This is a genomic window from Kosakonia sp. (assembly GCF_032104925.1).
Lineage (GTDB): Bacteria > Pseudomonadota > Gammaproteobacteria > Enterobacterales > Enterobacteriaceae > Kosakonia.
Window position 1 is genome coordinate 1 of sequence record NZ_DAMCGF010000018.1, and the last position, 56,897, is coordinate 56,897.

The window sequence follows — 56,897 nt, forward strand, 5'->3', positions numbered from 1 at the left end:
CTGACGGTGCAGTCGGGCAACGGCGAGTGGCAGCGCAGCGCATTGCCCGGCGGGGTCCAGCCGCGCACCAACACCGAACCGCAAACCAGCCCTACAGCGACCGCCGGAACATCCGGCAGCAGTACGCTTATCCGCCAGGAAAAATTTTCCCCGGTCAGCGAAGAGCTTCGCGAACTTTATATGAGGCCTGATGAGGGGCAATATCGGGCCAGAACAGCAAAAGAGAAAGCAGCCGATGAAAAAATCCTGCTGGATTTGAATTCGGTAAAAAACAGGCAGGAATCAGCTATTCTTGCGGAATATATTGAAGGGGGAGATGGAACTTACCGCACGATAAATAATCATCTGCGGCATATTAGCCCTTCAGCCGAAGGGGAAACACTGGCAACAGAGTTAAAAGCAGCCGTAGCTAAACTGACTGATTATAATGCACCGGCATATCGGGCGGCGACAGTGCCCGCGGGGACGTACGGTAATAAAATAAAAGTCAACGATGTGGTGACCGACGCCGGATTTATGTCCGCATCCGCATTACCGCAGAACTCAATAAACTGGCTTGAGACCTGGACTGGACAATTTGAAAAACAATCTACTGACAAAGTGCTTTTTATTTTAGATCATACCACGCCGAAAAAAATGGCTGCCGGAGGAATGCTCCCGGACCATATTTTAGTTAACCCTAACACGCCGTTAAAAGTTAAAGAGATTCACGCCATCGAAGGAAATGCATCACGCGATCCCATCACTATTGTCAGATTGAAAGATGCAGAACACCCTTTCAGGCATGATATTAAGAATATTTTTTCCGGAAATATTGAATTACCCGCCGTCGAAGTACCCTTCCTGAAAAAATTAGGTCTCCGTCATTAATTTGACGGCCTGAAGTACGACATCTTTTTTATTTGTGCAAAAGAGGTGGTTATGAAAATCGATTCTGTATCCGTTCCTGTTTTTCCCCAGCCGTTTATCCGCGAGGAAACCTCCGCCAAAAACAAACGTGAAATCCCCACCGGCTCGTTATATACCGGCCCGCAAAACAACAATGATGACCGCCCTGTCCGCCCCGATGCCCGCTCGCTAATCTTCACTCCCGACCCGCGCGGCGAAGGGTATCCCTCCATTGAGAAACAGATTGCCGGGCAGATGATCCGCCAGCGCGAAGGGCAGTCCGGCGAATCCGGCTTTACCGCCTCCTACGGCGCGCCCTACGAGGCAAGAAAATCCCTCCTCGCTTACGGCCTGTCGGCGGCGGGCATTCACGATCCGGCCAGCCTGCCCGATAACGGGCATGCCCAGATGACAGCGCTGCTGGACAAAGTGCGCGAACAGTATGCCGCCTCCCCGCAGACGCATTATGACGCGCAGGGCAACACGCGTACGCCATCCCTGCTGGTGGCGGCGGCGCGGGATTTTTTCGACCAGCAGATCAATACCGGCGCGCAGTACAAAACCAACACCCACGATGACGTTCCGGGTCTGGAAGGCAAACCGCTGGCGCAGTACAGCGACCGCGATAAAGTGCAGTCGCTGCGCCATTTTGCCGGGCAGCCGCTGCGCACCGAACAGAATGAACCCACTAACACTGAACTGGTGATGAAAGATATCGGCGCGCTGCTGATGCTCGACGGCATTGCCGCAGAAGCGGGCGCCATGGCGGAGTTTTTCACTGAAAAAGCGGTGACCACGGAAGGCCGGAGCGCGCTGGCCACCCTGCGCAACGCCCCTGAGCAGGCGGCTGCCGGGGAAGCCGGTGTGGCAATGGCCGGCGCAACCGGTACAGAGATGGCAGTGGCCGGTGAAGCCAGGGCAGCCGCCGCCGGAGCCGCCAGGGGAGCACTGGCAGGGGAAACCACGGCGGCAGCGAGCGCAGCGGCCGGAGAAACCGGAACGGCGGCAGTAAACCGGCTGCGTCCTTCGCTGGCGGGCGATATCAGCCAGTACGCGGTAAAAGATGGCGAAGCGCTGCTAAAGGAGAGCCGCGCCAGCGCCGGAGGCATTCATCAGGTTAAGGACGCGGCAGGAAATGACCGCTGGCTGCTGCGCTACCGCGATGGAACAGGTGACAGCAGGGTGTACGAAGTCGGGCAGGATTTCCGCCCAGGCGAAGGGCGGGCGCGCATTATCGACCCGCAGACCCGACAGCCGGTGCTGACGGTGCAGTCGGGCAACGGCGAGTGGCAGCGCAGCGCATTGCCCGGCGGGGGCCAGCCGCAAACCGGCCAGCCATTGAATGCGCCAGCAGGCAAAATGTATGGTAATCCTCGTGCGGATCTTCCCGAGCAACCACTCGACCTCAGTGTCTCCCGGCCAGCATCACTATCGCGTCCAGTGCCGATGGACGTTGATTCTCAGCCAGGCCCTTCGACAGCACTCGACACAGCAGAAACGGAACACCCTCTTGATCTGAGCCTGCCCCGCCGCTTACCGGATGGCCGATCGCCGGAAAACAGCCTGCCACCCACACCCGGCACGCCCATATTCACACCGGCGAGCAGCCGTGCACCAACACCTGTTACCCCCTTCTCACCAGCCATGTCAGAAGGTTATTCCGCAACAGGCCTCCCGCGCACGCCAGGCGCTTCCCTGTTTGGCTCAGAAAACCGAAGTTCCCCCCTTTCCAGGCCGTTAACACCAGGCGCGGAAAGTGAGTTATCGGCCTCCGAAATGCGATCAGGAAACAGTTCAGGGAGGAGTACCCCATCATCCGTCGCAACCTCCGGCGCCGGGTACACGCCTTACGCCGACGATGCGATTAATTTCAACCCCTGGGCGGATAACGTTCAGCTGCCACCAGGAAGCTATCTGAACGATCGCGGCTACATTGAGAGAAGGGATTTTAATAAATTGTACCGTGTTGAGCAGGCAGATCGGGTCGACAGGCGTGGCGATCCGCAGAATGTTGGTTTCAGGGACGGAAATTACTTTGCCGGTGTTGAGAAGATGATGTCCGGCCCCGTGGTATTCGTTGCGCGAACCCGGGAGGGAGCAGAACGTTTTGGTCGGGGCGAGCTGAACAATGGTTTTCATCTGTATGAAATTGATGCGCAGGGCATACCCGGTGTCTCACTTCGGGAAAATATTGAACACAATGAACAATATATGGAGCTAGCAAACACCATGCAGCCAGGATATGTCGCTGGTCTGCGCAGCGTCAATCAGCTGGAAAGGTTTGGCGATTACGCCTGGTCATTCGATGAGGTGCATCTGGCCAACGACCAGGTCACGCCGGATAAAATAACCAAAATCTATTAACCCCCGCAAAGAAACGGCGCCATTACCGCCGCGTAATGGCGCCGCAATGACTTTACTCTCCCCGTTCGGTTTCATTTGCTCCCCTGGTGGTCGCCGCGCTTTCCGTTATGGCAGAAAGGAAACTGTCGGCAAAAGTCTGCCAACCAATCGTATATTTCCCGTGAGGGCTTTTCAGGCACAATTCGTCTTTGGCCTGCCGGGGATCACTTACCAGCGTCCAGCGCGTATCGCCTTGGGCATTTAAAAATTGTTCGGCCTGCTCATATTGCCGTGGATTAACCATTAACATTGCCGCGCGATTAACTTCAGGATGCTTTTGCAACTGTTTGAGAAGTGCTTGTATACGTGCCTTTGCGGGTTCTTTGTCAAATGCGAGGCGCAGCGCCTGGGTAAGCAACTGTTTTGCACACCCGACCGTCTGCTTACGCATCTCTTCCCGCTCTTTTTGCCAGTCATTCAGTAATATCTGTGCCTGTTTCCATAGCGTCTTCGACACCTCTTCATACGCCTGATGGCGAATCCGCTCTGCCGCTAATTGCGCATGTTTTATCGTCTCTCTGGCGCGCAGATTGGCAATGTCGCACGCCTGCTGCGCGACAAAAAAGTTCGCTATATCTTCCCTACGCAGCACCGGTTGTTGCACAACCGAAGCCCCGGCGAGCAGATTAATTTTATGCACCGTTAACATGGCCGTTTTACCGTGGGCGTTCGCGCTGTATCCAGGCGATAACCGCCATCCACAGCATGGAGAGTTTATGCGCTGTGACAGGGATGACTGGCTGGCGCTCGACCTCTTCGACTTTTTCTTTCGGCAGAGAAAAACGCATTCGCGACCAGACAGGCTCACCCACCCAACTGCGAAGCAGGATGATTCCGGTAATGTCCGGATCGGGAGAGAGAGGCGGCGTCCACAGCCCCGGTTTTAACCCCATAGCCAACCGGCGACACCATTGCAAAGCACCTGAAGACATAACACGATAGACCGATTGTGGATGATCCACGCAGACACAAAAAAGGGCTTCAAATAATAAAACGCGCTGGTGTTGTAATAGCTCAATGACGTTAATAACCGACTCAGTTGGCTCAGGAATGGCCGCAGGTTTGACGCCAAAAAGGCTATCAATCCACTGTCTTTGATGTGCTTCAGCATGAGCGATAACCGCATGAATAAGGTGCAACTCTTCCGGCAACGGCCAACTGTGATGACGTTTATGACGCCAGCCATCGCGCCACCAGTGAATCCATCGCAGCATGAAAATCCCTTTAATAAAATTGGTTTTATTTTTTCTGTATAAAGAAATAAAACGAGGCAAGTAAACAGAGGCAACCCATAACATATAATATCATGGTGTTTGGTTTTTTATTTTCCGGCGCAACATCTTGCGTTTTATATTCTGTGGTAGGAATAAAAGAAATAGACAATTTTTTATCATCGGCATCAACCATTCCCGGAATACTGCTCAGCGCCATCCGCCTAATAACAGGCTGTAATTTTTCCACATGAATATCCCGATTATATTTAATAAACACCGCTGCTGAGGCGGGTTGTATTGGCTCACCTGCTGAGATACGTTCCGGCAGAACAATATGCACCCTTGCCATAATGACGCCATCTATTTGCGATAACGTAAACTCAAGTTCCTGAGACAGGGCATAAATATAGCGAACGCGTTCTTCAAGCGGTGATGAAATCATCCCTTCCTTTCGAAAAACATCTCCCAGGCTAACATAGCTCTGGGAGGGCAATCCTGCGGAATGTAATATTTTCACAGCTTCAGGAAGATCGGACATGGCTATCGAAACGGAATAACCCGTTTTATCCGACTGCTTCGCGGCGTCAATACCTTTGTCCTTGAGTTCGGCAACGATGGCGTTAGCCGCTGGCTCAGCAAGCCCCTGATATAACGCCAGTTCACCCTGGCACCCGCAGAGGAAGGTAACCATGAGTAACAGGGTGATGGCGTTAATTGCTCTTATTAACATAATGGGTTTTTATCGTTACTGGAGGTTTGTCATTCGCTCCACGCTGTTGGTCATTTTGCTGATCATTTTCGAGACAAACTGATTATTTAAATAATAGTTTGACATCGAACGGTTGGCTTTCAGCAGATCATAAGGATTATTGCTACCGGAAGCCGCTTTCAAATCCCGTCCCGCCTGTCTGGAGAGCTTTTCTAACATATCAGATAACTGGCGCAGGATAGATTTCGTATCGGTAATGCAATCATTTCGGTCATTGCCCGGCCGATGGTGATTATTTGCACCGGAGCAGTTATTCCCATTATTGCCAGGTCGATTGCAACTATTCCAGTTATTATCAGGGCGGTGGCCACCATCCCAGTTATTATTTGGCTTATGACAATTATTCCAGTTGTTGTTGGGTTTATTGCAGTGATTCCAGTCGTTATTGGGTTTATTACAGTTTTTGCCATCGTCTGGTTTACAGCAGGTATTATTATTTTCAGGCGGTTTAGGAGCAGAACCGCAGCGCGTTAACACATTGTTGTTTTGCTGAAAAACAACCTGCGGGTTGCTCACCATATTTAAAGCTGCTCTGGTAATAAAACACATAGAATACTCCTTTATCGCACAGCGCTATTGTAGAGATGCCATTTAATATTGAATGGCTTTACCCGCCTGCTGCATTGAGTTTTGCGCTTTCGTTGATGAATCGATCAACGAACTGGTAATACCGTTAATGGTATCGGTGATCATTTTGGCTGACTGCGCCTGGGCGTTCATCATGGTTGTTGCAGCGGAAACCATATCCAGTTGTCCCATGGAAGCTAAAGACGCTCCCATTGAAGCTCCTCCGGCCATAACGTTTTCTCCTTATTGATAAGTAGTGACTTGGGGTTGCTACGATTTATTGGTGGCGCTTTTTTATAAAACTGTTCACTTTTCGCGGGACGTTTTATAGGCCTAACTCGCCATTTGCGAAGGTCTGGCTAGCTGGCTTCCATTGCGCTCATCGTGTTACATTTTGGTGACATTCCACCCACGTGTGCCGCTATGACCCTCTCTGTGTTTTGCATCCTGCTGTTCGCCGCGCTGCTGCATGCCAGCTGGAACGCGATAGTGAAAGCGGGCAGCGACAAGCTCTATTCGGCCATTGCCGTCAGCGGTTCCGCCGCATTAATCGCGCTGGTTTTACTGCCTTTTTCTCCGCAGCCGACTCTCGCCAGCGCGCCTTATCTCATTGCCAGTTGCGCCTTACAGGTGATCTACACGGTGCTGGTCGCCAAAACCTATCAGGTGGCGGATATGAGCCAGACCTACCCGCTGATGCGCGGCACCGCGCCGCTGCTGGTGGCGATAATCAGCGTGCTGTGGCTTGGCGATTCGCTCTCCAGTGTGGCTTGGGGTGGGATTGCGGTGATCTGTCTGTCGATTCTCGGCATGGCGTTCAATGGCCGCAGTCAGTCGCATAAAGGCATCTGGCTGGCGTTACTCAACTCCTGCTTTATCGCCGGTTACACGCTGGTGGATGGCACTGGTGTGCGCCTCGCCGGTTCGGCGCTCGGCTACACACTGTGGACATTCTTTATGAATGGCTTCTGCCTGCTGCTGTGGGCGATGCTGGCGCGCCGACAAGAAGTGACACGTTATCTGGCGGTAAACTGGAAAAAGGGATTGCCCGGCGGTATCGGCACGATGGGTTCCTATGGGCTGGCGCTGTGGGCCATGACACAAGCGCCGCTGGCGGTGGTGGCGGCACTGCGTGAAACCTCGATTCTCTTCGGCGCGCTGCTGGCTTTTTTGTTGCTGAATGAGAAGGTCGCCGGACTGCGAATCGTCGCGGCCTGCGGTATCGCCGTCGGGGCAATTTTACTGCGTCTTTCATAAGACAAACTGGCAACAAAAGTTGCCGAAAATCGTTTACAAAACCTGCCTGGCGCAGCATTGCCATTGCTGTGCCGCATAGTGGTTCTGTCATCTGACTGTGCTAGATTTCTCCCGCATAAAGGCTGAATTACAGCCATATATTCTTTATTTCCTCATTTTCTTAAAGTAATCATCGAGATGAAAAGGCAAAGAAACGTCAATTTGTTGTTGATGCTGGTACTGCTGGTCGCTGTCGGGCAGATGGCGCAGACAATCTACATTCCAGCCATCGCCGATATGGCGCGCGATCTTAATGTGCGTGAAGGCGCGGTGCAGAGCGTCATGGCCGCCTATTTGCTGACCTATGGCGTCTCGCAGCTTTTTTATGGCCCACTGGCGGACAGAATTGGACGTCGGCCGGTGATCCTCGCCGGGATGAGCATTTTTATGCTGGCGACGCTGATTGCTATCTCCACGCACAGCCTGGCGGTGCTCATTCTGGCCAGCGCCTTGCAGGGCATTGGTACCGGCGTCGGCGGCGTGATGGCGCGAACCCTGCCGCGTGATCTTTACGCGGGTACAGAGCTGCGCCACGCCAACAGCCTGCTGAACATGGGGATCCTGGTCAGCCCGTTACTGGCTCCGCTGATTGGCGGCGTGCTGAACACGCTGGTGAACTGGCGCGCCTGCTTTATTTTCCTGCTGGCGCTGTGTGTCTTCGTCACCTACAGCATGGCGCGCTGGATGCCGGAAACCCGCCCAACGGACGCGCCGCGCATCCGGCTTATCGCCAGCTATAAAACGCTGTTCGGCAGCGGCGCGTTTAACTGCTATCTGCTGATGTTGATTGGCGGTCTGGCGGGAATTGCGGTGTTTGAAGCCTGTTCCGGCGTATTGATGGGCGGCGTTCTTGGCCTCAACAGCATGACGGTCAGTGTGCTGTTTATCCTGCCGATTCCGGCGGCGTTTTTCGGCGCATGGTTTGCCGGGCGGCAGAATAAGCGCTTCACCACGTTAATGTGGCAGTCGGTGATTAGCTGCCTGGCGGCCGGTATTCTGATGTGGATCCCCGGTTTGCTGGGCGTGATGAACATCTGGACGCTGGTGGTTCCCGCTGCGCTGTTCTTCTTTGGTGCCGGGATGTTGTTCCCACTGGCAACCAGCGGTGCGATGGAGCCGTTCCCGTTTCTCGCCGGAACGGCGGGGGCGCTGGTCGGTGGCTTGCAGAATATCGGTTCCGGCGGGCTGGCGTGGCTTTCGTCACAACTGCCGCAGAACAGCCAGTTTAGCCTTGGGATGCTGATGACGCTGGCCGGGCTTTTGATCCTGCTGTGCTGGCTGCCGTTGGCGTCGCGTTTTGCTCGCCACGAACCGGCGATTTAACCTCATGATGGCCCGACTTCGCGTCGGGCTTGCAGCAATCTGGCGTGATCATCACCTTCAGTAACGGCTCCGGCGCGGGTCGCCATGCGCCCTCTTCACCGTCATAAAATTGCGTATCGGTGTTAATGGCGTACGGGATTTTCACCTTGTTCAGTTCGCAAGCCATAAAACGGGCAAACGCCAGCTGCGACTCGGTTGGCGCGCTTTTCATTGACTCGCCGACTGCCCAACCGCCAACCCAACTGGTATGGCCCGTTTTCTGCTGCCAGCGCACCGCGGTGTTGATACGCGCGCGAATGGCGGCTTTCTCCGCCGCCGTGCCGGAAGTCCATGGATATTTGCCGTTCGCTTTTAGCGGCCCCCAGGGAAAGATGTGCCATTCGGCGAGCAGGAAGTTCTGGCTATGCGGCGGCAGCTTCAGCGAGGGCAGATCTTCAGGAGCGGCACGCATCCGCGGCGCGATAAAAATCATGCGCTGCGGATCGATATCATGCAGCGTTCTGACGACATTTTCATAGGCGCGATTCAGCGCAGAAAGGTCGTGGTTAAGTTTATCGGCCGGTTCATAAATTACATCAAAACCGAGCGTCGGGTGGTCAGTGCCAAAAAAGGTGCCGACGGTTTTCCACCACACCACCAGTTGCGCTTCGTTTTTTGCGTCGGGATCGGCTTTAAAGCTATCGGCCTGATAAGCAATAATCGGAATGACGCCATACGCTTCACAGGCTTCCACCAGTTTTCGCAGATGGATCAGGCGTGCTTCGGTCATATTATCAGCAACGCGAATACGCACATGGCGGATGCCCGCCTCGTAGAAATCACGCACCACCAGCGGGTCAAACTCACGGATTCCCCTGTCGGTACGCGCCCAGTCGACATCCATCCCCACACCCAGCTGCTGCGCGTAATGCGCCGCTGTCAGCGGAGTATCAGCGGCAAACGCAGAGGTTCCCGCCAGCAGCATAGCAACAGCAATCAGTGGCTTTAACACAGTTAACCTTGTGAAAATTGGGGGCGAATACATGTATTTAGCATGCTTTACGCCACAACGTGTAGCGGCAAAACGTAATAAATTCTCACCACGTCTGCACACTTGCACCGACGGCGTATTCCTGTTTTCTTTAACCATCCGCTTTCGATGATGAAGAACCGATGAAAAACGCCGACCTCCAGAAGCTCATCCAGCACGACCCGCTAGTGCAACGCCTGATTGATTTGCAAGAAACGCGCTGGTTTAACCCTAATACTACCTCGGTTGCCGAGGCTTTGCCGCATGTTGGTCTGACACCGCAAGATGTGAGCGATGCGCACGCCCGCCTGACACGCTTTGCGCCTTTTATTGCGCAGGCATTTCCAGAAACCGCTGCCAGCGGCGGCATCATTGAATCCGACGTAGTGCCGATCCCGGCAATGCAGCGCCGTCTGGGGCAAAGCATCACCGGTGAGCTGTGGCTGAAAAAAGACAGCCACTTGCCGATTTCTGGCTCAATCAAAGCGCGCGGCGGCATTTATGAGGTGCTGACCCACGCAGAAAAACTGGCTTTCGCCGCCGGGTTGCTGACGCCGCAAGACGATTACAGCCGCCTGCTCTCGCCTGGATTCACCCGCTTTTTTAGCCAGTACAGTATCGCCGTCGGTTCGACCGGTAACCTCGGGCTGTCGATTGGCATTATCAGTGCGCGCCTCGGTTTTCGCGTAACAGTACATATGTCTGCCGATGCCCGCGCCTGGAAAAAAGCGCTGCTGCGCAGCCACGGGGTGAACGTGGTGGAGTATGCCGAAGATTACGGTGTTGCCGTTGAGCAAGGCCGCCGCGCGGCGCAGGCGGACGCGAACTGCTTTTTTATTGATGATGAAAATTCTCGCACGCTGTTCCTCGGGTATGCGGTCGCCGGGCAACGGCTAAAAGAGCAGTTCGCCCGTATCGGTAAAGTGGTCGATAAAGACCATCCGCTGTTTGTCTATCTCCCCTGCGGCGTTGGCGGCGGCCCTGGCGGTGTGGCTTTCGGCCTGAAGCTGGCGTTTGGCGATGATGTCCACTGTATTTTTGCCGAACCGACGCATTCACCGTGCATGCTGCTTGGCGTGTACACCGGCCTGCATGATGGCATTGCGGTGCAGGATTTAGGCATTGATAACCAGACCGCCGCCGATGGGCTGGCCGTCGGGCGCGCGTCGGGTTTTGTTGGCCGCGCGATGGAACGCCTGCTGGACGGTTTTTACACCGTCGATGACCAGACGCTTTATAACCTGCTGGGATTACTGGCGCAGGAAGAGAACATTTTGCTGGAACCGTCGGCGCTGGCGGGCATGCCGGGTCCGAAACAGATCAGTGAAGAGCGCGATTACCATCAGCTTCACAGCTTTAGCCAGACGCAACTGGCGCAGGCCACCCACCTGGTGTGGGCGACAGGCGGCGGCATGGTGCCCGCAGAGGAGATGGCGCGCTATCTGGCGAAAGCGCGCTAATTTAGCAATGCTGTAAAAAGGCGCATAACGACATCGGGGAGTGCCGCTGTTTGCGCAGGTCACGCATCACCCGCATATAAGGCCCGGAATAGCTAAAGAAGTGGTAATAGCCGTCACACAGCGCGCTTTTGCCCTGTACAACGCGATGTTTCGGGCAATCGCCCTGGCAAAATGGCAGCATATCGCAGCGGCGACACGCCTCGCTAAGCAGACTGGTTTGATGCGGCCCGCCCGCCGCTGCGTCATCGCTGGCATTCACCGTGATAATCGGATTGCCCAAATGGTTATCGGAGTAAACCGACGCGGTATCGCCGTTCGCATGCGGCGCAAACGTGCGATCGCGGGTTTCGCTACAGGAGCACAGGTGTAACGGATAGCCGCTCCAGACATCGAGGGTTTCGTCAAAGAGTGGGATATAAACCCGACCAATATCTTCACGCACCCAGTAGTCAAACACGGTGGTCAGAAAATGGCCCCACGCCGCTGCGCTCACTGATTCCGGCGTTAAATGTCCCTGCGGATCTTGCTCCACCAGCGGAACAAAGTGCATAAAGGGCGTGCCGAGAGCACGCAGAGAAAGGTACAGATGCAGCGGTTGCTGGCTGTTGCGGTGGTTGACGACACAGTTAACACTGAATGCCACGCTATGTTTCGCCAGCCATTGAACAGCATTTAGTGCGTGCTGGTGTGAGGGCTGATTGCTGCGGTTAACGTGACGGATATCTTGCGCCACGGCAGGGGCGTTCATAGAGAGACTCACCCGCCACCCGTGCTCGTGAAAGAAACGGCACAACTCATCATCAAGCGAACTGCCGTCCGTATGGAAGGTGTTTTTGATACGTTTTTTAGCGTACCGCTTTTGCAGCGCAACGATGCGGCGGAAAAAATCCAAACCGCCCTCTTGCCAGGCAAAAGGCACACTAGCAGCGGAGTGGGTAGCGATCTGCTGGCGAATAAACGTCCGCAAAGCGGCATCATCCATTCTCTTTTGCGGCTGTGTTCCCATGTCAGTACAGCGACGACAACGGGCGGGCCTGGCCATAACGTGGCAGCCTGGCATGCGGTGTTCCTCAGAAAATCAGGAGTAATTGTCGGATATGCGTTACAGCAAACAGTAATGCGAGGGAAAGCACCGCGAGGGAGATCAACAATTTGTCACGAACCGCGCCGGATAAGACGAAATCACTTTTATTCACATCCATTAAGATACGTTTATGTGTGTAGCGCCAGAGCAGAAGCGCCACGCACAGCAGTACCGCCAGCGAGATCCAAAACGGCAGCCCCGAATGCTGCCAGTTATGCCTGACCGCCAGCGCCATCAACGCGCCGTAGCCGAACAATGTGCGCAGCCACGCCAGCGACGTGCGTTCCGGCTGCAGGCCGGGGTCCGCTTCGCGGCGCGCTTTGCGGTTATCCGCCATAGAACACCAGCACCATCACCACCAGCGCAACCGCCAGCAGAATAACGCTTATTACCAGCAGGGCACGGGTGTAAGGCAAATCTTCTTTCAGGCGCATCGCTTTTTCATTGCCCAGCCAGCGCAGGTAGCCATACAACGCCAGCCCGCCTGCGAAGAGACACAGCAGCAACGCCAGCACTTCGCGAATCAGCGGCGTGGCAAATTCCGGCGCTAACTGATCCAGACCCACACCGGCCGCCAGAAAACCAAGCGCCGTGCGGATCCACGCAAGAAAAGTACGTTCGTTCGCCAGCGAGAAACGATAGTCCGGCGCCTGGCCAACGCGGGAAATTTTCATCAGGGCTCCTTGTTGGTGTACTGGTCAACAAAGTAGCGGATACGGTGAATTTTTTCGACACGTTTCATATTTGGACCGGCATCCTGACGATGCCGGTCGCGGGGATTAATGCAACTCAGGCCAGAACGCTTTATTGGCTTCGACTAAATCATCCAGAATGGCTTTGGCGACAGAAGCGCTCGGAACCGTTTTGGACAAGGTTATCGCCTGCCACAACTTCTGATAAGAGCGCTGTTCCCACGCATCGACTACCAGTTTTTCCACGGCAACCTGCTGGCTCATCAGCCCCTTCTGGAAATGGGGGATATCGCCAACCGTGAGCGGTTGCGGGCCGTTTTTACCCACCAGGCAAGGGATCTCCACCATCGCGTCAGCATCAAAGTTATGGATCGCGCCGTTGTTCGGCACAATCAGCAGCATCCGTTCCTGAGTGTTAAAGGCGATGGCGGTTGCCAGATCGACGATGTACGACGCATGTTCGTCGATTTCCAGCTCACCTGCCGATGATTTCCCCGCTTCAATAATGGCGCGACAGGAACCAAACACCTGTTTTTCACGGTGATCCATCACTTCATTGGCGCGGGTACGCTCAGGGTTGGAGTGCGCCACCACATAATCCGGGAACAAGTAATACTTCAGATAGGTGTTCGGCATCGTATCCGGGTCAAGCGCCTGCACATCTTTCGCTTTGGCGAAGGTATCGTTCCAGCTTGCTTCGGTGTGCTCATCTTTCGCCGGAGGAACATAGCCATTTTTCGCCACATATTCGCGTAATTTCGGCATTAAATCGTTGCCGTCCAAATCTTCAATCGATGTCCACCAGCCAAAGTGGTTCAGCCCGTAATAGCGCACCCGCATCTGTTTACGATCTTGCAGGCCCACAATCTGCGCCATGCGCCCTTCAATGCCGATGGGCATATCGCAGATATTAAGGATTTTTGCCTGCGGACGCAGGCGGCGCGTCGCTTCCGCCACGATTGCCGCCGGGTTGGAGTAGTTCAGCATCCAGGCATTCGGGGAGTATTTTTCCATATAGTCCACCAGCTCCAGTACGCCACCAATCGAGCGCATACCGTAGGCAATACCGCCTGGGCCACAGGTTTCCTGGCCGACAACGCCGTGGCGCAACGGGATTTTTTCATCCTGTTCACGCATCGGATATTTGCCTACGCGGATATGCGCCATCACAAAATCGACATCGCTAAAGGCGGTTTTTGGATCGGTGGTGTAACTGAATTCAATATCCGGTGCCTGCTCCCGCAGGATGATTTTGCAGGCCTCGGCGATAGTTTCCTGGCGCGCGCCATCGTTGTCATAGAACTTCAGCGCCCGCAGCGGAAAGCGATCGCGATTAGCCAGCAGCATTAAAACGATACCCGGCGTAAAGGTGCTGCCGCCACCGGCAATAACAACGGAGAATTTTTTCATGATACAGCCTCTGTCATGGTAGATGGTTCGGGGGATAAAGGGGTTTTCATTAACGATTCGATTTGGTCGCGTACTTGCGGGACATGCAGCCCGACAATCACCTGGATGGCGTTGCCGCGCCGGACCACGCCGTGCGCGCCAAGCGCTTTAAAGACGTCATCGCTTTGTGTTTTCGCCATATCGACCAGCGCGATACGTAGCCGGGTGGCACAGTTATTCACGCTTTCAATATTTGCGCTGCCACCCAGTGCCTGCAGGAAACCGGCTGCCTGGCCGAGCTGGGTATTCGCTGCCGCTGCCGTGGTTTGCCCGCGCGCGGCTTTGTAATCGGCTTTGCTGTAGAGTTTGATTTCGCTCTCTTCCCGGCCTGGGGTTTTCAGGTTAAAGCGCACAATCAATGTGCGGAAAACCACGAAGTAGAGCGCGGTAAAGCACAGGCCAATAGCGATTTGGGTGAATACCATCGCCGCATGGTTATGGAACATCGGGATCCAGTTTTGCGGCAGGAACTGGTCAAGCAGCCCGCCGCCCATATTGCCGACTACGCCAAAGCTGTACATCACCGTCGCCATGGAGGCGGCGAGTACCGCGTGAATAGCGAACAGCAGCGGCGAGATAAACAGGAAGGTAAATTCCAGCGGTTCGGTGATCCCTACCAGTACAGCAGTGAGCGTGGCGGGGATCAGCAGACCGGCAACTTTGACGCGGTTTTCCGGCGCGGCGGTGTACCACAATGCCAGCGCGATACCGACAGAACCGAAGACTTTCGAGTTACCGTGCAGCGCAAATCCGCCTTCCGGGAACAGAGCTTTCAGCGGCTCGGTGCTCTGGCTGAATTCTTGTAAGTGCTGCGCCCAGTAAACCTGGATGCCACCTTCCACTGCCGCCGGGCCGAAGATAAACGGACCATAGACAAAATGGTGCAACCCGGTCGGGATCAGAATGCGTTCGAGGAAGGTATACACCCACACGCCCAGCGCACCGGCAGAGCGTAAAAAAGCCTGTAAGGATTCAATGCCCAACTGCACTTTCGGCCAGCCGAGCAGGGTTAACCACGCGCAGGGGATCATCACCAGAAAGGCGATAATCACCACAAACGACGTGCCCTGGAAAATCCCCAGAAAGACCGGTAATGGCTTTTCAAAAAAACGGTTATGGATGGCGGTCACAATGCCGGAAATCACGATCGCGCCAATAATGCTGGTATCGAGCGTTTTAATCCCGGCGATCAGCGTTAAACCGCTACCGGCCGTCGGCTCTGCGGAGAAATCCACGCCAAAGAAATGACCCCAGGTCATTCCCATCGCGTTAATAAAGTAGTTCCAGGTTAAAAAGCTGATCAGTACCGCGAGGCAGGCACGCCCCTGCGCTTGTTTTGCCAGGCCAATCGGTAAACCAACGGCAAACAGCAGCGGCATATTACGAAACACGGTCCAGCCGCCTTCTTCGATAATGTGCACAAGCTGCGCGAAAAGATTATCGGGTGCGGTTAATGCTTCACCGACGAAAAGCGGGTTGCGCAGCATAATGGCGATACCCACCACCATGCCCGCGAAGGGAAAAAGCAGCACCGGGGTAAACATTGCGCCGCCGAAACGTTGTATTTGACTGAGCATAGTTAAATCCTCATGAAACAACCTGTAGGGGAGAGGCCTTGTTTTGTTTTAGTGGCCTGAAATGAGCATAAGAATTCACCTTCCTGCCGGCAGGACGCGCCGCTGCGTTCCGTGATCCCTTTCATGGTTTTATTTCACCCCTTCAGGTCTACTTTTTGAGTTAAAAATAGATATGTAGGGTGCGTATGTTCCTGACATGGGGTGTAAAGAGGTATATAGGTGATCTACAAATCGATAGCCGAGCGGCTGCGTCTGCGGCTGAATTCCTCGGATTACAACGTCGGTAGTCCCTTACCGGGCGAAAAAACGCTGGCGCAGGAGTTTGGCGTAGCGCGAATGACCATTCGCAAAGCGGTTGATCTGCTGGTGGTGTGGGGGCTGGTGGTGCGCCGTCACGGCAGCGGAACCTTTGTGGCGCGCAAAGATGTACATCATGAAACTACCAACCTGACGGGGCTGGTAGAAGTGCTGCGCCAGCAAGGGAAAGAGGTACACAGCAAAGTGCTGCTGTTTGAAGTGATGCCTGCGCCACCGGCGATAGCCAGCCAGTTGCGCATCCAAATCAATGAGCGCATCTACTTCTCGCGCCGCGTGCGTTATGTCGAAGGCAAACCGCTGATGCTGGAAGATAGCTATATGCCGGTGAAACTGTTCCGTACGCTCTCGCTGGCGCACCTTGAAGGGTCAAAGTTCGATTACATCGAAAAGGAGTGCGGAATAACGATCAGCGGCAACTACGAAAGCCTGACGCCGGTGCTGGCAGATAAGCAACTGGCGCAAATATTGAACATTCAGGAGCAAACGCCGCTGCTGCGTATCACCTCCCTTTCCTACAGCGACAGCGGCGAGTTCCTTAACTACTCGGTGATGTTCCGTAACACCCGCGATTACCAGGTGGATTACCATTTGCGGCGTATCCACCCGGAAACGCCATTAGCCCATTCCCCAGAAGATCACCGCCAGTAATTGCGGCGTGATAATGCGCAAAAACATCACCAGCGGATAGACCGTGGCATAGGCGAGCGCCGCCGCGCCGCTGGTGGGGTGCAACGCGTTAGCAAAGGCCAGCGCGGGCGGATCGGTCATCGACCCGGCTAACATGCCGCATAAGGTCAGATAGTTCATCTTCGCCAGCATCCGCGCCAGCAAGCCGACAGTTATCAGCGGAACGGCAGTAATGAAAATGCCGTAGCACATCCATTTCACCCCATCGCCGTGGGTCAGAGTAGCGATGAAATCCCCGCCGGATTTCAGCCCAACCACCGCCAGAAACAGCACGATACCCAGTTCCCGCAGCGCCAGGTTGGCGCTGGGCGGCATAAACCAGTACAACTTGCCAATGGTACCAATGCGCCCAAGGATCAGCGCCATAATCAGCGGCCCACCGGCCAGACCTAATTTTAGCGCCGCAGGAAAACCGGGAATAAACAGCGGGATCGACCCTAACAATACGCCGAGACCAATACCGATAAACACTGGCAGCATCTGCACCTGTTGCAGTTTATGTTGCGCATTACCCACTTCATTGGCGACGGCTTCAATCGCCGATGGTCGCCCGACCAGATTAAGAATATCGCCGAATTGCAGGCTGGCGTCGCTGCTCGCCACCAGTTCAACCCCGGCGCGGTTAAGCCGTGAAATCACCACGTCATAGCGCTCTTTAAAGTGCAGGTCGCGAATCTTTTTCCCCAGCACTTTTTCGTTGGTCACCACCACGCGCTCCACTCGCAAATCCGTACCGCGCGTGGATAACGAGACATCAACTTCCTGACCGATAACCAGTTGAGCGTTATGCAGATCTTTAGGTAATCCCACCAGATGCAGCAAATCGCCGGCTTCAATCAGCGTACCGGGCGCAGGCACCATCAACAACTCACCGCGTTTTAAGCGCGAGCAGATGATTTTATCGCTGTTGAGGATCGGCACGTCCTGAATCGCCATCTTGTTGAGATTCGGGTTTTCGACGCGAATATTGATGGTGCGAATCAGCGATGTGCCGTTACTGAGCGTGGCGTCGTGCTTACGCGCTTCCTCATCCACATTGACGCGAAACAGCACACGCAATAACCACATGCTGAGCAAAATGCCGCAGATACCGAACGGATAGGCCATCGCGTAGCTCATCCCCATCTGATCCAGCACCGGGCCTGCAATGCCCAAATCACGCAGGATTTGTTGCCCCGCGCCAAGTGCTGGCGTGTTGGTTACCGCGCCGGAGAAAATCCCCAGCACCACCGGCAACGGAATGGCGAACAGCTTATACAGAATGGCGGTGACAAGGCCGCCGAGAAGCACTATCAGAATAGCGAACAGATTCAGCCGCAGGCCGGAGACACGTAACGAGGCGAAGAACCCGGGGCCGACCTGAATGCCGATGGTATAAACAAACAGGATCAGGCCGAACTCCTGCACAAATAACAACATTGGGCTACTCAATGGAATGCCCAGTTGATCAACAAAGTGGCCGACGATTATCCCACCGAACAGCACACCACCAATGCCAAACCCGACGCCACGAATCTTCAGGTTGCCTATCCATAACCCGACGACAGCAACGAGTGCCAGAACGCTTACGGTTAATGCGATATCACTCATGATCGTTTCCCTGTACATGATGACTACAGGAATATTGGCAGAAGCTGTAATAACTGTATGGGTGATGCTGCACAAAGTGCAGGGATTTTCTCTGCTTCGTGATGTGGCGAAAAGTGCACCAGCAAACGACGGTTGCCCCGAATCAAAGCAGTGCTGTTCGCCTGTCTGACCGCTTCAGGATTGATTCAAACCCTATGCCTGCTAAGCATCAATGCAATCCCAGCCGCAACAATAGGTTATGGCATAGTTAATGCAAAAGACCACTTTTGTTAACAACAGGGTGGCAGAATGACAAATACAACATTGACCAACGTGGTGGTAGCAAGCCCGAAAAAGTGGATGCAACTGGCGCTGGGCCTGGTGTGCATGGTTTCTATTTCCAGCCCGCAGTATGTCTGGGCGCTACTGACGCGACCGTTTATGGAAAAACTGCACGTGCCCCTGGCGGAAATCCAGCTCACTTTTTCGCTGCTGATTATTCTGCAAACCTTCTTCTCCCCCTTTCAGGGGCGGTTAATTGATAAGTTTGGCCCGCGGCGGCTGATTGCCATCGGCACGGTGTTGAGCGGCGTAAGCTGGATGCTGACCGCCACCATCAGCAGCCTGACGGAACTCTATCTCTATTACGGCGTACTGGGCGGCCTTGGCACCGGCATTGTTTATATCGGCGTGGTTGGCCTGATGGTGCGATGGTTCCCGGAAAAACGCGGATTTGCCACAGGGATGGTGGCGGCGGGCTACGGTATGGGCGCGATCCTGACAACTTTCCCGGTGACACAATCGCTGGCTGCCAAAGGGCTGGAGAATACACTGTGGCAATTTGGCCTGCTGATGGCGTTCATCGGGTTTATCGCCAGTCAGGGGCTACGGGCGCCGCACAGCATTCCAACAGAAGAAATTACCAGCAACCTGAAGATGAGCGATAAAAGCGTCGCGCCGAAAGAGATGCTGCGAAAACCGCTGTTCTGGTTGATGTTTGCGATGATGACCATGATGTCTACCTCAGGGCTGATGGTGACGTCGCAGATGGCCATTTTCGCTGAGGATTTCGGCATCACTGCCGTAACGGTAATGGGGATGGCGGCGCTGCCGCTGGCAATGACCATTGACCGTTTTATGAATGGGCTGACGCGCCCGGTGTGCGGTTATATTTCTGACCGGATTGGCCGGGAAAACATGATGTTTATCGCTTTTGGCCTGGAAGGCTGCGCTATGGCGCTGTGGCTGCTATGCAAAGACGATCCGCTGCTGTTTGTTCTGCTTTCCGGGGTGGTATTTTTCGGCTGGGGCGAGATTTTCTCCCTGTTTCCCGCCACGCTCACCGACACCTTCGGTACGCAGCATGCCACCGCGAATTACGGCTGGCTCTATATATCTCAGGGGATTGGTTCGATTTTCGGCGGCCCGCTGGCCGCGCTGCTGTATCAGCAAACCGGTAGCTGGGATCTGGTATTTGGCTGCGCCATTACGCTGGATATTCTCTGTGCGCTGTTGGCGTTTTTTGTGCTGAAACCCTGGCGCCACCGCTTCTTGCAGGGCGTGCGGGCATAAACAAAAAAGGCCCCGCATGCGGAGCCTTTTCGTTACTGACCGTTAGCTGTTTAACGCCGGGCGATTGCTGATGGCAATGCGCTGAGGCGCGGCGCTTTCCGGCACGTTACGCAGCAGATCGATATGCAGCAGGCCGTTGGTGAAGGTCGCACCGGAGACCTCCATATAGTCGGCCAGCGTAAAGCTCAGGCTAAACGGCTGGATCACCAGCCCCTGATGCAGCCATTTCGGCTCGTTGGCCGGTTTTTCCGGCGTACCTTTAACGGTTAAGCGCCCGTTTTCCAGCTGGATATCCAGCTCTTCCTGGCGGAAACCAGCCAGCGCGAGAGTAATGCGGTAGTGATTGTCGTCGCCCTTCTCAATGTTGTAGGGCGGAAACGCCTGTTGCTCACTGGTGCTTTGCAGGGCGTTGGCCAGTTTGTCAAAGCCGATCCATTGACGCAGCAGCGGGGATAAATCGTAGTTACGCATTGTGTTTCTCCTTCTAAGAAGCGAGTGAATACCTGCGAGCGCGTAAGCTCACATATGCTCCCTGTCGGCGAGCATGTCTGGGACGGGCCGCCAGCCGCGACCCTGGATAATTAGTTAATTTCGATACGACGCGGTTTTTTCTCTTCCGGGATCACGCGTTCTAAATCGACATACAGCAGGCCGTTGACCAGATTGGCGCCCTTCACGTGGATATTTTCCGCCAACTGGAATTTACGCTCGAAGTTACGTTCGGCGATGCCCTGATAGAGGTAAGTGCGCTCTTTTTGTTCGTCGGTATGGGCACCTTTCACCACCAGCAGGTTGTCCTGCGCGGTGATTTCCAGCTCGCTTTCCGCGAAACCGGCCACAGCAATAGCGATGCGATAGTGGTTTTCATCCACTAACTCGACGTTGTACGGAGGATAACCGCCATTGCTCTGGTTCTGGTTGTTTTCCAGCAGGTTAAACAGACGGTCAAAACCAATGGCTGAACGATAAAGCGGGGAAAGATCGAAGTTACGCATAGTTAAAGCTCCTGAAATCAGCGAGATTTTTATGCCTTCCACCATGGACAGGCAACTAACGTAGCCGAACACCCTTCCGGCATGTTCCCGGGCTACATTCCTAAAATGTGGTTGAAGGAGAGGTTTTCAAGCCCGCAATTCGGACTTTTTTTTGCACTTTCTGGCACAACGCATAGACTGGGGTAGCAGCACAAAAAGTTAAAGTGCGAATGCCGCCACAGAGCGGAGCTCGAATGCTGTCGCTTTCTCGTTCGGGAGGCTATAACCCCCTGGATAGCATTCAAACGATAAACAACGATGACAAATCGAAAATGAAAACGATTCTGATAGTTTCTGCATTGCTCAGCGGGATGGTGTTGTCGGGGTGTTCAAGCGTGATGTCGCATACTGGCGGCAAAGAGGGGACGTACCCCGGCACACGCGCCAGTTCGGCGATGCTGTCTGATGATGACACCGGCATCGGCACGAAATCACTGGTGGTGCTGGATATGCCCTTTACCGCCATCCTGGATACGCTATTGCTGCCGTGGGATCTTTTCCGCCGCGATAGTTCTCTCAAATCGCGGGTGGAACAAAGCGAGAAAGCCTCGCTTGCAACCGATTCGGTGATCCCCCCCGCGCCCATGCCGGCACATTAAATTACCTGCCGGTTTCCGTCATCCATAGCTGGCGGAAACCGCCCACCTCTTCCATCCAGGCAATCTGCTTACCATCCGGTGAAAACACGACCGCATCTGCCGACGGGGGATTTGCATGATCGGCGCTCAAAAAAGTGATATCGCCATGCTGTGCGTCGCACATCGCAATACGGTTTTCCAGCACAAATCCCAGCGCTTTGCCGGAAGGATGCCAGTTAAAAGCTGACTGAATTCCGTGAGTTGTATGCGTTAACTGGCGCGGTTCGCCGCCGTCCGGGCTTATCAGCCACAATTGCACGATGCCATCGTCGTCGCGCATCAGAAACGCGATTGCCGTGGCTTGCGGATTGCTGCGCACCCAGTGACGCGGCACATTCACTAATCCTGGATAGCGGCGGTGATGGGTAAACGTCAGGCGTTTTTGCATCACACCTTTTGGCGGTGCGGGCAGGGTTTGTTCGCTGCCCGCTAATGGCGCATCGCCCGGCGTTTTCCAGCCCTGTTCATTGCCGGGAAGCGCAACAATAAACAGCTCCGGCACTTTTTCACCGCTGAGCGACAAGGTATCGCCGATAAACGCCAGCCGCTGATTGCCCACCCAACCCTCTTCATACGCGCGGTTGATCTCATCGCTACCCGGTTGTGGCACGGGCGTCGTGCGGCTAACCAAAACACTCCAGTGGCTTCCACCATATTCGCGTGGATGCGTGCAAGGCGGCGTAACCGGGCCAAACGGCACCGCGACACCGACATTGCGTAAATCCAGAGCCGGATCGCGCTCGTGCAATACATGGTCGTTATACGTGAAGCTCACAAACTTGCCATTCGGGCTGAACACATGCACATGTGTGCCGCCGCGTAATGCACCGGGCGTGTAAGGCGCAGTAATGTCCAGCGCATCAAGATTACGGGCGATACCGTTTGCCAACACCACGCCGCGCCGATGGTGAAAATCATACTGCCAGCTGGCGTCCGGGTTTTCCGGACCGTGGATAAAGACATACTCTTGCGCCCGAGGGTTCACCGTCACCACCCCGACATGCGCACCGTGTGTTGCGGTATACAGCACCTCAACGTCACCGTTGCGCACATTGACCCGTTCAATAGTTTTACCAGTAAACGATGCGCCAGAGGGGCGAACATCAAATACCAGCCACTGGCTGTCCGCCGTCCAGGTGTTGATATTGGTAAGTTGATGATTGCGCGGAGCAAAGGTGAGCTGTTTCATGAAAAAACCCTGAAGCCATAATGTCGCTTCAGGGTATAGCAATGGGCGGGATTCGCCTACTCTGCACTTCACGGTCACTTCACAGACTCGGTATAGCCTTCCTCCCTTAACACAGGAGGAAATGATGCAGCATTTTGACGTGGCAATAATCGGGCTGGGGCCAGCGGGGGCAGCGCTGGCGCGGCAGTTAGCCGGGAACCTGAGCGTTATCGCGCTGGATAAAAAGCAGCAGCAGGGCAATAGCGGCTTTAAAAAACCGTGCGGTGGGCTGCTGGCACCCGATGCGCAGCGGGCGTTTATCCGTGCAGGTATTACGCTTCCGGTGCAGGTGATGGCCGATCCGCAGATTTTTAGCGTGCGTACGGTCGATGTGCAAAGTGGCCTTACGCGAAACTACCAGCGCAGTTACCTGAATATCGATCGCCATGCGTTTGATTTGTGGATGAAATCGTTGATTCCCCCCTCGGTCAATGTTTACCACGATGCGCTGTGCCGAAAAATCTGGCGCGAAAACGATCTCTGGCATCTGGCATTTTGCGCCGAAGGCGCGGAATCCACCGTGACATGCCGTTATCTGGTGGGCGCAGACGGCGCAAACTCAATGGTGCGGCGGGTTATTTACCCTGCGCATGACATTCGTAAATATGTCGCGCTGCAACAATGGTTTAAAGACCAGCACCCGCAGCCGTTCTATTCCTGCGTTTTCGATAACGCGACCACCGATTGTTATGCATGGAGCATCAGTAAAGAGGGCTATTTTATTTTTGGCGGTGCGTTTGCGTTGAAAAACAGCCGTGAAAATTTTGAGGCGCTGAAAACGCGGCTTGAGACGTTCAATTTTCGCTTCGGCGAGGTGGTGAAAAGCGAAAAATGTACCGTTCTGTGCCCGTCGCGCTGGGGCGATTTTGTTTGTGGGGAAGATAATGCATTTTTGATTGGTGAAGCGGCCGGTTTTATCAGCGCCAGCTCGCTCGAAGGCATCAGTTACGCGTTGGATAGCGCCGAAATACTCAGCGGCGTGCTTTGCAATGCGCCGGATAATGCGAATAACGTCTATCGCCAAAAAACGCGGCGATTACGCATAAAACTGCTGGGAAAAATCATTAAAAATCGCGTTCTTACCACACCGTGGTTACGCAAATGGATCATGAAAAGCGGCGTTGCGCATATCCCGCTGACCGCAGAAAAACCAACAACAGCGGCAAGGGCGTAGCGCCCTTGCGCATGTTACGGCCTAGTTCAGCGCAAATTTCTCGATCGCGTAGGCAACACCGTCTTCCAGGTTCGATTTGGTGACGAAATTCGCCGCCTCTTTTACCGCCGGAATGGCGTTATCCATCGCCACGCCCACGCCGGCATATTCAATCATCGCGATGTCATTTTCCTGATCGCCAATCGCCATGATCTCCTCTTGTTTGATATTCAGCGCATCGGCCAGCGATTTGACGCCGGTGCCTTTGTTGACGCGTTTATCAAGGATTTCAAGGAAATACGGTGCGCTCTTCAGTACGGTATATTTCTCTTTCACTTCCTGCGGAATACGGGCAATGGCCTGATCAAGAATGGTTGGCTCATCAATCATCATCACTTTCAGCAACTGGATTGCCGGATCCATTTTCTCGGCTTCGCAGAACACCAGCGGAATGGTGGCGACGTAAGATTCATGCACGGTGTAGTAGCTGATGTCACGGTTAGCGGTGTAGAGCGTATTGCGATCCAGCGCATGAAAGTGAGAACCCACTTCACGGGAGAGTTTTTCCAGATAGCGATAATCATCATAGCTCAGCGCAGTTTGCGCGACGGTGCTGCCATCGCTGGCATTCTGTACCAGTGCGCCGTTATAGGTAATGCAATAATCGCCTTCCCGTTCCATATGCAGCTCTTTCATGTAGCTGTGTACGCCCGCATATGGCCGGCCAGTGGTCAGCACCACGTTAATACCGCGTTCGCGCGCAGCGGCGATCGCGTTTTTAACCGCGGGAGAGATGGTGTGGTCCGGCAGCAGCAGCGTGCCGTCCATATCGATTGCAATAAGTTTGATAGCCATGAGATCCCCAGATGAGATATTTCCAGGCTCATGCTAACGCGATTCCGCTCAAAAAACAGCACGGAGAAAGCGGGAAAAGGGGGATGGAAACGGGGCGGGAAGTGCCTCTTTTAAATTTTCCCCTCTCCGGATGGAGAGGGGAAACAGCGGATCAGATATCGATATTCGCCGCTTTCAGGGCGTTTTCTTCGATAAAGGCGCGGCGCGGTTCAACCGCATCGCCCATCAACGTGGTGAACAGCTGGTCTGCGGCAATCGCATCTTTGACGGTCACGCGCAGCATACGGCGGCTGTCCGGATCCATAGTGGTTTCCCACAGCTGATCCGGGTTCATTTCACCCAGACCTTTATAACGCTGGATAGCGAGACCACGGCGGGACTCTTTCACCAGCCAGTCCAGCGCCTGCTCGAAGCTGGCAACCGGCTGACGGCGCTCGCCACGTTCGATAAAGGCGTCTTCTTCAATCAGACCACGCAGCTTTTCGCCCAACGCGCAGAGACGACGGTATTCGCCACCGATAATAAACTCATTATCCAGCGGATAATCCGTGTCGACGCCGTGAGTACGCACGCGAATAATCGGCTCAAAGTGGTTCAGCTCGCTATTAACACGCACATCGTACTTCCACTGGCTACCGTGCTGCTCTTTTTCGTTGAGCTCAGTGACCAGGGCATTAACCCAGCGAGTCACTTTCTGTTCGTCGGAAAGGTCGGCTTCGGCCAGCGTCGGCTGATACACCAGCTCTTTCAGCAGCGCGCGCGGGAAACGGCGCTCCATGCGACCAATCATTTTCTGCACCGCGTTGTATTCAGCGACCAGTTTTTCCAGCGGCTCACCGGCTAACGCAGGTGCGCTGGCGTTGGTGTGCAGGGTGGCGCCATCAAGGGCGATTGCGATCTGGTACTGATCCATCGCTTCATCATCTTTGATGTACTGCTCCTGCTTGCCTTTTTTCACTTTGTACAGCGGCGGCTGCGCAATGTAGACATGGCCGCGCTCAACGATTTCCGGCATCTGACGGTAGAAGAAGGTCAGCAGCAGGGTACGGATGTGCGAACCATCGACGTCCGCATCGGTCATGATAATGATGCTGTGATAACGCAATTTATCCGGATTGTACTCATCGCGGCCGATGCCGCAGCCCAGCGCCGTGATAAGCGTCGCCACTTCCTGCGAAGAGAGCATCTTGTCGAAACGCGCCTTCTCAACGTTCAGGATTTTGCCTTTCAGCGGCAGAATCGCCTGGTTTTTACGGTTACGACCCTGCTTCGCAGAACCGCCCGCGGAGTCCCCTTCCACCAGGTAGAGTTCGGACAGCGCCGGATCACGCTCCTGGCAATCCGCCAGTTTGCCCGGCAGACCGGCAAGATCCAGCGCGCCTTTACGGCGGGTCATTTCACGCGCTTTACGCGCCGCTTCACGCGCACGCGCCGCATCGATAATTTTGCCGACCACGATTTTCGCGTCGGACGGGTTTTCCAGCAGATATTCACTGAGTAGTTCGTTCATCTGCTGTTCTACCGCCGATTTCACCTCAGAAGAGACCAGTTTATCTTTGGTCTGCGAGGAGAATTTCGGGTCCGGCACTTTTACAGAGACGACCGCAATCAGGCCTTCACGGGCATCATCGCCGGTAGCGCTGACTTTGGCTTTCTTGCTGTAGCCCTCTTTATCCATGTAGGCGTTCAGCGTACGGGTCATCGCCGCACGGAAACCTGCAAGGTGAGTACCGCCATCGCGTTGCGGAATGTTGTTAGTAAAGCAGTAGATGTTTTCCTGGAAACCATCGTTCCACTGCAGCGCAACTTCGACGCCGATACCGTCTTTTTCGGTGGAGAAATAGAAGATATTCGGGTGGATCGGCGTTTTGTTCTTGTTGAGGTATTCAACAAACGCCTTGATGCCACCTTCATAGTGGAAGTGATCTTCTTTACCGTCGCGCTTGTCACGCAGGCGGATAGACACACCAGAGTTCAGGAATGACAGCTCACGCAGGCGCTTCGCCAGAATCTCATATTCGAATTCGGTAACATTGGTGAAAGTTTCATAGCTCGGCCAGAAACGCACCATCGTCCCGGTTTTTTCGGTGTCACCGGTAACCGCCAGCGGTGCCTGCGGAACGCCGTGCTCATAAATCTGGCGGTGAACTTTGTTATCGCGCTGGATAACCAGCTCCAGTTTCTGCGACAGGGCGTTAACCACGGAAACACCCACGCCGTGCAGGCCGCCGGAAACTTTATAGGAGTTATCGTCAAACTTACCGCCTGCGTGCAAAACGGTCATGATCACTTCCGCTGCGGAAACCCCCTCTTCCGGGTGAATACCGGTCGGTATACCACGGCCATCATCCTGTACGGAGACAGAGTTATCGCTATGGATCGTGACGATAATGTCTTTACAGTACCCTGCGAGCGCTTCGTCGATAGCGTTATCTACCACCTCGAATACCATGTGGTGCAGACCGGTGCCGTCATCCGTATCGCCGATATACATACCCGGGCGCTTACGCACCGCATCCAGCCCTTTCAGGACTTTGATACTGGAGGAGTCATAAGAATTCGACATCAACGTTTCTCGCTCATTTAATCTTGGGTTAATCCGTTATTTTACCCTTTTCCACGGTGAACATCTTCGAATTTTTGTCCGACATGTCCATCACGTGATCAGCGCTGATAGCGCTGACGAAAACCTGCGACTGCGTAGCTTTTAAGCGGCTGGCTAACAGCCCGCGCTTCGCGTCATCAAGTTCTGAGGCAAAATCATCTATCAGGTATAAACAGCGTCGTCCGCTCTCGCGCGTTAAAAACTCGCCCTGCGCCAGACGCAGCGCGCACATCAGGAGTTTTAGCTGCCCGCGCGACAGCGTGTCTTCTACCGGCGCGCCGTCCGCACGAATGCGGAAATCCGCCTTGTGCGGGCCGTGCGCGGTGTAGGTCAGCATGCGGTCGCGCTCAAAATTGCGCTCCAGCACGTCGCCGTAGTCCGTCTCTTTCTCCCAGCCACGCTGAAAAGAGAACGTCAGGGAAAACTCCGGCAAAAATTGTTGGCAGGTATCCGCCATATCTTCAGCGATAGCGGTGCTGTACTCCGCACGCCAGCGACTGATTTGCTCGGCCAGCGGGATAAGTTCTTTGTCCCACGGACGAAGCTGCGCGTAGTGGCTCACCTGGCGCAACGCGGCGTTACGCTGTTTCAGCAGACGTTTGAGATTGCTCCAGGCGGTGAAAAAACCGGTTTCGTTGTGAAAGCATCCCCAGTCGAGGAACGCTCTTCGGTATTTGGGGCCGCCGTTGAGTAAAGTAAACCCCTCCGGCGTGATCAGCTGCATCGGCATCAGCAGCGCCAGCTCCGCGACTTTATGCCCGTCGGTGCCGTCAATGCGCACTTTGCTGTCGCCGAGCTTGTCTTTGGTCAGGCCAATCGCCGTTTCCCGCTCTTCGCCCTGTAAACGTCCGTGCAGAACAAAAGATTCCTGCTCATGACGGATCACACGGCCGATTTGCAAACTGCGAAACGCCCGCCCATGACCGAGCGTATAGATCGCTTCCAGCACGCTGGTTTTGCCGCTGCCGTTCGCACCGACCAGGAAATTAAAGCCAGGGGAGAGCGCGAGATCCGCATTCTCGATGTTACGGAAGTCTTTAATAAGAAGGCGGGTCAGTGACATAGTTCAGAGCATCAGTCCAGGGGCGTGAGTGTCGCAGCCAGTTCGTCTACCGTCAGCGCACAGAAAGCGGAGCGTACACGAAGTACGTGAGCATTTCGAGCACTGCCGGCAGGCGAAATGGCAAGTAAACCAGCCCCTTTTAATCACTACAAACGCATGGGCATGACAACATAGGCTGCGCTTTGACTCGCCGCATCCTCAATCTGCACACTCGAAACCGAATCGGTCAGCAGAATGCGCACATTTTCGCATTTCAGCGCATTCAGTACGTCCAGCACGTAGCTGACGTTAAAGCCGATTTCCATTTCGCTCCCGCCGTAGGTGACGTCGAGAAACTCTTCCGCTTCTTCCTGCTCCGGGTTGTTGGCGGTGATTTTGATCTGATTCTCACTGACATACAGACGCACGCCGCGGAATTTCTCGTTAGAGAGGATCGCCGCACGGGCAAATGCTTGTTTCAGCGAATCGCAACCCGCTTCGAGGGTCTTGTCCGGGTTTTTCGGCAATACGCGGCGATAATCCGGGAAACGGCCATCAACCAGCTTGGAGGTAAAAATGAAATCGCCAACGTGCGCACGGATGTTATTGCTGCCAATCTGCACGCGCAGCGGCGTATCACCGCCGTCGAGCATACGCATCAGCTCAATCACCCCTTTACGCGGCACGATCACCGAATGATTCGGCAGCGCCTGACCAATCGGCATTGAGCAGACTGCCAGACGGTGACCATCAGTCGCAACCGTGCGCAGCTCTTCGCCTTCGGTTTCAAACAGCATGCCGTTTAAGTAGTAACGCACATCCTGATGCGCCATCGAAAACTGCGTCGCTTCGATCAGGCGTTTCATGGTGGCCTGCGGAAGCGTGAACTCTACTTCGCTTTGCCAGTCGTCCAGATTGGGGAAATCTGCAGCAGGCAGAGTGGAAAGAGAGAAACGGCTGCGCCCGGAACGGATCAACATACGCTCGCCTTCCAGCTGCACAGCGATTTCAGCGCCTTCCGGCAGACCGCGACAGATGTCGAAGAATTTACGCGCCGGTACGGTGGTCGCTCCCTGTTCATGCGGCTGGACTAATGCAAGACGCGCCACCATCTCCATTTCGAGATCGGTGCCGGTCAGCGACAACGCGCCTTCAGTAACCTGAAGCAGCAGATTACCGAGGATAGGCAACGTCGGACGTCCGCCCAGCGGGCCGCTAACCTGTTGCAGCGGCTTTAATAAGTGTTCACGTTCAACGGTAAATTTCATAGCGTCACGAAGATAATGTTCTGATTAAATTGGAAAAATCTTCTTTGATATCATGGCTTTCTTCACGCAACTGCTCAATCTTACGACAGGCGTGCAGCACGGTAGTATGGTCGCGACCACCAAATGCATCGCCGATTTCCGGCAGACTGTGGTTGGTCAGCTCCTTTGCCAGCGCCATCGCCATCTGACGCGGGCGGGCTACCGAACGGGATCGACGCTTCGACAGCAGATCCGCTACCTTGATCTTGTAATACTCCGCCACCGTCTTCTGAATATTGTCGATGGTGACCAGTTTTTCCTGCAACGCCAGCAAATCGCGCAGCGCCTCACGGACAAAATCGATAGTAATCGCGCGGCCAGTAAAGTTGGCGTTGGCGATAACGCGGTTCAGCGCCCCTTCCAGCTCACGCACGTTAGAGCGCAGGCGCTTAGCAATAAAGAAGGCCACTTCACCCGGCAGACGAATATCGTTTTCGTCGGCCTTTTTCATCAGGATCGCGACGCGAGTTTCCAGCTCCGGCGGCTCGATCGCCACCGTTAACCCCCAGCCGAAGCGGGATTTCAGACGATCCTCAACGCCGTTGATCTCTTTTGGATAACGATCCGACGTCAAAATGATCTGCTGATTGCCTTCAAGTAAGGCGTTAAAGGTGTGGAAAAACTCTTCCTGGGATCGTTCTTTATTGGCAAAGAATTGAATATCGTCGATCAGCAGGGCGTCAACGGAGCGGTAGTAGCGTTTAAACTCTTCGATCGCATTGTTTTGCAGGGCTTTTACCATGTCCTGGACAAAACGCTCGGAGTGCATATACACCACTTTAGCGTTGGGCTTTCGCGCCACAATGCCGTTACCCACCGCATGCAACAAGTGCGTTTTACCGAGACCGGTTCCGCCATATAAAAACAACGGGTTATACGCACCGCCGGGGTTGTCCGCTACCTGACGAGCCGCCGCACGAGCAAGCTGGTTAGACTTACCTTCAACGAAGTTATCAAAGGTATGTTTCACGTTAACGTTTGAGCGGTAGGTCGGTTCCGCCGGCGCCGGGACATTATCCCAGCCAGGGCGAGCTGCCGGTGCCGCACGCTGCACCACCACTTGCGCCGCCTGCGCGGGCGCAGCGACAACAGCAGGTTCTTTCAGGGTCTGGCTAACCGGGCGGGTGCCCACTTCAAAACGCAGCTGCGGAACATCCGTGCCGCAGAAATCATTCAGCAGCCCGTTGATATTATTAAGGTATTTGTCCCTAACCCAGTCGAGGACAAAACGGTTTGGCGCATACAAAGCCAGCGTGTTATCGCTCAGTTCCGCCTGCAATGGGCGTATCCACATGCTAAATTCTGTGGCTGGTAACTCATCCTGCAATCGGGCAAGACACTGCTGCCAAAGCGAAAGTGACACGGCGGACTCCACTCGAACGAAAATCGATAAATAGTAAAGACAGAAACATTAATGTTTTTTGACACACGTCGATAAGACCCAACCGGGTGACGTGCGAACCGCTATTTACGGTTTTTTGCCCTGCTCACGATCCTGGATCGCGATCGGGACCGCGGATCATAGCGTAAACCGCGGCAGAGATCTTGTGTTTCTCACAGATTCTTCACTATTTATCCACAGGGCGATTCGGAATCGGGTAAGTGTAAACGATCCAACCAGACGTGCGAGACGATTTACGCCGCATATTGGAAAATTTAATGAGTAACGCCGATTTATTGCTTAAACGATCTAATGAAGATCCAGGAGGATCCTTGCGCTTTGCTGTTGGCTCCGTATAATTCTGCCCCCGGCGCGTGTTGCTCTTGTTGGGCGTCGAATGCTGCTTATTTTTTGTGCGGATCTGTGCAAAAATAGGAGCGCAATAAGGAAAGAGAATTGACTCCGGAGTGTACAATTATTACAATCCGGCCTCTTTAATTACCCATGGCTTGCGCGCCAGTCGTTCGATATCCGTTCAGGCATACGCAAAAGTCAGTGAATTTATTCAAGTTTAGGTAGAAACCGCCATGAAACGCACTTTTCAACCGTCTGTACTGAAGCGCAACCGTTCTCACGGCTTCCGTGCTCGTATGGCTACTAAAAATGGTCGCCAGGTTCTGGCTCGTCGTCGCGCTAAAGGCCGCGCACGTCTGACCGTTTCCAAGTAATAAAGCTAACCCCTGAGTGGTTAAGCTCGCTTTTCCCAGGGAGTTACGTTTGTTAACTCCCACTCATTTCACTTTCGTCTTCCAGCAGCCACAACGGGCTGGCACGCCGCAAATCACCATCCTCGGCCGCCTGAATTCGCTGGGGCATCCCCGTATCGGTCTTACCGTCGCCAAAAAAAACGTCAAACGCGCCCATGAACGCAATCGGATTAAACGTCTGACGCGTGAAAGTTTCCGTTTACGCCAGCATGAACTGCCGGCAATGGATTTTGTGGTGGTGGCGAAGAAAGGGGTTGCCGACCTCGATAACCGTGCTCTCTCGGAAGCGTTGGAAAAATTATGGCGCCGCCATTGTCGCCTGGCTCAAGGGTCCTGATAGCCCTCATTCGGGTCTATCAACGCCTGATTAGTCCGCTACTCGGGCCGCACTGCCGTTTCACCCCAACCTGCTCTCACTATGGAATTGAGGCATTGCGCAGGTTTGGAGTGATAAAAGGCAGTTGGTTGACAGTGAAACGCGTATTAAAATGCCACCCTTTACACCCGGGTGGAGACGATCCCGTCCCGCCAGGACCTTCTAAAACCAGAGAACACTAACGATGGATTCGCAACGCAATCTTTTTATCATCGCTTTGTTGTTCGTGTCTTTCATGATCTGGCAAACGTGGGAGAAGGATAAAAATCCTCCTCCGGCGCAGCAGCAGACCACGCAGACTACGACCACCGCAGCGGGTAACGCAGCCGACCAGGGCGTTCCGGCCAGTGGCCAGGGGAAACTGATTACGGTTAAAACCGATGTGCTCGAGCTGACCATCAACACCCGTGGTGGTGATGTTGAGCAGGCACTGCTTCCGGCTTACCCGAAAGAGCTGGGTTCCAGCGAGCCGTTCCAGCTGTTGGAAACCACCCCGCAGTTTATCTATCAGGCACAGAGTGGCCTGACAGGTCGTGATGGCCCGGATAACCCGGCGAACGGCCCACGTCCGCTGTATAACGTGGAAAAAGATGCGTTTGTGCTGGCTGATGGCCAGAACGAGCTGGCTATCCCGCTGACCTATACCGATGCGGCTGGCAACACCTTCACCAAAGTCTTCACCCTGAAACGCGGTGAATACACGGTGAACGTCGGCTATAACGTGCAGAACGCCAGCGAAAAACCGCTGGAAGTGGCAGCCTTCGGTCAGTTGAAGCAATCCATCAATTTACCGACTCACCGTGATACCGGCAGCAGCAACTTTGCGTTGCATACTTTCCGCGGTGCGGCTTACTCGACGCCAGACGCGAAGTATGAGAAATACAAATTCGACACCATCGCCGATAACGAAAACCTGAACGTCAGCTCCAATGGCGGCTGGGTTGCGATGCTGCAACAGTATTTCGCTACAGCGTGGATCCCGAGCAGCAACAGTGCCAATAACTTCTACACCAGCAATCTGGGTAATGGCGTGGCCGCTATCGGCTACAAATCCCAGCCGGTTATTGTTCAGCCTGGTCAGACTACCGCGCTAAACAGCACCCTGTGGGTTGGCCCGGAGATTCAGGACAAAATGGCTGCTGCGGCACCGCACCTGGATCTGACCGTGGATTACGGCTGGTTATGGTTCATCTCTCAGCCGCTGTTCAAACTGCTGAAATGGATCCATAGCTTCCTCGGCAACTGGGGCTTCGCCATCATCGCCATCACCTTTATCGTACGTGGCATCATGTACCCGCTGACGAAAGCGCAGTACACCTCCATGGCGAAAATGCGCATGCTGCAGCCGAAAATTCAGGCGATGCGTGAGCGTTTAGGCGATGACAAACAGCGTATGAGCCAGGAAATGATGGCGATGTACAAAGCGGAGAAAGTGAACCCACTGGGTGGCTGTTTCCCGCTGCTGATTCAGATGCCAATCTTCCTCGCGCTGTACTACATGCTGATGGGTTCCGTTGAGCTGCGCCACGCGCCGTTCGCCCTGTGGATCCACGACTTGTCCGCGCAAGACCCGTACTACATCCTGCCGATCCTGATGGGCGTAACGATGTTCTTCATTCAGAAGATGTCGCCGACCACCGTGACCGACCCGATGCAGCAGAAGATCATGACCTTTATGCCGGTCATCTTCACGGTGTTCTTCCTGTGGTTCCCGTCAGGTCTGGTGCTGTACTATATCGTCAGCAACCTGGTGACCATTATTCAGCAGCAGCTGATTTACCGTGGTCTGGAGAAACGTGGTTTGCATAGCCGCGAGAAGAAAAGCTCCTGACAGTAAGTCATAGCTCTACGGAAGGCGGTCAACTGACCGCCTTTCTTATTTTGAGATTTCGGAAAATAAACCATGAACCACAACGACACGATTGTCGCCCAGGCAACCCCACCGGGACGCGGTGGCGTGGGCATCCTGCGTATTTCAGGCAGCAAAGCACGCGATGTAGCGCAGGCGGTGCTGGGCAAGCTACCGAAACCGCGTTATGCCGACTATCTGCCGTTTATGGATGTCGACGGCACCGTACTGGACCAAGGCATTGCGCTGTGGTTCCCCGGCCCGAATTCTTTCACCGGTGAAGACGTGCTGGAGCTGCAAGGCCACGGCGGCCCGGTGATCCTCGATCTGCTGTTAAAACGCATCCTGACGCTGCCAGGGCTGCGTATCGCCAATCCTGGCGAGTTCTCTGAGCGCGCATTCCTTAACGACAAGCTCGACCTGGCGCAGGCTGAGGCAATTGCCGACCTGATTGATGCCAGTTCTGAGCAAGCGGCACGTTCGGCGGTTAACTCATTGCAGGGCGCATTTTCCGCCCGCGTGAATCACCTGGTGGAAGCACTTACTCACCTGCGCATCTACGTCGAAGCGGCAATTGACTTTCCGGATGAGGAGATCGATTTCCTCTCCGACGGCAAAATCGAAGCGCAACTGAATAACGTTATTGCCGATCTGGACGCCGTACGCGCCGAAGCGCGCCAGGGCAGCCTGCTGCGCGAAGGGATGAAGGTCGTTATTGCCGGACGCCCAAATGCCGGAAAATCGAGCCTGCTGAATGCGCTGGCCGGACGCGAAGCGGCAATCGTCACCGATATCGCCGGCACCACTCGCGACGTACTGCGCGAACATATTCATATCGATGGTATGCCGCTGCATATTATCGATACCGCCGGGTTGCGCGAAGCCAGCGACGAAGTGGAACGCATTGGCATCGAACGCGCCTGGCAGGAGATCGAACAAGCCGACCGTGTGCTGTTTATGGTGGATGGCACCACTACGGATGCCGTTGACCCGGCGGCGATCTGGCCCGATTTTATTGCCCGTTTGCCAGCAAAACTACCGATTACCGTGGTACGCAATAAAGCGGACGTGACCGGAGAACCGCCTGGCATCAGTGAAGTGAATAATCACTCACTGGTTCGCCTTTCAGCGCGAACCAGTGAAGGTGTGGAGGTGTTACGCCAGCATCTTAAACAGAGCATGGGTTTTGACACCAACATGGAGGGGGGCTTCCTGGCGCGTCGTCGTCATTTACAAGCGCTGGAAACGGCCGCAGAGCATTTGCAACAGGGCAAAGCACAGCTGTTAGGTGCATGGGCTGGTGAATTGCTTGCCGAAGAGCTACGCCTGGCACAGCAGAACTTAAGTGAAATCACCGGCGAGTTTACCTCGGACGATTTGCTGGGGCGCATTTTCTCAAGTTTCTGTATTGGTAAGTAATGACATGGCGGCCGTTTTAACGGCCGTTTGTGTTACTACGGTGGATTTTCCTAAAGTGTTTCGGATCAGCGAAAGAAAGTGTAAATATCCCCGTTAGGACTTTTCAGATGCGAATTTCCGCATTAAAACCTATGCAGTATGGGCGATAATATTGATTATCGATTCGATCAACTCAGACCATTATCACGGAGAGAAAAATGGCGACGCACTTTGCTAGAGGGATTCTGTCAGAAGGGCATCTCATCTCTACCCGATTACCACTAACCTGCCACGATACGGCGCGCCAGCTTCCTGAACACCGCCGCTCACGCTTTCTCGCTTCCCGCGCGTTACTCGCCGAAATGCTGTTTATGCTGTACGGCGCGAGTGAACTGCCGGAAATAGAAGTTGAGCCGAGCGGAAGACCGAGGTTTGTCGACAGCAGCCTGCCGCATTTCTCACTGGCATATGCCGGGAACATGGTCGGTGTGGCTATCACCACCGAAGGCGAATGCGGGCTGGATATGGAGTTACAGCGCGCAACGCGGAGTTTTCATAGCCCGCACGGCCATAAACACACGTTCACCAATAATGAACAGTTGTGGATCAACAACCAAAACGATGCTAACGAAGCGCAAACCCAGCTTTTGACCATTCGCCAGAGCGTAATGAAATTGCTGCACCAGATGCAGGATGAGCCGGGCCAGCTACAGTTATTGCCAGGCTCCGGGCGTCTTCGCACTGCGCAACTGTCGCAGGTGGAAGTGATGTGTGACGCGGAAGATGTATTAATTTGGTCGGTCGCCGTGAGCCCGGCAATCGAAAGCCTGAAGATCTGGGAATTCGACAGTCAAAAAGGGTGGCGTTATCTTTCTGATGTGCAAACGCGCGCTAACGATCCCGCATCCCGCTTAATGCGATTCACCAGCCTGCCTGCGGAAAAAGCGCTGATCCTTAATTGATCCCTACACAGGAGTCATTATGTCTGCTGAACTTAAGGTTGTGACACTTCTCGGAAGCCTGCGCAAAGGCTCATTCAATGCCATGGTTGCACGCACGTTACCGAAACTCGCTCCGGCAGGAATGGAAGTAACGCCGCTACCTTCTATTGCTGATATTCCGCTGTATGACGCTGATATTCAGCAAGAAGAAGGTTTCCCGCAAAGTGTGGAAGCGATCGCGGCACAAATCCGCGCTGCGGACGGCGTGGTCATTGTGACGCCTGAGTATAACTACTCCGTGCCTGGCGGCCTGAAGAACGCCATCGACTGGTTATCGCGTCTGCCTGAGCAACCGCTGGCTGGAAAACCGGTGTTGATCCAGACCAGTTCAATGGGCGCGATTGGTGGTGCTCGCTGCCAGTATCACTTACGCCAGATCCTGGTATTCCTGGATGCGATGGTAATGAACAAGCCGGAGTTTATGGGCGGCGTGATCCAGAACAAGGTGGATCAGCAAACAGGAGAAGTGGTTGATCAAAGTACGCTCGACCATTTGACCGGGCAGCTAACGGCGTTTGGTGATTATATTCAGCGCGTTAAGCGGTAGTGGTAAATCCCTCTCCCTTGCGGGAGAGGGAGAAAGATTAATGCGCGTCAATAAAGATGATTTTCAGCAGGAACAACACCGCAACCACCAGAACACACGGGCTCAGATCGCGCAGACGACCAGTGCCGATCTTCATCACACAGTAAGAGATAAAGCCGAGCGCAATACCTTCAGTAATTGAGAAGCTAAACGGCATCATCACGGCAGTGATGAATGCAGGCACGGCTTCTGTCATATCTTCCCATTTCACGCGCGCCAGGCTGGATGTCATCAGCACACCAACGTAAATCAGCGCACCAGCAGCGGCATAAGCCGGAACCATGCCCGCCAGCGGCGACAGGAAGATAACCAGCAAGAACAGCAGACCAACCACCACCGCGGTCAGGCCGGTACGCCCACCGACAGAGACACCCGAAGACGATTCGATATAAGCCGTCACGGAAGAGGTGCCGATAAACGAACCTGTCACTGAAGAGATGCTGTCAACGAACAGCGCCTGCTTCATGCGCGGGAATTTGCCGCTCTCATCCACCAGCCCGGCTTTATCCGTCACGCCAATCAGCGTACCGGAAGAGTCGAACAGGTTAACCAGCATAAACGAGAAAATCACACCCGCCAGACCGATATTAAACGAACCGGCCAGATCAACGTTGCCGACAACGGACGCCACGCTCGGCGGCGCGGAAACGATGCCGTGGTACTGCACATCACCCATCAGCCAGCCCAGCAGCGTTGTCACAACGATAGAGATCAGCACCGCGGCGTGAATGTTGCGCGACGCCAGAATCGCGATGATAAAGAAACCGAGCACACCCAGCAGAACACTGTGAGACGTCAGGTTGCCAATGCTCACCAGCGTCTCTTTGTTGGCGACGATAACACCGGCGTTTTTCAGCCCCATCATGCCAATAAACAAACCGATACCGCTGGTAATACCAACACGCAGGCTCACCGGGATATTGGCAATCATCCAGTAACGAACGCGGAAAATAGTCAGCAGCAGCAAACCGACCGCGCCCCAGAAAATTGCGCCCATGCCAATCTGCCAGGAGAGGCCCATCGCGCCAACGACCACGAACGCAAAGAAAGCATTCAGGCCCATGGCCGGCGCCAGTGCGACCGGCAAATTCGCCACCAGCCCCATCAGAATGCTGCCAAAAGCAGCAATCAGGCAGGTTGTCACAAATACTGCGCTGGTATCCATTCCGGCGACGCCCAGAATCTGGGGGTTAACAAAAACGATATACACCATCGTCAAAAACGTCGTGAAACCGGCGATCACCTCAGTGCGTGCCGAAGTGCCGTGCTCGCGCAGTTTAAACACGCGGTCAAGCAACCCCTGGCCTGAAGCCTGGGTAGTGTGTTGTTGGCTCATTATCAATTTCCGGAATAGGAGGGAAAATTCGTCGCTATCCTATACCAAAATGAGACAATGTTGACGGTTATCACACACTTTTTTTCATTGAATTTGCTTATACGGCAACGATTGCGTCCCGTAATCTGCGTTAAGTAAACGTTAAACTTGCAATAAAACAGGAAATGGCATGTCCCACATTGAAGCGGTATTTTTCGACTGTGACGGCACCCTGGTCGACAGTGAAGTAATTTGTTCCCGCGCGTACGTGCATATGTTTGAAGCGTTTGGTATTTCGCTCGATCTGAACGAGGTTTTTAAACGATTTAAAGGTATGAAACTGTATGAAATCATCGATGTTATCGGCGAGGAGTACGGTAAACCGCTGGATAAAAGCGCGCTGGAGCCGGTGTATCGCGCGGAAGTAGCGCGTCTGTTTGACAGCGAGCTGGAAGTGATTGCCGGAGCGAATGCATTGCTGGACGCGGTGGCGATTCCGATGTGCGTCGTGTCTAATGGCCCCGTCAGCAAAATGCAACACTCTTTGGGCAAACTTGGAATGCTACATCACTTTCCTGAAAAACTGTTTAGCGGCTATGACATCCAACGCTGGAAGCCCGATCCGGCGATAATGTACCATGCAGCTAAAGCGCTTAATGTCGATCCGGCAAACTGTATTCTGGTGGATGATTCCACCGCCGGGGCGCAATCTGGTATCGCGGCAGGGATGGAAGTATTTTACTTCTGCGCCGATCCGCATAACAAACCCATCGACCACCCAAAAGTGACTATGTTCACTGACCTGGCGCAGTTGCCAGAGCTGTGGCGCGCTCGCGGGTGGCATGTTACGCGTTAATCTAAACCACTAAACAGGATGTTTTTATGGCCCAGACACATCGCCCTCTACCGGTATTTAAATATCACCCGCAGCCTCTGGAAACCGGGGTGTTCTCTGAAGACAAAACGGTCACCTGCGCCTGCTGTCAGCAGCCGACCAATGTCTACTACACCAATCCGTTCTATACCCAGCAAGATGTCGATTACCTCTGCCCATGGTGTATTGCTGACGGTGCGGCCGCAGAGAAATTTGGCGGCAGCTTTCAGGATGAATCCTCTCTGGAGGGTATAGAAAGCGAGTTCGACGACGAAGGCGAATTTACCGGCTTTAAAAATCCCTGGCCGGAAGCCAGCGTGATTGAATTAACCGAAAGAACGCCGGGATATTGTGGCTGGCAGCAGGAATTCTGGCTGGCGCACTGTAATGATTTTTGCGCCTTCGAGGGTTACGTTGGCTGGAAAGAGATTGCCGACAAGCTGGACCAATTTGCCGATCTGCGGGCCGACTGCGATGCTTTCGGCATTGATTACGAGAAGCTCCCCGAATACCTGCTCGACGGCGGTGATTGCCAGGGTTATCTCTTCCGCTGCCTGCATTGCGGGAAACTTCGCTTGTGGGCCGATTTATCCTGATGGAAAACGACAGGAGCACAACAGATGCCTGAATTACTTGCACGTTACCAGGGTTGCCTGCTCGGGCTGGCCGCAGGTGATGCAGTTGGTACCACGGTGGAGTTCAGCGCGAAGGACTCCTTTCCACCCGTGAAGGGGATGGAAGGCGGCGGCCCGTTTCATTTACAGGCCGGGCAGTGGACTGACGATACCTCAATGGCGCTGTGCCTTGCGGAAAGCCTGGTTACCTGTAACGGGTTTGACGCAAAGGATCAGATGAACCGTTATTTGAACTGGTGGAAGTGGGGCTATTTAAGCTCTACAGGTCACTGTTTTGATATCGGCATGACCGTTGCCAGCGCGCTGCAGAAGTTCGCCAATGATGGTGAGCCGTTTGCCGGTTCCAGCAACCCGCGAACGGCCGGCAACGGCTCACTGATGCGTCTGGCGCCTGTGGTACTGTGGTTCTTTCCGGATCAAGCGCAAGTGCTGGAATATGCACAAGCCTCTTCACGCACGACGCACGCAGCGCCGGAAGCACTCGCCAGCTGCCGTCTGTTCGCGCAACAGCTTATGAATGCCTTGCAGGGCAAAAGTAAGCAGGAAACGCTGACCGATATCGCGCAGTTGCCGGAGCAGGAAAACCTGCGCCACATCGCTGAGGGTTGCTATCTGCAAAAAAACCGGGCGGAGATTTTTGGTACCGGTTACTGCGTGCAGAGCCTGGAAGCGGCGCTGTGGTGTTTCGCCAAAGGTAACGACTTTGAAGAAACCATCCTGCTGGCCACTAACCTCGGCGATGATGCGGATACTACCGCCGCCATTGCCGGACAACTGGCTGGCGCGTTCTACGGGGTAAACGGCATTCCGCAAACGTGGCGTGACAAACTCTGGCAGTATGAGGATATAGATAGGCTGGCAAGAAAGCTGCTGGCAAAATCGGCCTGAAAAAAACCCCCTCGTCGCTGAGGGGGTTTTCACATCACTCTTTGGGATCTTTTCCCGCCAGCAGTTTATCCAGTTCATCGCCGCCAACGTGACGGAAATCCTGCCCCTTCACGAAGTAGAAGATGTATTCACAGATATTCTGGCAACGGTCGCCGATACGCTCGATGGAACGGGCGCAGAACAGCGCGGTCAGCACGCTCGGAATGGTGCGGGAATCTTCCATCATGTAGGTCATTAACTGACGCACAATGCCTTCATATTCCTGATCCACTTTTTTATCTTCGCGGTAGATACGCACCGCTTCGTCCAGATCCATACGGGCGAAAGCGTCCAGCACGTCATGCAGCATCTGCACGGTGTGGCGGCCCAGCGATTCAAGGCTTACCAGCAGCGGCTGATGTTGCTGGGAGAATTTTTCCAGCGCGGTACGGCAGATTTTATCCGCCACGTCGCCAATACGTTCCAGCTCAGCGATGGTTTTGATGATCGCCATCACCAGGCGTAAATCGCTCGCCGTCGGCTGACGCTTAGCAATAATGCGCACACAGGCTTCATCGATGGCTACTTCCATCATATTGACCTGCTTGTCACCCTCAACAACGCGCTTAGCCAGCTCGCTGTCCTGGTTGTGCATGGCGGTGATCGCATCAGAAAGCTGCTGCTCCACCATTCCACCCATGGTCATTACCTGAGTGCGAATGCTTTCCAGCTCAGCGTTGAACTGCCCGGAAATGTGTTTGTTAAGGTTGAGATTGTCCATGGTGCACTCCAAATGCCCGACAGATTTCACGTTGTAACAGGGTTGCTGAGACCTTTATGGCTCGGCAAATCAACCATAGCGCCCGGTAATGTAGTCTTCCGTTTGCTTCTTCTTCGGCTTCGTGAACAGATCATCTGTATTGCTGAACTCAATCAACTCACCGAGGTACATAAATGCCGTGTGATCGGAACAGCGCGCCGCCTGCTGCATGTTGTGCGTTACGATAACAACGGTGTAATCCTGTTTCAGTTCCGTAATCAGCTCTTCGATACGACCGGTTGAGATCGGGTCGAGCGCTGAACAGGGTTCATCAAGCAACAGCACTTCCGGGCGGATCGCGATACCACGGGCAATGCACAGACGCTGTTGCTGACCACCGGAGAGAGAGTACCCGCTCTGGTGCAGTTTATCCTTGGTTTCGTTCCATAATGCGGCCTTAGTCAAAGCCCACTGCACACGCTCGTCCATATCCGGGCGTGAAAGCTTCTCAAACAGGCGCACACCGAAAGCGATATTGTCGTAAATCGACATCGGGAACGGCGTTGGCTTTTGAAACACCATCCCTACTTTCGCGCGTAGCAGCGCAATATCCTGCGTGTTAGTCAGAATATTGTCGCCATCCAGCAGGATCTCGCCTTCCGCGCGCTGCTCAGGATAGAGCTCAAACATTTTATTAAACGTACGCAGCAGCGTGGACTTACCGCAACCCGACGGCCCGATAAACGCCGTCACCTGATTTTTGGCAATATCCAGGCTGATGTTTTTCAGTGCATGGAATTTGCCGTAATAGAAGTTCAAATCGCGAACCTGAATCTTGCCCGGCGTCGTTTCAACCATACTCATTTATCTCTTTCCTCAACTCGACGCCGCTTTCGCCGCGTCGCAAAAATTAACCGTGTTTACTCTTCGCGAAAATGACGCGCGCCAGAATATTTAACAACAGTACGCAGAGAGTGATGATCAGCACCCCGGCCCAGGCCAGCTGCTGCCACTCGGCAAACGGGCTCATAGCGAATTTGAAAATCGTCACCGGCAAGTTAGCGATAGGCTGCATCATATCGGTGCTCCAGAACTGGTTGGAGAGCGCGGTAAACAGCAGCGGTGCCGTTTCACCCGCAATACGCGCAACAGCCAGCAGCACGCCGGTCATAATCCCGGAAACCGAGGCTTTCAGGGTAATGGCAGAAATCATCTTCCATTTCGGCGTTCCCAACGCGTAAGCCGCTTCGCGCAGGCTGTCCGGCACCAGTTTCAGCATGTTTTCCGTAGTACGGATGACAATCGGCACCTGTAACAGCGCCAGCGCAATCACACCGGCCCAACCGGAGAAGTGCTGCATCTGCGCGACAACGATGGTGTAAACGAACAGGCCAACCACGATAGAAGGCGCTGAAAGCAGGATGTCGTTGATAAACCGAATAATTTCAGCCAACAGTGATTTACGGCCATACTCCGCCAGATAAATCCCAGCCATAATGCCCAGTGGTGTACCGACAACCGTCGCCCAGAGAATTAACAGACCGCTGCCCGCCAGAGCGTTAGCCAGGCCACCGCCCGCCGTATTTGGCGGCGGTGTCATTTCGGTAAACATCGCCAGCGACATACCATCAAAACCGCGGGTAACCGTCGACAGCAGGATCCAAATCAACCAGAACAGACCAAAGGCCATCGTCGCCATCGACAATGTCAGGGCAATGCGGTTTTTCAGACGGCGGCGCGCCTGCATTTTGCGACGCGATTCAGCCAGTTGCGCGGTACTTTGCATTTCAAGCGTAGCCATTAGCGTGCCCCCTCGTTTTTCGCCAGGCGCATGATCATAAATTTAGAAATGGCCAATACGATAAAGGTGATCACGAACAGGATAAGCCCCAGTTCCATCAATGCCGCGACATGCAAGCCCGATTCGGCTTCGGCAAACTCATTCGCCAGCGCAGAGGTAATACTATTACCAGGCATAAACAGTGAAGCACTGTCGAGCTGGTAGGTGTTACCGATGATAAAGGTCACCGCCATGGTTTCACCCAGTGCGCGCCCCAGCCCCAGCATTACGCCACCAATCACCCCGTTTTTGGTAAATGGCAACACGATACGCCAGATAACCTCCCAGGTGGTGCAGCCAATGCCGTAGGCCGACTCTTTCATCATCACCGGGGTTTGTTCGAATACATCGCGCATTACCGCCGCAATGTACGGAATAATCATAATGGCGAGGATCACCCCGGCAGCCAGAATGCCGATACCAAATGCGGGGCCGGAAAACAGCGCGCCGACAAATGGAATATTAGAAAGGACATTGCCCACCGGCTCCTGAAAGTAAGTCGCGAACAGCGGAGCAAAAATAAACAGCCCCCACATGCCGTACACAATACTCGGGATCGCCGCCAGCAGTTCAATAGCAATACCCAGCGGGCGTTTCAGCCAGTTTGGCGACAGCTCCGTCAGAAACAGCGCGATACCAAAACTCACCGGAACCGCGATAAGTAGCGCTATGACCGAGGTAACAATGGTGCCGTAAATCGGTACCAGCGCCCCGTAGACGTCATTCGGCGCATCCCACTCTTTGGTCCACAGGAAAGAAAAACCAAACTTCTGAATGCTTGGCCATGAGGAGAAAATCAGGGACACGATAATGCCGCTGAGCAGCAATAACACAATCAGCGCAGCCAGTCTTACCAGTGCGCTGAATAACATGTCGCCTTTTTTACCCGGGGGATTAAATGCCGGCTTGGTTGCAGCCATAAATTACTCTTCAGTTTAACGTCTTACGAATTTGCCCGCAGGCACTTGCGCTTGCCGGCCTACAGAAGATCTGTAAGGCGGATGGTGTAAGCGCCATCCGCCATGTTCTTCAAAAACCAGTACTTAGTACAGTGCTTTACCGCTGCTGTCTTTCACGTTGGCTTTCCAGGCAGCGCGAACTTGTTCAACAACGCTATCCGGCAGGGTTGCGTAGTCGAGATCGTTAGCTTGTTTGCCGCCTTTTTTGTAGGCCCAGTCAAAGAATTTCAGCACTTCCGCGCCTTGCTCAGGTTTAGCCTGCTCTTTATGCACCAGAATGAACGTGGTGGAAGTGATTGGCCACACGTCCGCACCTTTCTGGTTAGTCAGGTCCTGTGCGAAAGACTTGCTCCAGTCGATATCTTTAGCCGCGTTGGAGAAACTGGTTTCCGTCGGGCTAACCGCTTTACCATCGGCAGAGAGCAGCTTGGTGTAGGTCAGGTTGTTCTGCTTAGCGTAAGCATATTCAACGTAACCGATAGAGCCCGGCAGACGCTGAACGAACGCGGCGATACCGTCGTTACCTTTACCGCCCAGACCGGTCGGCCAGTTAACGGTAGAGCCAGAACCGACTTTAGATTTCCACTCTTCGTTCACTTTCGCCAGGTAGCTGGTGAAAACGAAGGAGGTACCGGAACCATCAGCGCGGCGAACCACAGCGATGTTCTGTGAAGGCAGTTTCAGGCCTGGATTGAGTTTGGCAATAGCCGCGTCATCCCATTTTTTGATATTACCCAGATAGATATCACCCAGGGTCTTGCCGTCCAGCACCAGTTCACCGGATTTAACACCCGGAACGTTGATTGCCAGCACGATACCGCCGATCACAGTCGGGAACTGGAACAGGCCTTCCTGAGCCAGTTTGTCGTCAGCCAGCGGGGCATCGGACGCACCGAAATCAACAGTTTTAGCAGTAATTTGTTTAACGCCACCAGACGAACCGATACCCTGGTAGTTAATCTTGTTACCTGTTTCTTTCTGGTAGGTATCAGCCCATTTGGCATACACCGGCGCCGGGAAAGTTGCGCCCGCGCCTGTCAGGCTGGCAGCTGCGTTTACAGCAAATGCACTCAGAGAAAAGGTCGCGGCGACAACAGTTGCGACAGTGGTACGCATAACGTTCATAATGTCTCCTGCAAGAATCGTAAATCGTTGTTTAGTGGCTACGATGAGCAAAATAGGACACTTTGATGACAGTTATATGCAAAGATTGTTACTGTTTGATGACAGCAACGGATTGCGGCCAGATTTAACGAATTCAGGATGATTTATCAGCGAGATAAAAAAGTTGATGACGATAAAATGTCAGCAAGATTTTAGTTTTATGACATTAAAAACGTAGCTGAATCTGACAAGAAGTCCTAACAAAACGCGAGAAAAAGCCACCGCTTATCACTTTATTTACGCCTGGATTGCGTCAACGCCTGACGCCGGAATTGGGCTATTTTTAGCGATACACGCCACTGCACTAATTTCGTGAGTTCCGGCCCATTCATCACTTTCCGCGTCAGCCATAACAGAACCATACTACTCCCCCAAAAAACCAGAGACAGTGCGGAAAACGGAGCAATGAGAAGCCATCCTGCCACTGGCACGTTGCAAACACATAACAGCAACCAGACAGCCAGGAATAATTTTAAGGAGAGCGTGCGCCCTTTTTCTACGCCGATGAGCGCCACGACCAGGACTAAAAATACCGCTACACCTGCGATGAAACCCAGGCCACCAATGGCGGTTTTCACCGTCAGCGCAAGGCAAACATAGCTTAGTAACAAGGCATAAAACACCACCGTTACGCTGCCATAAAATGTCATCCCGCCTCTGCCTGCAGGATAAGCCTTTGGCATCTCTTTAAATGCCTCCGCCGCCAGCTTCAACTGTGCCAGCTTGCGACCGGCTATTCCCGCATCAACACCCCGGCAATAATTGATGAGTGCAAGCAATCTTGCACCTGCCATTTTTTCCAACAAACTCATGGCTATCCTTAAAAAAAGAGGCTGCCATCAGGCAACCTCTCTCTACACTATGACAAGCTTAAGACCTTATTCCACAGTAACCGATTTCGCCAGGTTACGCGGCTGATCCACGTCGGTGCCTTTGATCAGCGCAACATGGTAAGCCAGCAGTTGCAGCGGCACGGTATAGAAGATTGGCGCGATCACCTCTTCTACATGCGGCATATCGATAATGTGCATATTGTCGTTGCTGGTGAAACCGGCATCCTGATCGGCAAAGACATACAGCACGCCGCCACGGGCGCGAACTTCTTCGATGTTGGATTTCAGCTTTTCCAGCAGCTCGTTGTTTGGCGCAACGACAATCACCGGCATATCGGCATCAATCAGCGCCAATGGGCCATGTTTTAGTTCGCCTGCGGCATAGGCTTCGGCATGAATATAGGAGATCTCTTTCAGCTTCAGCGCACCTTCCAGTGCGATCGGATACTGGTCGCCACGGCCAAGGAACAGCGCATGATGCTTGTCGGAGAAATCTTCTGCCAACGCTTCAATGCGTTTATCCTGCGACAGCATCTGCTCAATGCGGCTCGGCAGCACCTGCAAACCATGAACGATATCGTGCTCAATGGCAGCATCCAGCCCTTTCAGGCGGCTCAGTTTCGCCACCAGCATCAGCAACACGGTGAGCTGAGTGGTAAACGCTTTGGTTGATGCAACGCCAATTTCCGTACCGGCTTTGGTCATCATCGCCAGGTCGGATTCGCGCACCAGCGAGGAACCCGGAACATTACAAATAGCCAGCGAACCCAGATAACCCAGCTCTTTTGACAAGCGCAGTGCCGCCAGCGTATCCGCCGTTTCGCCAGACTGCGACAGGGTGATCATCAGGCTATTACGACGCACCGCAGATTTGCGATAGCGGAACTCAGAAGCGATTTCGACATCGCACGGAACACCCGCCAGCGCTTCAAACCAGTAGCGGGAAACCATACCGGAGTTATAAGACGTACCGCAGGCAACGATCTGAATATGCTCAACTTTCGACAGCAGTTCGTTGGCATTCGGCCCCAGTTCGCTCAGATCAACTTCACCATGGCTGATACGGCCAGTCAGGGTGTTTTTGATGGCGTTCGGCTGCTCGTAGATCTCTTTTTGCATGTAGTGGCGGTAAATACCTTTATCGCCAGCGTCGTATTGCAGATTAGATTCGATATCAGGGCGTTTAACCTGCGCGCCAGATTTATCGAAAACAGTCACGCTACGGCGAGTCACTTCAGCAATATCGCCCTCTTCAAGGAAGATAAAGCGGCGGGTAACCGGCAGTAAGGCCAGCTGATCGGATGCAATAAAGTTTTCACCCATGCCCAGGCCAATAACCAGCGGGCTACCAGAGCGCGCTGCCAGCAACGTACCCGGATCGCGCGTATCCATGATGACAGTGCCATATGCCCCGCGTAACTGAGGAATAGTACGCAGTACAGCTTCACGCAGCGTGCCGCCCTGCTCCAGTTCCCAGTGCACCAGGTGCGCGATAACTTCGGTATCCGTTTCAGAAACAAACACATAACCGCGTGCTTTTAACTCTTCACGCAGCGGCTCGTGGTTTTCGATAATACCGTTATGCACCACCACAATATGGTCAGAAACATGCGGATGCGCGTTGCCTTCTGACGGTTCACCATGCGTTGCCCAACGCGTATGAGCAATACCGGTGCCACCATGCAGCGGGTGTTCTTCCGCCGCCTGAGAGAGCATCTGCACTTTACCAAGACGGCGCAGACGGGTCATATGACCTTGTGCATCAACCACCGCCAGACCAGCAGAGTCATAACCACGGTATTCCAGACGACGAAGGCCTTCGAGAAGGATTTCAGCTACATCACGTTGCGCGACTGCGCCAACAATTCCACACATATTTTTTGATTCCGATTTTGGCATTATGCCTTTTGTTGTCGGTCAACCTGTTTACACGTCATTCTTCGACGCTGCCTTTGTACAACGCGAATTATTGAGTGTAAGTGTCCGATTATCGGACTCCCCGAGCCTTGTAGAGAGTGGGGTTATTTTTATAGGTACTGCATGCGGGCGGGGGAATTATCTTTCCCCTCATCCCTGAAATCATTACTTCTTCTTCACCGGACGCTGCCAGCCCTGTTTTTGGACCTGCGGCACGCGGCTTAAAACCAGTTCATTTTCGTTAACGTTGCGCGTCACCGTGGTACCGGCGGCAATCGTCGCACCTTTACCGACTGTGACAGGTGCCACCAGTTGCGTGTCAGAACCAACGAAGACATCATCACCAATAATAGTTTTATGCTTGTTCGCGCCATCATAGTTACAGGTAATAACGCCTGCACCGACATTTACGTTGTCGCCAATTTCTGCATCGCCCAGATAAGTCAGATGGCCCGCTTTCGAACCTTTCCCCAGACGCGCTTTTTTCATTTCCACAAAGTTGCCGACATGCGCGCCAGCCAACAGTTCAGCGCCCGGGCGCAAACGCGCAAAAGGCCCGATGGTACATTCCGCTTCCAGACGAGCATCTTCCACAACGCTATATGGGCTGATTTCGCAATCGTCGCCAATTTCGCTGTTTTTCAGAACGCAACCGGCGCCAATTTTCACGCGATCGCCAAGCTTAACGTGACCTTCAATGATGACGTTAGCATCGATCTCGACATCCCGCCCGTGCTCCAGCGTACCGCGCAGATCGAAACGCGCAGGATCGCGCAGCATAACGCCTGCCAGCAGCAATTTTTCGGCTTGCTCAGACTGATAAGCGCGTTCCAGGCGTGACAACTGAAGACGATTGTTAACGCCTTCCACTTCGCTCAGACGCTGCGGGTGCACAGCGACGATTTCACGCCCTTCCTGATAAGCCAGTGCAATGATATCGGTGATGTAGTATTCACCCTGGGCATTATTGTTGGTGAGTTTACCAAGCCAGCGTTTCATATCGCCGCCATTGGCGATCAAAATACCGGTATTGATTTCGTTAATCTTACGCTGCTCTTCACTGGCATCTTTCTGCTCAACAATACCGGTCACAATGCCGTTTTCGCGCGTGATGCGGCCATATCCAGTAGGGTCATCCAGAACCACAGTTAACAAACCGATCCCACCTTGCGGTTTTGCAGCACGCAGACGTTCCAGTGTTTCCACCGAAATCAGCGGCACATCACCATAGAGCATGAGAATATCTTCGTCATCCGCAAAGAACGGTGCAGCCTGCTGCATCGCATGGCCAGTACCCAGCTGTTCAGCTTGCAGAACCCAATTGAGTTTATCGTCAGAAAGGCGTTGTTTGAGCAGATCGCCACCGTGGCCATACACCAGATGGACGTGATTCGCGCCAAGAACAGTTGCGGTATCAATGACATGCTGAACCATCGCTTTCCCTGCAAGCAGATGCAGCACTTTGGGAAGATCGGAATACATGCGTGTACCTTTGCCCGCAGCAAGGATCACCACACTCATTTTTGTGTTCAACATTTGCGTCCTGACTCTATTTTGGGAAAGAAGTAAACCTCTTTCGTGTTGAAAATTCTACATATTTTGTAGCATGAAATGGATTGCCGACGAAACGCTCAAGTTCCGCTATTTCAGGCCATTTGAAGACTATTTGGTGCGCAGAGTAAATCAGTTTGCCGCTGAAAAATAGCGCCATTTCCCGCTGGTGCTAATTCATACAATGAGTTAGCCATTATTCTCATCCTGAATAAAGATCGCACAAAAACAAAACGGCGTTTTAATTATCAAAGAGTGTGACGTACAAAAAAGAAACAGCGTTTCATCTTGATGATAATGGCAGGCAATTATCAATCAGGAGAATAAAATGAATTATAAAATACCTCTGGCCCTCACGATTTGCAGTTCACTTATTTCCGTTCCTGCGTTGGCTGCAACAGCCCCTGTCTGGAAAGCAATTGCTTTTGGGCAATCTACCGACATGAATTTCTCATCGAATGTGTTACCGGAAAAAATAGGCGTCAATGATGTCACCATCGCTGGTAAAAAGCTCTCTGTTGCGGATGAGGCAACGTTAACAAATCCGATCACAATTGAAAGCCGCGGCGGCAAAATTGCCAATTCCCACGACGGACTGACGTTTTTTTATACCCGACTTCCTGGTAACGAAAATTTTGTCTTACAGGCAACCATTACCGTTGAACAGTTCGGTCCTGAAAACGGAGCAAAACCCGCCGCGCAGGAAGGTGCAGGTTTGCTGGTACGAGACGTGATTGGTGCTCCGCGCCAGCAGCCGTTGAAAGAGGGTTATGAAGAGTTTCCGGCGGCATCAAATATGGTGATGAACGCCATTATGACGCAGGATAAAAAAGATAATTTCCGCGTGAAGATGCAAGCGATTACCCGCGAGGGGATTAGCCAGCCGTGGGGGAATGCTGGTGCCACTATCTCGAAACAGAGTTATCAGGAAGAGATTGATCTTCGCCAGACGCCAACCTTTCGCCTGAAACTAGAACGTACCAACGACGGTTTTATCAGCGCATGGGCGCCGCAGGGGAGTGATAAATGGGTCAGCCGCAGCGTACCGCGCGCCGATTTGATTTCGGTGCAAAATAAAGACCACTATTACGTGGGTTTTTTTGCCTCGCGTAACGCCAAAATTGTGGTTAGCGATGCCACATTAACCACCAGCAAAGCCCAGACTATTGATTCTAAACCCTGGCAGGCTAAGCCGTTGCCGGTTGTCGTACAAATAGCCTCTCCCGCCCAGAGCATTGGCGAAGCCTACATAGTGCAGGCACGCGCTAATTATGATGGCTTGTTTAGCGTGCGGCAGAACGAAGTGGTGATCGGTAATGAAAAACCGGTGAAAGCAGGTGAAATGTATACCCTGCCAACTCACCTGGCGGCAGAGAACACTTTTGCACTGACCTTTACACCAACAAGCGGTAAAGAGATAACGCCCATTTCGCAGACGTTCGCTGTCGAAAGGGTTGCCGGAACCATGGCTTCTACTCTGTATGCCGCAGCCGATGGTAAAGCGGATGGTGAAGGTACCGCTGCATCACCACTGGATTTGCCAACCGCTATATCTCTGTTGCCGCCAGGCGGGACGATTAATCTGAAAGCCGGAGATTATGCCCGGGCAGAGATCCCACTCACCGCCAGCGGCTTGCGTGATAAACCAAAAACGCTGCAAGCCGATGGCAAAGCGGTGATCCACGGTTTACTGGTTGATGCCAGCTACTGGCATATCAAAGGTATTGGCGTTACCGACAAGAGCCTGCGTGTGCAGGGTAGCCATAACGTGATCGAAAAAGTGGTCGCCTGGCGTAATGACGATACCGGCATTCAGATCTCCTCACCGGAAAACATTGGCCGCGCACTGTGGGCGAGCCATAACCGCGTGATCGATGCTGAGTCCTGGGGTAATGAAGATCCCGGCAAAATCAACGCTGACGGCTTCGCGGTGAAGATGCGCGTCGGTGACGGTAACCGCCTGGAGAGATGCTACTCCCATGACAATATCGATGACGGCTTTGATTTGTTTAATAAAATTGAGGACGGCGGCAACGGTGTTGTGGTGATCGAGAATTCTATTGCCAGCAACAATACCAGCAACGGTTTCAAACTGGGGGGAGAAGGGCAGCCAGTGGCGCATCAGGTGCGGAACAGTAAAGCGATTGCTAACCATCTGGACGGTTTCACCGACAATTTTAATCCTGGTGCGCTGGTGGTAGAGAACAATATCGCTGCGGATAATCAACGCTTTAACTTTATTTTTCGCCCAAGCCCCTATGGTGATGCTTCCACTCAGGGGAAATTTACCCACAACAAATCCGTGCGCAGTGCGCCGGGCCGCTATGACGATGCGGTGGTCGGAAATATTGATGAGACGAATTATTTTATTGAGAAAGGGCAGAGCGTGAACAACAAGGGGAAAACACTGGATAGTGGGGCGGTGCTGGCGGAACTGAAGATGTAGCCAGATGGCGCTCGCTTATCACACAACGGTAAGCGTGGCGCCACTCGGCATATCAGCAATTAATGATTGAACGTACCGAAAGAGATGTTCATGTTGCTGAAGAGAGCGATGATTTTGTTGATCAGTTTCATAATGGTTTCCTGCTTTGACTGAAGGTTATTTTCTGTGATGAACTTCACAAAAAAGAGTCTACGCCTCATTTTTTAACCGATCAACATTTTTGTGATATGCATCACAAAATAATAAAACACATTTTCAGTTTCATATTTACTGGAACGCAGCCATAAAAAAAGCCAGCCTGGAAACCAGACTGGCTTTTTAACGTTCAAGCCGGTGTTACATCGCTTTTTTGGTCAACTCGATAACACGCAGTTTCGCGATGGCTTTCGCCAGCTCCGCAGACGCCTGAGCGTAATCCACGTCACCGTGAGAGCTATTAATGTGCTCTTCTGCTTTACGCTTCGATTCCAGGGCTCGCGCTTCGTCGAGATCCTGGCCACGAATAGCGGTATCAGCCAGAACGGTCACGCTGCTCGGTTGCACTTCAAGAATGCCGCCGGACAGATAGATAAACTCTTCATGACCGAACTGTTTTACGATGCGGATCATACCAGGCTTAATGGCGGTGAGCAGCGGTGCGTGACCCGGGAAAATACCCAGTTCACCTTCACTACCCGTTACCTGGATTTTTTCGACCAGACCAGAGAACATTTGTTGCTCTGCGCTGACGACGTCCAGGTGGTAAGTCATTGCCATATCACCCTCCGATTAAGGCGTTAAAGTTTTTTGGCTTTTTCCACTGCTTCTTCGATGGAACCAACCATGTAGAACGCCTGCTCCGGCAGGTGATCGTATTCGCCTTCCATAATGCCTTTAAAGCCACGGATGGTGTCTTTCAGGGAGACATATTTGCCCGGAGAACCGGTAAATACTTCCGCTACGAAGAATGGCTGGGACAGGAAGCGCTGGATCTTACGTGCGCGAGCTACCACCAGTTTGTCTTCTTCAGACAGCTCATCCATACCGAGGATGGCGATGATGTCTTTCAGTTCCTGATAACGTTGCAGCAGAGACTGTACGCCACGCGCGGTGTCGTAGTGTTCCTGACCAACAACCAGCGGATCCAGCTGACGGCTGGTGGAATCCAGCGGGTCAACGGCCGGGTAGATACCCAGAGACGCGATCTGACGGCTCAGTACCACGGTTGCGTCAAGGTGCGCAAAGGTGGTGGCTGGTGACGGGTCAGTCAAGTCATCCGCAGGTACGTATACCGCCTGAACGGAGGTGATAGAACCGGTTTTGGTAGAGGTGATACGTTCCTGCAGAACACCCATCTCTTCCGCCAGCGTTGGCTGGTAACCTACCGCTGAAGGCATACGGCCCAGCAGTGCGGATACTTCAGTACCGGCAAGGGTATAACGGTAGATGTTGTCGACGAACAACAGAACGTCACGACCTTCGTCACGGAACTTCTCAGCCATGGTCAGGCCGGTCAGCGCAACGCGCAGACGGTTTCCCGGCGGCTCGTTCATCTGGCCGTAAACCAGGGATACTTTATCCAGAACGTTAGAGTCGGTCATTTCATGGTAGAAGTCGTTACCCTCACGAGTACGTTCACCCACGCCCGCAAAAACAGAGTAACCGGAGTGCTCGATCGCGATGTTACGGATCAGCTCCATCATGTTTACGGTTTTACCTACGCCCGCACCACCAAACAGACCGACTTTACCGCCCTTGGCGAACGGACACATCAGGTCGATAACTTTGATGCCGGTTTCCAGCAGTTCCTGAGAGCTGGAGAGCTCTTCATAGGAAGGTGCCGCGCGGTGAATCGCCCAACGCTCTTCTTCACCGATGTCGCCTTTCATGTCGATCGGCTGACCGAGCACGTTCATGATACGACCCAGTGTAGCTTTACCTACCGGGACTTCGATCGGGTGCGCAAGGTCATTAACTTCCAGACCACGACGCAGGCCGTCAGAAGAACCCATGGCGATGGTACGTACGATACCGCCGCCGAGCTGCTGCTGAACTTCCAGCACCAGCGTCTCGTTACCATTTTTAACCTCAAGAGCATCGTACACGCGCGGTACGGCATCCTGAGGGAATTCGACGTCAACTACGGCGCCGATTACCTGGACAATTTTTCCAGTAGCCATCATGAATCCTCTACGAATTAACCTGGTTATACCGCGGATGCACCACCGACGATTTCGGTGAGTTCCTGAGTAATGCTGGCCTGACGAGCTTTGTTGTATACCAACTGCAGCTCTTTAATCAGGCTGCCGCCATTGTCGGTCGCGGCTTTCATCGCCACCATACGTGCGGCCTGCTCGCTGGCCAGGTTTTCCACAACACCCTGGTAAACCTGAGATTCAACATAACGACGCAGGAGAGTATCCAGCAGCGCTTTTGGATCAGGTTCATACAGATAATCCCAGGATTTACGCTTCAACTCTTCATCTTCTGCAGCCGGTAACGGCAGCAGCTGAGTGATGGTCGGTACCTGAGACATGGTGTTGATAAATTTGTTGCTAACAATATAAAGCTTGTCGAGACGACCTTCGTCGTAGGCTTGCAACATTACTTTTACCGGGCCGATCAGCTCTGACAAGGACGGGTTATCACCCATACCAGTCACCTGAGCGACAACGTTGCCACCTACGGAATTAAAGAAAGAGACGCCTTTAGAGCCGATCATCGCGAGCTCGCTCTGAACGCCTTTATCGGACCACGCTTTCATATCCGCCAGCAGTTTTTTGAACAGGTTAATGTTCAAACCACCGCACAGACCACGGTCGGTCGACACCACCAGGTAGCCCACGCGTTTAACGTCGCGTTCTTCCAGATAGGGGTGCTTATATTCCAGATTACCGTTTGCAAGGTGACCAATCACTTTGCGCATGGTATCTGCATAAGGACGGCTGGACGCCATGCGATCCTGCGATTTACGCATTTTGGAAGCGGCGACCATCTCCATCGCTTTAGTGATCTTCTGCGTGTTCTGGACGCTTGCGATCTTACTACGTATCTCTTTTGCGCCGGCCATGAGCTTCTCCTCAATGCCTTGCGGCCTGCCCTAAGACAAGCCGCCAGACGTTACCAGGATTGGGTTGCTTTGAAGGAATCGAGGAGGCCTTTCAGCTTGCCTTCGATTTCGTCGTTATAGCCACCGGACTGGTTGATCTCTTGCATCAGCGGAGCGTGATCACGGTCAGCGAAAGCCAACAGAGCGGCTTCGAAGCTACCGATTTTCGCCAGTTCCACATCTTCGAGGTAACCGCGCTCAGCTGCGAACAGCACCAGGCCCTGTTGTGCAACAGACATAGGGGCATACTGTTTCTGTTTCAGCAGCTCGGTCACTTTCTGACCGTGGCTCAGCTGTTTACGGGTCGCTTCATCCAGATCGGACGCAAACTGCGAGAACGCCGCCAGTTCACGATACTGCGCCAGTGCGGTACGAATACCACCGGACAGTTTCTTGATGATCTTGGTCTGAGCTGCACCACCCACACGAGATACGGAGATACCCGGGTTAACCGCCGGACGAATACCGGAGTTAAACAGGTTGGTTTCCAGGAAGATCTGACCATCGGTAATAGAAATTACGTTGGTCGGAACGAACGCAGAAACGTCACCCGCCTGGGTTTCAATGATCGGCAGTGCGGTCAGAGAACCGGTTTTACCTTTCACTTCACCTTTGGTGAAGTTTTCAACGTATTCAGCATTAACGCGGGATGCGCGCTCCAGCAGACGAGAGTGGAGATAGAATACGTCGCCCGGGAATGCTTCACGTCCTGGCGGACGACGGAGCAGCAGGGAAACCTGGCGGTAAGCGACTGCCTGTTTGGACAGGTCATCGTATACGATCAGCGCATCTTCGCCGCGGTCGCGGAAGTATTCGCCCATTGCGCAACCGGCATACGGCGCCAGGTATTGCAGTGCAGCAGATTCAGAAGCGGTTGCAACAACAACGATGGTGTTGGACAGTGCGCCGTGCTCTTCCAGCTTGCGTACCACGTTAGCAATGGTAGAAGCTTTCTGGCCGATAGCGACGTATACGCATTTGATGCCGGAATCGCGCTGGTTGATGATCGCATCGATTGCCATCGCGGTTTTACCGGTCTGACGGTCACCGATGATCAATTCACGCTGACCACGACCGATTGGGATCATGGCGTCAACGGATTTATAACCCGTCTGAACCGGCTGATCGACGGACTGACGATCGATAACGCCCGGGGCGATAACTTCGATTGGCGAGAAGCCATCGTTATCAACCGGACCTTTCCCGTCGATCGGCGCGCCCAGGGTGTTGACCACACGGCCAAGCAGGCCACGGCCAACCGGAACTTCCAGAATACGGCCAGTACACTTCACCTTCATGCCTTCGGCGAGGTCAGCGTACGGACCCATCACAACTGCACCTACGGAGTCGCGCTCCAGGTTCAGTGCGATAGCGTAACGGTTACCCGGCAGAGAAATCATCTCGCCCTGCATACAGTCGGCCAGGCCGTGGATGCGGATAACACCGTCACTTACAGAAACAATAGTACCTTCGTTGTGAGCTTCGCTCACAACACTGAACTGAGCAATGCGCTGCTTGATCAGTTCGCTGATTTCGGTGGAATTCAGTTGC

52 protein-coding genes, 1 pseudogene and 1 other annotated feature (1 of these 54 running past the window's edge) are annotated in these 56,897 nt (G+C 53.6%); of the genes and pseudogenes, 20 read left to right on the forward strand and 33 right to left on the reverse strand.

Annotated features, from left to right (window positions below; translation table 11 throughout):
• Both RT644_RS22525 and RT644_RS22530 read left to right on the forward strand, forming a co-directional pair.
• Positions 1-870, forward strand: a pseudogene (locus tag RT644_RS22525) (hypothetical protein); the annotation flags it as partial.
• Between the two features lie 51 nt (positions 871-921).
• Positions 922-3,252: a hypothetical protein gene (locus tag RT644_RS22530; protein ID WP_313628202.1), complete on the forward strand. Its 2,331-nt coding sequence runs from the start codon at positions 922-924 to the stop codon at positions 3,250-3,252.
• Between the two features lie 52 nt (positions 3,253-3,304).
• On the opposite strand, the gene RT644_RS22535 is transcribed toward RT644_RS22530, so the two are convergent.
• The 5 genes from RT644_RS22535 to RT644_RS22555 are packed head-to-tail and all read right to left on the reverse strand — an operon-like array spanning position 3,305 to position 6,054.
• Positions 3,305-3,940 carry an HrpE/YscL family type III secretion apparatus protein gene (locus RT644_RS22535; protein ID WP_313628204.1) on the reverse strand — a complete coding sequence of 212 codons (636 nt, stop codon included), beginning with the start codon at positions 3,938-3,940 and terminating at the stop codon, positions 3,305-3,307.
• 7 nt (positions 3,941-3,947) lie between these two features.
• Complete coding sequence (locus RT644_RS22540; RefSeq protein ID WP_313628206.1) at positions 3,948-4,589, reverse strand: hypothetical protein; 642 nt, start codon at positions 4,587-4,589, stop codon at positions 3,948-3,950.
• On the reverse strand, positions 4,531-5,235 hold the full coding sequence (gene sctJ / locus RT644_RS22545; protein ID WP_313628207.1) for a type III secretion system inner membrane ring lipoprotein SctJ: 705 nt from the start codon (positions 5,233-5,235) through the stop codon (positions 4,531-4,533). The genes RT644_RS22540 and sctJ overlap by 59 nt, the downstream gene beginning before the upstream one ends.
• 15 nt (positions 5,236-5,250) lie before the next feature.
• A complete protein-coding gene (locus RT644_RS22550) occupies positions 5,251-5,823 on the reverse strand; it encodes an EscI/YscI/HrpB family type III secretion system inner rod protein (protein WP_020455825.1) in 573 nt (190 codons plus the stop codon).
• A 42-nt stretch (positions 5,824-5,865) separates the two neighbouring features.
• Entirely contained in the window at positions 5,866-6,054 is a 189-nt protein-coding gene (locus tag RT644_RS22555; RefSeq protein ID WP_197539469.1) for an ATP-dependent helicase HrpA, read from the reverse strand.
• Between the two features lie 210 nt (positions 6,055-6,264).
• Here RT644_RS22555 and RT644_RS22560 point away from each other — a divergent pair, with 210 nt between their 5' ends.
• Together RT644_RS22560 and emrD are read left to right on the forward strand one after the other, a co-directional pair.
• Positions 6,265-7,098 carry a DMT family transporter gene (locus RT644_RS22560; RefSeq protein ID WP_313628209.1) on the forward strand — a complete coding sequence of 278 codons (834 nt, stop codon included), beginning with the start codon at positions 6,265-6,267 and terminating at the stop codon, positions 7,096-7,098.
• Positions 7,099-7,275: 177 nt separating this feature from the next.
• Positions 7,276-8,460, forward strand: a complete 1,185-nt coding sequence (emrD, locus tag RT644_RS22565) for a multidrug efflux MFS transporter EmrD (protein WP_044489531.1) — start codon at positions 7,276-7,278, stop codon at positions 8,458-8,460.
• Here emrD and RT644_RS22570 read toward each other — a convergent pair.
• Entirely contained in the window at positions 8,363-9,451 is a 1,089-nt protein-coding gene (locus RT644_RS22570) for a cellulase family glycosylhydrolase (protein ID WP_313628211.1), read from the reverse strand. The two genes, emrD and RT644_RS22570, sit on opposite strands and share 98 nt — an antisense overlap.
• A gap of 161 nt (positions 9,452-9,612) precedes the next feature.
• Here RT644_RS22570 and dsdA point away from each other — a divergent pair, with 161 nt between their 5' ends.
• Positions 9,613-10,929, forward strand: coding sequence for a D-serine ammonia-lyase (dsdA, locus tag RT644_RS22575; protein WP_313628213.1), 1,317 nt, complete (start codon positions 9,613-9,615; stop codon positions 10,927-10,929).
• Position 10,930: 1 nt separating this feature from the next.
• On the opposite strand, the gene RT644_RS22580 is transcribed toward dsdA, so the two are convergent.
• From RT644_RS22580 to RT644_RS22600, 5 genes are all read right to left on the reverse strand, one after another.
• Complete coding sequence (locus RT644_RS22580) at positions 10,931-11,911, reverse strand: radical SAM protein (RefSeq protein ID WP_313628214.1); 981 nt, start codon at positions 11,909-11,911, stop codon at positions 10,931-10,933.
• A gap of 88 nt (positions 11,912-11,999) precedes the next feature.
• Complete coding sequence (locus RT644_RS22585; RefSeq protein ID WP_020455832.1) at positions 12,000-12,350, reverse strand: DUF202 domain-containing protein; 351 nt, start codon at positions 12,348-12,350, stop codon at positions 12,000-12,002.
• Positions 12,340-12,687, reverse strand: coding sequence for a YidH family protein (locus RT644_RS22590; RefSeq protein WP_020455833.1), 348 nt, complete (start codon positions 12,685-12,687; stop codon positions 12,340-12,342). Before RT644_RS22590 ends, RT644_RS22585 begins: the two co-directional genes overlap by 11 nt.
• 105 nt (positions 12,688-12,792) lie before the next feature.
• Positions 12,793-14,115: a 6-phospho-alpha-glucosidase gene (locus tag RT644_RS22595; RefSeq protein ID WP_020455834.1), complete on the reverse strand. Its 1,323-nt coding sequence runs from the start codon at positions 14,113-14,115 to the stop codon at positions 12,793-12,795.
• On the reverse strand, positions 14,112-15,731 hold the full coding sequence (locus tag RT644_RS22600) for an alpha-glucoside-specific PTS transporter subunit IIBC (protein ID WP_313628215.1): 1,620 nt from the start codon (positions 15,729-15,731) through the stop codon (positions 14,112-14,114). Before RT644_RS22600 ends, RT644_RS22595 begins: the two co-directional genes overlap by 4 nt.
• Before the next feature lie 219 nt (positions 15,732-15,950).
• Between RT644_RS22600 and RT644_RS22605 the strand changes: the two genes are divergently transcribed.
• A complete protein-coding gene (locus RT644_RS22605) occupies positions 15,951-16,697 on the forward strand; it encodes a GntR family transcriptional regulator (RefSeq protein ID WP_020455836.1) in 747 nt (248 codons plus the stop codon).
• On the opposite strand, the gene RT644_RS22610 is transcribed toward RT644_RS22605, so the two are convergent.
• Complete coding sequence (locus tag RT644_RS22610; RefSeq protein WP_020455837.1) at positions 16,665-18,326, reverse strand: putative transporter; 1,662 nt, start codon at positions 18,324-18,326, stop codon at positions 16,665-16,667. The genes RT644_RS22605 and RT644_RS22610 overlap by 33 nt on opposite strands.
• A 288-nt stretch (positions 18,327-18,614) precedes the next feature.
• Between RT644_RS22610 and oxlT the strand changes: the two genes are divergently transcribed.
• On the forward strand, positions 18,615-19,877 hold the full coding sequence (gene oxlT / locus RT644_RS22615) for an oxalate/formate MFS antiporter (protein WP_313628216.1): 1,263 nt from the start codon (positions 18,615-18,617) through the stop codon (positions 19,875-19,877).
• A 42-nt stretch (positions 19,878-19,919) separates the two neighbouring features.
• Here oxlT and ibpB read toward each other — a convergent pair whose 3' ends face one another.
• A complete protein-coding gene (gene ibpB, locus RT644_RS22620) occupies positions 19,920-20,348 on the reverse strand; it encodes a small heat shock chaperone IbpB (RefSeq protein ID WP_017458081.1) in 429 nt (142 codons plus the stop codon).
• Positions 20,349-20,458: 110 nt separating this feature from the next.
• Positions 20,459-20,872: a small heat shock chaperone IbpA gene (gene ibpA, locus RT644_RS22625; protein ID WP_020455839.1), complete on the reverse strand. Its 414-nt coding sequence runs from the start codon at positions 20,870-20,872 to the stop codon at positions 20,459-20,461.
• Positions 20,866-20,941 (reverse strand) — a sequence feature (ROSE (Repression Of Heat Shock gene Expression) occurs in the 5'-region of heat shock genes and acts as an RNA thermometer to modulate expression.). Its footprint overlaps the gene before it by 7 nt.
• 242 nt (positions 20,942-21,183) lie before the next feature.
• Between ibpA and RT644_RS22630 the strand changes: the two genes are divergently transcribed.
• Entirely contained in the window at positions 21,184-21,510 is a 327-nt protein-coding gene (locus RT644_RS22630) for a YceK/YidQ family lipoprotein (protein WP_044489763.1), read from the forward strand.
• A gap of 1 nt (position 21,511) precedes the next feature.
• On the opposite strand, the gene RT644_RS22635 is transcribed toward RT644_RS22630, so the two are convergent.
• A complete protein-coding gene (locus RT644_RS22635) occupies positions 21,512-22,738 on the reverse strand; it encodes a DUF3748 domain-containing protein (RefSeq protein ID WP_313628218.1) in 1,227 nt (408 codons plus the stop codon).
• A 124-nt stretch (positions 22,739-22,862) separates the two neighbouring features.
• Here RT644_RS22635 and RT644_RS22640 point away from each other — a divergent pair, with 124 nt between their 5' ends.
• Positions 22,863-23,951, forward strand: a complete 1,089-nt coding sequence (locus tag RT644_RS22640) for an FAD-binding protein (RefSeq protein WP_313628253.1) — start codon at positions 22,863-22,865, stop codon at positions 23,949-23,951.
• A gap of 21 nt (positions 23,952-23,972) precedes the next feature.
• On the opposite strand, the gene yidA is transcribed toward RT644_RS22640, so the two are convergent.
• The 5 genes from yidA to dnaA form a co-directional block, all read right to left on the reverse strand.
• Positions 23,973-24,785 (reverse strand): sugar-phosphatase, encoded by an 813-nt coding sequence (gene yidA, locus RT644_RS22645; protein WP_097407247.1) that lies wholly within the window; start codon positions 24,783-24,785, stop codon positions 23,973-23,975.
• Between the two features lie 151 nt (positions 24,786-24,936).
• Positions 24,937-27,351 (reverse strand): DNA topoisomerase (ATP-hydrolyzing) subunit B, encoded by a 2,415-nt coding sequence (gene gyrB / locus RT644_RS22650; protein WP_020455844.1) that lies wholly within the window; start codon positions 27,349-27,351, stop codon positions 24,937-24,939.
• 28 nt (positions 27,352-27,379) lie between these two features.
• Positions 27,380-28,453: a DNA replication/repair protein RecF gene (recF, locus tag RT644_RS22655; RefSeq protein ID WP_017458074.1), complete on the reverse strand. Its 1,074-nt coding sequence runs from the start codon at positions 28,451-28,453 to the stop codon at positions 27,380-27,382.
• A 146-nt stretch (positions 28,454-28,599) separates the two neighbouring features.
• Complete coding sequence (gene dnaN, locus RT644_RS22660) at positions 28,600-29,700, reverse strand: DNA polymerase III subunit beta (protein ID WP_065369723.1); 1,101 nt, start codon at positions 29,698-29,700, stop codon at positions 28,600-28,602.
• Positions 29,701-29,704: 4 nt separating this feature from the next.
• Positions 29,705-31,102, reverse strand: a complete 1,398-nt coding sequence (gene dnaA, locus RT644_RS22665; protein WP_017458072.1) for a chromosomal replication initiator protein DnaA — start codon at positions 31,100-31,102, stop codon at positions 29,705-29,707.
• A gap of 605 nt (positions 31,103-31,707) precedes the next feature.
• Here dnaA and rpmH point away from each other — a divergent pair.
• The 7 genes from rpmH to RT644_RS22700 all read left to right on the forward strand — a co-directional run bounded on the left by rpmH (position 31,708) and on the right by RT644_RS22700 (position 37,058).
• The gene (gene rpmH / locus RT644_RS22670) at positions 31,708-31,848 is read left to right on the forward strand and encodes a 50S ribosomal protein L34 (protein WP_000831330.1); all 141 of its coding nucleotides are present in this window, start codon (positions 31,708-31,710) and stop codon (positions 31,846-31,848) included.
• 16 nt (positions 31,849-31,864) lie between these two features.
• A complete protein-coding gene (gene rnpA / locus RT644_RS22675; protein WP_017458071.1) occupies positions 31,865-32,224 on the forward strand; it encodes a ribonuclease P protein component in 360 nt (119 codons plus the stop codon).
• On the forward strand, positions 32,188-32,445 hold the full coding sequence (gene yidD, locus RT644_RS22680) for a membrane protein insertion efficiency factor YidD (RefSeq protein WP_017458070.1): 258 nt from the start codon (positions 32,188-32,190) through the stop codon (positions 32,443-32,445). Before rnpA ends, yidD begins: the two co-directional genes overlap by 37 nt.
• A gap of 2 nt (positions 32,446-32,447) precedes the next feature.
• The gene (gene yidC, locus RT644_RS22685; RefSeq protein ID WP_020455848.1) at positions 32,448-34,094 is read left to right on the forward strand and encodes a membrane protein insertase YidC; all 1,647 of its coding nucleotides are present in this window, start codon (positions 32,448-32,450) and stop codon (positions 34,092-34,094) included.
• Between the two features lie 72 nt (positions 34,095-34,166).
• Positions 34,167-35,531, forward strand: coding sequence for a tRNA uridine-5-carboxymethylaminomethyl(34) synthesis GTPase MnmE (mnmE, locus tag RT644_RS22690; RefSeq protein WP_313628223.1), 1,365 nt, complete (start codon positions 34,167-34,169; stop codon positions 35,529-35,531).
• A 197-nt stretch (positions 35,532-35,728) separates the two neighbouring features.
• Entirely contained in the window at positions 35,729-36,472 is a 744-nt protein-coding gene (locus RT644_RS22695) for a 4'-phosphopantetheinyl transferase family protein (protein WP_020455850.1), read from the forward strand.
• A 19-nt stretch (positions 36,473-36,491) separates the two neighbouring features.
• Entirely contained in the window at positions 36,492-37,058 is a 567-nt protein-coding gene (locus RT644_RS22700) for an NADPH-dependent FMN reductase (protein ID WP_020455851.1), read from the forward strand.
• Between the two features lie 37 nt (positions 37,059-37,095).
• Here the strand turns inward: RT644_RS22700 and RT644_RS22705 are convergent, their stop codons facing one another.
• Positions 37,096-38,433, reverse strand: coding sequence for an NCS2 family permease (locus RT644_RS22705; RefSeq protein ID WP_020455852.1), 1,338 nt, complete (start codon positions 38,431-38,433; stop codon positions 37,096-37,098).
• Between the two features lie 169 nt (positions 38,434-38,602).
• Here RT644_RS22705 and yieH point away from each other — a divergent pair, with 169 nt between their 5' ends.
• From yieH to RT644_RS22720, 3 genes are read left to right on the forward strand one after another with little or no spacing between them, the layout of a single operon-like run.
• Positions 38,603-39,268 carry a 6-phosphogluconate phosphatase gene (yieH, locus tag RT644_RS22710; RefSeq protein ID WP_045507322.1) on the forward strand — a complete coding sequence of 222 codons (666 nt, stop codon included), beginning with the start codon at positions 38,603-38,605 and terminating at the stop codon, positions 39,266-39,268.
• Positions 39,269-39,294: 26 nt separating this feature from the next.
• Positions 39,295-39,882, forward strand: coding sequence for a PF03691 family colicin E2 tolerance protein CbrC (gene cbrC, locus RT644_RS22715; RefSeq protein WP_020455854.1), 588 nt, complete (start codon positions 39,295-39,297; stop codon positions 39,880-39,882).
• A gap of 24 nt (positions 39,883-39,906) precedes the next feature.
• Complete coding sequence (locus RT644_RS22720) at positions 39,907-40,809, forward strand: ADP-ribosylglycohydrolase family protein (protein ID WP_313628226.1); 903 nt, start codon at positions 39,907-39,909, stop codon at positions 40,807-40,809.
• Positions 40,810-40,843: 34 nt separating this feature from the next.
• Here RT644_RS22720 and phoU read toward each other — a convergent pair whose 3' ends face one another.
• The 8 genes from phoU to glmU all read right to left on the reverse strand — a co-directional run bounded on the left by phoU (position 40,844) and on the right by glmU (position 49,797).
• Entirely contained in the window at positions 40,844-41,569 is a 726-nt protein-coding gene (gene phoU, locus RT644_RS22725) for a phosphate signaling complex protein PhoU (RefSeq protein WP_017458061.1), read from the reverse strand.
• 69 nt (positions 41,570-41,638) lie between these two features.
• Entirely contained in the window at positions 41,639-42,412 is a 774-nt protein-coding gene (gene pstB / locus RT644_RS22730; RefSeq protein WP_017458060.1) for a phosphate ABC transporter ATP-binding protein PstB, read from the reverse strand.
• A gap of 46 nt (positions 42,413-42,458) precedes the next feature.
• Positions 42,459-43,349, reverse strand: a complete 891-nt coding sequence (gene pstA, locus RT644_RS22735) for a phosphate ABC transporter permease PstA (RefSeq protein ID WP_017458059.1) — start codon at positions 43,347-43,349, stop codon at positions 42,459-42,461.
• Positions 43,349-44,308: a phosphate ABC transporter permease PstC gene (pstC, locus tag RT644_RS22740; RefSeq protein WP_017458058.1), complete on the reverse strand. Its 960-nt coding sequence runs from the start codon at positions 44,306-44,308 to the stop codon at positions 43,349-43,351. The genes pstA and pstC overlap by 1 nt, the downstream gene beginning before the upstream one ends.
• 123 nt (positions 44,309-44,431) lie before the next feature.
• Entirely contained in the window at positions 44,432-45,472 is a 1,041-nt protein-coding gene (pstS, locus tag RT644_RS22745; RefSeq protein WP_020455856.1) for a phosphate ABC transporter substrate-binding protein PstS, read from the reverse strand.
• 272 nt (positions 45,473-45,744) lie between these two features.
• On the reverse strand, positions 45,745-46,323 hold the full coding sequence (locus RT644_RS22750; protein WP_160271452.1) for a hypothetical protein: 579 nt from the start codon (positions 46,321-46,323) through the stop codon (positions 45,745-45,747).
• 66 nt (positions 46,324-46,389) lie between these two features.
• Positions 46,390-48,219: a glutamine--fructose-6-phosphate transaminase (isomerizing) gene (glmS, locus tag RT644_RS22755; RefSeq protein WP_313628230.1), complete on the reverse strand. Its 1,830-nt coding sequence runs from the start codon at positions 48,217-48,219 to the stop codon at positions 46,390-46,392.
• A gap of 207 nt (positions 48,220-48,426) precedes the next feature.
• A complete protein-coding gene (glmU, locus tag RT644_RS22760) occupies positions 48,427-49,797 on the reverse strand; it encodes a bifunctional UDP-N-acetylglucosamine diphosphorylase/glucosamine-1-phosphate N-acetyltransferase GlmU (RefSeq protein WP_313628232.1) in 1,371 nt (456 codons plus the stop codon).
• 343 nt (positions 49,798-50,140) lie between these two features.
• On the opposite strand from glmU, the gene RT644_RS22765 reads away from it, so the two are divergent.
• A complete protein-coding gene (locus RT644_RS22765; protein ID WP_313628234.1) occupies positions 50,141-52,258 on the forward strand; it encodes a right-handed parallel beta-helix repeat-containing protein in 2,118 nt (705 codons plus the stop codon).
• 336 nt (positions 52,259-52,594) lie between these two features.
• Here the strand turns inward: RT644_RS22765 and RT644_RS22770 are convergent, their stop codons facing one another.
• The 4 genes in view from RT644_RS22770 to atpA are tightly spaced (at most 50 nt apart) and all read right to left on the reverse strand, a layout consistent with a single transcriptional unit that may run on beyond the window.
• On the reverse strand, positions 52,595-53,014 hold the full coding sequence (locus RT644_RS22770) for a F0F1 ATP synthase subunit epsilon (protein WP_017458049.1): 420 nt from the start codon (positions 53,012-53,014) through the stop codon (positions 52,595-52,597).
• Between the two features lie 20 nt (positions 53,015-53,034).
• The gene (gene atpD, locus RT644_RS22775) at positions 53,035-54,417 is read right to left on the reverse strand and encodes a F0F1 ATP synthase subunit beta (RefSeq protein ID WP_017458048.1); all 1,383 of its coding nucleotides are present in this window, start codon (positions 54,415-54,417) and stop codon (positions 53,035-53,037) included.
• 26 nt (positions 54,418-54,443) lie between these two features.
• On the reverse strand, positions 54,444-55,307 hold the full coding sequence (atpG, locus tag RT644_RS22780) for a F0F1 ATP synthase subunit gamma (RefSeq protein ID WP_017458047.1): 864 nt from the start codon (positions 55,305-55,307) through the stop codon (positions 54,444-54,446).
• A gap of 50 nt (positions 55,308-55,357) precedes the next feature.
• Positions 55,358-56,897: the 3' portion of a F0F1 ATP synthase subunit alpha gene (gene atpA, locus RT644_RS22785; protein WP_017458046.1), read on the reverse strand. Its footprint extends 2 nt past the window's final position; 1,540 of the gene's 1,542 nt are visible here — the last part of the coding sequence; the start codon is cut by the window's right edge — 1 of its three bases falls inside, at position 56,897; it ends in the stop codon at positions 55,358-55,360.

What these genes read in the sequence shown, in the direction of transcription:
- ibpB (WP_017458081.1), bottom strand. Translation starts at nt 20,348, where the DNA reads ATGCGTAACTACGATTTATCCCCGCTGCTGCGTCAATGGATCGGCTTT.
- yidD (WP_017458070.1), top strand. Translation starts at nt 32,188, where the DNA reads ATGGCGCCGCCATTGTCGCCTGGCTCAAGGGTCCTGATAGCCCTCATT.
- RT644_RS22580 (WP_313628214.1), bottom strand. Translation starts at nt 11,911, where the DNA reads ATGGATGATGCCGCTTTGCGGACGTTTATTCGCCAGCAGATCGCTACC.
- RT644_RS22560 (WP_313628209.1), top strand. Translation starts at nt 6,265, where the DNA reads ATGACCCTCTCTGTGTTTTGCATCCTGCTGTTCGCCGCGCTGCTGCAT.
- rpmH (WP_000831330.1), top strand. Translation starts at nt 31,708, where the DNA reads ATGAAACGCACTTTTCAACCGTCTGTACTGAAGCGCAACCGTTCTCAC.
- gyrB (WP_020455844.1), bottom strand. Translation starts at nt 27,351, where the DNA reads ATGTCGAATTCTTATGACTCCTCCAGTATCAAAGTCCTGAAAGGGCTG.
- dnaN (WP_065369723.1), bottom strand. Translation starts at nt 29,700, where the DNA reads ATGAAATTTACCGTTGAACGTGAACACTTATTAAAGCCGCTGCAACAG.
- RT644_RS22640 (WP_313628253.1), top strand. Translation starts at nt 22,863, where the DNA reads ATGCAGCATTTTGACGTGGCAATAATCGGGCTGGGGCCAGCGGGGGCA.
- cbrC (WP_020455854.1), top strand. Translation starts at nt 39,295, where the DNA reads ATGGCCCAGACACATCGCCCTCTACCGGTATTTAAATATCACCCGCAG.
- RT644_RS22600 (WP_313628215.1), bottom strand. Translation starts at nt 15,731, where the DNA reads ATGCTCAGTCAAATACAACGTTTCGGCGGCGCAATGTTTACCCCGGTG.
- atpG (WP_017458047.1), bottom strand. Translation starts at nt 55,307, where the DNA reads ATGGCCGGCGCAAAAGAGATACGTAGTAAGATCGCAAGCGTCCAGAAC.
- RT644_RS22750 (WP_160271452.1), bottom strand. Translation starts at nt 46,323, where the DNA reads ATGAGTTTGTTGGAAAAAATGGCAGGTGCAAGATTGCTTGCACTCATC.
- yieH (WP_045507322.1), top strand. Translation starts at nt 38,603, where the DNA reads ATGTCCCACATTGAAGCGGTATTTTTCGACTGTGACGGCACCCTGGTC.
- RT644_RS22765 (WP_313628234.1), top strand. Translation starts at nt 50,141, where the DNA reads ATGAATTATAAAATACCTCTGGCCCTCACGATTTGCAGTTCACTTATT.
- pstC (WP_017458058.1), bottom strand. Translation starts at nt 44,308, where the DNA reads ATGGCTGCAACCAAGCCGGCATTTAATCCCCCGGGTAAAAAAGGCGAC.
- yidC (WP_020455848.1), top strand. Translation starts at nt 32,448, where the DNA reads ATGGATTCGCAACGCAATCTTTTTATCATCGCTTTGTTGTTCGTGTCT.
- yidA (WP_097407247.1), bottom strand. Translation starts at nt 24,785, where the DNA reads ATGGCTATCAAACTTATTGCAATCGATATGGACGGCACGCTGCTGCTG.
- RT644_RS22635 (WP_313628218.1), bottom strand. Translation starts at nt 22,738, where the DNA reads ATGAAACAGCTCACCTTTGCTCCGCGCAATCATCAACTTACCAATATC.
- recF (WP_017458074.1), bottom strand. Translation starts at nt 28,453, where the DNA reads ATGTCACTGACCCGCCTTCTTATTAAAGACTTCCGTAACATCGAGAAT.
- RT644_RS22530 (WP_313628202.1), top strand. Translation starts at nt 922, where the DNA reads ATGAAAATCGATTCTGTATCCGTTCCTGTTTTTCCCCAGCCGTTTATC.
- RT644_RS22705 (WP_020455852.1), bottom strand. Translation starts at nt 38,433, where the DNA reads ATGAGCCAACAACACACTACCCAGGCTTCAGGCCAGGGGTTGCTTGAC.
- pstB (WP_017458060.1), bottom strand. Translation starts at nt 42,412, where the DNA reads ATGAGTATGGTTGAAACGACGCCGGGCAAGATTCAGGTTCGCGATTTG.
- sctJ (WP_313628207.1), bottom strand. Translation starts at nt 5,235, where the DNA reads ATGTTAATAAGAGCAATTAACGCCATCACCCTGTTACTCATGGTTACC.
- pstA (WP_017458059.1), bottom strand. Translation starts at nt 43,349, where the DNA reads ATGGCTACGCTTGAAATGCAAAGTACCGCGCAACTGGCTGAATCGCGT.
- RT644_RS22535 (WP_313628204.1), bottom strand. Translation starts at nt 3,940, where the DNA reads ATGTTAACGGTGCATAAAATTAATCTGCTCGCCGGGGCTTCGGTTGTG.
- RT644_RS22610 (WP_020455837.1), bottom strand. Translation starts at nt 18,326, where the DNA reads ATGAGTGATATCGCATTAACCGTAAGCGTTCTGGCACTCGTTGCTGTC.
- RT644_RS22630 (WP_044489763.1), top strand. Translation starts at nt 21,184, where the DNA reads ATGAAAACGATTCTGATAGTTTCTGCATTGCTCAGCGGGATGGTGTTG.
- glmU (WP_313628232.1), bottom strand. Translation starts at nt 49,797, where the DNA reads ATGTTGAACACAAAAATGAGTGTGGTGATCCTTGCTGCGGGCAAAGGT.
- dsdA (WP_313628213.1), top strand. Translation starts at nt 9,613, where the DNA reads ATGAAAAACGCCGACCTCCAGAAGCTCATCCAGCACGACCCGCTAGTG.
- RT644_RS22550 (WP_020455825.1), bottom strand. Translation starts at nt 5,823, where the DNA reads ATGTGTTTTATTACCAGAGCAGCTTTAAATATGGTGAGCAACCCGCAG.
- mnmE (WP_313628223.1), top strand. Translation starts at nt 34,167, where the DNA reads ATGAACCACAACGACACGATTGTCGCCCAGGCAACCCCACCGGGACGC.
- RT644_RS22695 (WP_020455850.1), top strand. Translation starts at nt 35,729, where the DNA reads ATGGCGACGCACTTTGCTAGAGGGATTCTGTCAGAAGGGCATCTCATC.
- RT644_RS22700 (WP_020455851.1), top strand. Translation starts at nt 36,492, where the DNA reads ATGTCTGCTGAACTTAAGGTTGTGACACTTCTCGGAAGCCTGCGCAAA.
- pstS (WP_020455856.1), bottom strand. Translation starts at nt 45,472, where the DNA reads ATGAACGTTATGCGTACCACTGTCGCAACTGTTGTCGCCGCGACCTTT.
- RT644_RS22720 (WP_313628226.1), top strand. Translation starts at nt 39,907, where the DNA reads ATGCCTGAATTACTTGCACGTTACCAGGGTTGCCTGCTCGGGCTGGCC.
- glmS (WP_313628230.1), bottom strand. Translation starts at nt 48,219, where the DNA reads ATGTGTGGAATTGTTGGCGCAGTCGCGCAACGTGATGTAGCTGAAATC.
- RT644_RS22595 (WP_020455834.1), bottom strand. Translation starts at nt 14,115, where the DNA reads ATGAAAAAATTCTCCGTTGTTATTGCCGGTGGCGGCAGCACCTTTACG.
- phoU (WP_017458061.1), bottom strand. Translation starts at nt 41,569, where the DNA reads ATGGACAATCTCAACCTTAACAAACACATTTCCGGGCAGTTCAACGCT.
- RT644_RS22590 (WP_020455833.1), bottom strand. Translation starts at nt 12,687, where the DNA reads ATGAAAATTTCCCGCGTTGGCCAGGCGCCGGACTATCGTTTCTCGCTG.
- ibpA (WP_020455839.1), bottom strand. Translation starts at nt 20,872, where the DNA reads ATGCGTAACTTCGATCTTTCCCCGCTTTATCGTTCAGCCATTGGTTTT.
- RT644_RS22540 (WP_313628206.1), bottom strand. Translation starts at nt 4,589, where the DNA reads ATGTTATGGGTTGCCTCTGTTTACTTGCCTCGTTTTATTTCTTTATAC.
- RT644_RS22555 (WP_197539469.1), bottom strand. Translation starts at nt 6,054, where the DNA reads ATGGGAGCGTCTTTAGCTTCCATGGGACAACTGGATATGGTTTCCGCT.
- RT644_RS22770 (WP_017458049.1), bottom strand. Translation starts at nt 53,014, where the DNA reads ATGGCAATGACTTACCACCTGGACGTCGTCAGCGCAGAGCAACAAATG.
- atpD (WP_017458048.1), bottom strand. Translation starts at nt 54,417, where the DNA reads ATGGCTACTGGAAAAATTGTCCAGGTAATCGGCGCCGTAGTTGACGTC.
- emrD (WP_044489531.1), top strand. Translation starts at nt 7,276, where the DNA reads ATGAAAAGGCAAAGAAACGTCAATTTGTTGTTGATGCTGGTACTGCTG.
- oxlT (WP_313628216.1), top strand. Translation starts at nt 18,615, where the DNA reads ATGACAAATACAACATTGACCAACGTGGTGGTAGCAAGCCCGAAAAAG.
- RT644_RS22585 (WP_020455832.1), bottom strand. Translation starts at nt 12,350, where the DNA reads ATGGCGGATAACCGCAAAGCGCGCCGCGAAGCGGACCCCGGCCTGCAG.